Source organism: Mycobacterium sp. (assembly GCF_036490025.1).
GTDB lineage: Bacteria > Actinomycetota > Actinomycetes > Mycobacteriales > Mycobacteriaceae > Mycobacterium.
The window spans coordinates 1-53,994 of the sequence record NZ_DASXEP010000094.1 but is presented as its reverse complement, the minus strand read 5'-3'; the positions used below and the strand labels follow the sequence as shown (position 1 = coordinate 53,994).

Annotated in this window: 54 protein-coding genes; 36 read left to right on the top strand and 18 right to left on the bottom strand. The window is 66.3% G+C overall.

The annotated features are described in order from the left end of the window. Positions 1–6: 6 nt before the first annotated feature. A complete protein-coding gene (locus tag VGG53_RS10800) occupies positions 7–984 on the bottom strand; it encodes a quinone oxidoreductase (RefSeq protein ID WP_331518054.1) in 978 nt (325 codons plus the stop codon). Positions 985–1,015: 31 nt separating this feature from the next. Here VGG53_RS10800 and VGG53_RS10795 point away from each other — a divergent pair, with 31 nt between their 5' ends. After that, the gene (locus tag VGG53_RS10795; protein WP_331518048.1) at positions 1,016–1,690 is read left to right on the top strand and encodes a hypothetical protein; all 675 of its coding nucleotides are present in this window, start codon (positions 1,016–1,018) and stop codon (positions 1,688–1,690) included. On the opposite strand, the gene VGG53_RS10790 is transcribed toward VGG53_RS10795, so the two are convergent. The 4 genes from VGG53_RS10790 to mptB all read right to left on the bottom strand — a co-directional run bounded on the left by VGG53_RS10790 (position 1,640) and on the right by mptB (position 6,072). Further along, positions 1,640–2,623 carry a COX15/CtaA family protein gene (locus tag VGG53_RS10790; protein WP_414688940.1) on the bottom strand — a complete coding sequence of 328 codons (984 nt, stop codon included), beginning with the start codon at positions 2,621–2,623 and terminating at the stop codon, positions 1,640–1,642. The genes VGG53_RS10795 and VGG53_RS10790 overlap by 51 nt on opposite strands. 28 nt (positions 2,624–2,651) lie before the next feature. Beyond that, positions 2,652–3,362 carry an ABC transporter permease gene (locus VGG53_RS10785; RefSeq protein WP_414688943.1) on the bottom strand — a complete coding sequence of 237 codons (711 nt, stop codon included), beginning with the start codon at positions 3,360–3,362 and terminating at the stop codon, positions 2,652–2,654. Positions 3,363–3,424: 62 nt separating this feature from the next. Beyond that, positions 3,425–4,369: an ABC transporter ATP-binding protein gene (locus VGG53_RS10780; RefSeq protein WP_331518045.1), complete on the bottom strand. Its 945-nt coding sequence runs from the start codon at positions 4,367–4,369 to the stop codon at positions 3,425–3,427. Next, a complete protein-coding gene (gene mptB, locus VGG53_RS10775; RefSeq protein WP_331518044.1) occupies positions 4,366–6,072 on the bottom strand; it encodes a polyprenol phosphomannose-dependent alpha 1,6 mannosyltransferase MptB in 1,707 nt (568 codons plus the stop codon). The genes VGG53_RS10780 and mptB overlap by 4 nt, the downstream gene beginning before the upstream one ends. Before the next feature lie 115 nt (positions 6,073–6,187). Between mptB and VGG53_RS10770 the strand changes: the two genes are divergently transcribed. The 9 genes from VGG53_RS10770 (at position 6,188) to zwf (ending at position 14,333) form a co-directional block, all read left to right on the top strand. Further along, entirely contained in the window at positions 6,188–6,961 is a 774-nt protein-coding gene (locus VGG53_RS10770; protein WP_331518043.1) for a metalloregulator ArsR/SmtB family transcription factor, read from the top strand. Next, positions 6,958–8,412, top strand: a complete 1,455-nt coding sequence (sufB, locus tag VGG53_RS10765) for a Fe-S cluster assembly protein SufB (protein WP_331518042.1) — start codon at positions 6,958–6,960, stop codon at positions 8,410–8,412. The genes VGG53_RS10770 and sufB overlap by 4 nt, the downstream gene beginning before the upstream one ends. Next, positions 8,412–9,581 (top strand): Fe-S cluster assembly protein SufD, encoded by a 1,170-nt coding sequence (gene sufD, locus VGG53_RS10760; protein WP_331518041.1) that lies wholly within the window; start codon positions 8,412–8,414, stop codon positions 9,579–9,581. The genes sufB and sufD overlap by 1 nt, the downstream gene beginning before the upstream one ends. A gap of 22 nt (positions 9,582–9,603) precedes the next feature. Next, positions 9,604–10,413, top strand: a complete 810-nt coding sequence (gene sufC, locus VGG53_RS10755; protein WP_331518039.1) for a Fe-S cluster assembly ATPase SufC — start codon at positions 9,604–9,606, stop codon at positions 10,411–10,413. 1 nt (position 10,414) lies between these two features. Beyond that, positions 10,415–11,677 carry a cysteine desulfurase gene (locus VGG53_RS10750; protein WP_331518038.1) on the top strand — a complete coding sequence of 421 codons (1,263 nt, stop codon included), beginning with the start codon at positions 10,415–10,417 and terminating at the stop codon, positions 11,675–11,677. A gap of 6 nt (positions 11,678–11,683) precedes the next feature. Next, the gene (gene sufU / locus VGG53_RS10745) at positions 11,684–12,145 is read left to right on the top strand and encodes a Fe-S cluster assembly sulfur transfer protein SufU (protein WP_414688939.1); all 462 of its coding nucleotides are present in this window, start codon (positions 11,684–11,686) and stop codon (positions 12,143–12,145) included. After that, a complete protein-coding gene (locus tag VGG53_RS10740; protein WP_331518037.1) occupies positions 12,142–12,489 on the top strand; it encodes a metal-sulfur cluster assembly factor in 348 nt (115 codons plus the stop codon). The genes sufU and VGG53_RS10740 overlap by 4 nt, the downstream gene beginning before the upstream one ends. Before the next feature lie 106 nt (positions 12,490–12,595). After that, positions 12,596–12,814, top strand: a complete 219-nt coding sequence (locus VGG53_RS10735; RefSeq protein WP_331518036.1) for a hypothetical protein — start codon at positions 12,596–12,598, stop codon at positions 12,812–12,814. A gap of 46 nt (positions 12,815–12,860) precedes the next feature. Further along, positions 12,861–14,333, top strand: a complete 1,473-nt coding sequence (gene zwf, locus VGG53_RS10730) for a glucose-6-phosphate dehydrogenase (RefSeq protein ID WP_331518035.1) — start codon at positions 12,861–12,863, stop codon at positions 14,331–14,333. Positions 14,334–14,340: 7 nt separating this feature from the next. Here the strand turns inward: zwf and VGG53_RS10725 are convergent, their stop codons facing one another. Continuing rightward, complete coding sequence (locus VGG53_RS10725; RefSeq protein WP_331518034.1) at positions 14,341–15,078, bottom strand: FadR/GntR family transcriptional regulator; 738 nt, start codon at positions 15,076–15,078, stop codon at positions 14,341–14,343. 23 nt (positions 15,079–15,101) lie between these two features. Between VGG53_RS10725 and VGG53_RS10720 the strand changes: the two genes are divergently transcribed. Beyond that, positions 15,102–16,595 carry a carotenoid oxygenase family protein gene (locus VGG53_RS10720; RefSeq protein ID WP_331518033.1) on the top strand — a complete coding sequence of 498 codons (1,494 nt, stop codon included), beginning with the start codon at positions 15,102–15,104 and terminating at the stop codon, positions 16,593–16,595. Further along, positions 16,592–17,740, top strand: a complete 1,149-nt coding sequence (locus VGG53_RS10715; protein WP_331518032.1) for an acyl-CoA dehydrogenase family protein — start codon at positions 16,592–16,594, stop codon at positions 17,738–17,740. The genes VGG53_RS10720 and VGG53_RS10715 overlap by 4 nt, the downstream gene beginning before the upstream one ends. Positions 17,741–17,752: 12 nt before the next feature. Here VGG53_RS10715 and VGG53_RS10710 read toward each other — a convergent pair whose 3' ends face one another. Continuing rightward, entirely contained in the window at positions 17,753–18,505 is a 753-nt protein-coding gene (locus VGG53_RS10710; protein WP_331518031.1) for a hypothetical protein, read from the bottom strand. A 113-nt stretch (positions 18,506–18,618) separates the two neighbouring features. On the opposite strand from VGG53_RS10710, the gene VGG53_RS10705 reads away from it, so the two are divergent. The 5 genes from VGG53_RS10705 (at position 18,619) to VGG53_RS10685 (ending at position 22,697) form a co-directional block, all read left to right on the top strand. Next, entirely contained in the window at positions 18,619–19,431 is an 813-nt protein-coding gene (locus tag VGG53_RS10705) for an MBL fold metallo-hydrolase (protein WP_331518030.1), read from the top strand. A 40-nt stretch (positions 19,432–19,471) separates the two neighbouring features. Next, positions 19,472–19,834 carry a thioredoxin gene (trxA, locus tag VGG53_RS10700; RefSeq protein WP_331518029.1) on the top strand — a complete coding sequence of 121 codons (363 nt, stop codon included), beginning with the start codon at positions 19,472–19,474 and terminating at the stop codon, positions 19,832–19,834. A 57-nt stretch (positions 19,835–19,891) separates the two neighbouring features. Continuing rightward, positions 19,892–20,728, top strand: a complete 837-nt coding sequence (locus tag VGG53_RS10695) for an enoyl-CoA hydratase (RefSeq protein ID WP_331518053.1) — start codon at positions 19,892–19,894, stop codon at positions 20,726–20,728. A 40-nt stretch (positions 20,729–20,768) separates the two neighbouring features. After that, complete coding sequence (locus tag VGG53_RS10690; RefSeq protein ID WP_331518028.1) at positions 20,769–22,397, top strand: ABC-F family ATP-binding cassette domain-containing protein; 1,629 nt, start codon at positions 20,769–20,771, stop codon at positions 22,395–22,397. Between the two features lie 108 nt (positions 22,398–22,505). Next, on the top strand, positions 22,506–22,697 hold the full coding sequence (locus VGG53_RS10685; protein WP_331518027.1) for a helix-turn-helix domain-containing protein: 192 nt from the start codon (positions 22,506–22,508) through the stop codon (positions 22,695–22,697). 12 nt (positions 22,698–22,709) lie between these two features. On the opposite strand, the gene VGG53_RS10680 is transcribed toward VGG53_RS10685, so the two are convergent. Both VGG53_RS10680 and VGG53_RS10675 read right to left on the bottom strand, forming a co-directional pair. Further along, the gene (locus VGG53_RS10680; RefSeq protein WP_331518026.1) at positions 22,710–23,273 is read right to left on the bottom strand and encodes a helix-turn-helix domain-containing protein; all 564 of its coding nucleotides are present in this window, start codon (positions 23,271–23,273) and stop codon (positions 22,710–22,712) included. 12 nt (positions 23,274–23,285) lie between these two features. Further along, positions 23,286–26,135, bottom strand: a complete 2,850-nt coding sequence (locus VGG53_RS10675; protein WP_331518025.1) for an aconitate hydratase — start codon at positions 26,133–26,135, stop codon at positions 23,286–23,288. A 231-nt stretch (positions 26,136–26,366) separates the two neighbouring features. Here VGG53_RS10675 and VGG53_RS10670 point away from each other — a divergent pair, with 231 nt between their 5' ends. The 9 genes from VGG53_RS10670 (at position 26,367) to VGG53_RS10630 (ending at position 35,376) form a co-directional block, all read left to right on the top strand. After that, positions 26,367–26,948, top strand: coding sequence for a DUF6676 family protein (locus VGG53_RS10670; RefSeq protein WP_414688938.1), 582 nt, complete (start codon positions 26,367–26,369; stop codon positions 26,946–26,948). A gap of 249 nt (positions 26,949–27,197) precedes the next feature. After that, complete coding sequence (gene ripA / locus VGG53_RS10665; protein WP_331518024.1) at positions 27,198–28,613, top strand: NlpC/P60 family peptidoglycan endopeptidase RipA; 1,416 nt, start codon at positions 27,198–27,200, stop codon at positions 28,611–28,613. A gap of 45 nt (positions 28,614–28,658) precedes the next feature. Further along, positions 28,659–29,345 carry an NlpC/P60 family peptidoglycan endopeptidase RipB gene (ripB, locus tag VGG53_RS10660; RefSeq protein WP_414688942.1) on the top strand — a complete coding sequence of 229 codons (687 nt, stop codon included), beginning with the start codon at positions 28,659–28,661 and terminating at the stop codon, positions 29,343–29,345. Positions 29,346–29,544: 199 nt separating this feature from the next. Continuing rightward, the gene (locus VGG53_RS10655; protein ID WP_331518022.1) at positions 29,545–30,678 is read left to right on the top strand and encodes a MoxR family ATPase; all 1,134 of its coding nucleotides are present in this window, start codon (positions 29,545–29,547) and stop codon (positions 30,676–30,678) included. A gap of 50 nt (positions 30,679–30,728) precedes the next feature. Continuing rightward, positions 30,729–31,640: a DUF58 domain-containing protein gene (locus tag VGG53_RS10650; RefSeq protein WP_331518051.1), complete on the top strand. Its 912-nt coding sequence runs from the start codon at positions 30,729–30,731 to the stop codon at positions 31,638–31,640. Between the two features lie 46 nt (positions 31,641–31,686). Next, positions 31,687–32,694, top strand: coding sequence for a VWA domain-containing protein (locus tag VGG53_RS10645; protein WP_331518021.1), 1,008 nt, complete (start codon positions 31,687–31,689; stop codon positions 32,692–32,694). Positions 32,695–32,781: 87 nt separating this feature from the next. Beyond that, the gene (gene fabG1 / locus VGG53_RS10640) at positions 32,782–33,522 is read left to right on the top strand and encodes a 3-oxoacyl-ACP reductase FabG1 (RefSeq protein WP_414688941.1); all 741 of its coding nucleotides are present in this window, start codon (positions 32,782–32,784) and stop codon (positions 33,520–33,522) included. 24 nt (positions 33,523–33,546) lie between these two features. Further along, positions 33,547–34,356, top strand: coding sequence for an NADH-dependent enoyl-ACP reductase InhA (inhA, locus tag VGG53_RS10635; RefSeq protein WP_331518019.1), 810 nt, complete (start codon positions 33,547–33,549; stop codon positions 34,354–34,356). Between the two features lie 6 nt (positions 34,357–34,362). Then, the gene (locus tag VGG53_RS10630; RefSeq protein ID WP_331518018.1) at positions 34,363–35,376 is read left to right on the top strand and encodes a ferrochelatase; all 1,014 of its coding nucleotides are present in this window, start codon (positions 34,363–34,365) and stop codon (positions 35,374–35,376) included. On the opposite strand, the gene VGG53_RS10625 is transcribed toward VGG53_RS10630, so the two are convergent. Further along, entirely contained in the window at positions 35,373–36,230 is an 858-nt protein-coding gene (locus tag VGG53_RS10625) for a hypothetical protein (RefSeq protein ID WP_331518017.1), read from the bottom strand. The two genes, VGG53_RS10630 and VGG53_RS10625, sit on opposite strands and share 4 nt — an antisense overlap. Before the next feature lie 58 nt (positions 36,231–36,288). Between VGG53_RS10625 and VGG53_RS10620 the strand changes: the two genes are divergently transcribed. The 3 genes from VGG53_RS10620 to VGG53_RS10610 are packed head-to-tail and all read left to right on the top strand — an operon-like array spanning position 36,289 to position 38,250. Then, a complete protein-coding gene (locus VGG53_RS10620; RefSeq protein WP_331518016.1) occupies positions 36,289–36,723 on the top strand; it encodes an NfeD family protein in 435 nt (144 codons plus the stop codon). A 26-nt stretch (positions 36,724–36,749) separates the two neighbouring features. Then, entirely contained in the window at positions 36,750–37,892 is a 1,143-nt protein-coding gene (locus tag VGG53_RS10615) for an SPFH domain-containing protein (protein ID WP_331518015.1), read from the top strand. Position 37,893: 1 nt separating this feature from the next. Then, on the top strand, positions 37,894–38,250 hold the full coding sequence (locus VGG53_RS10610; RefSeq protein ID WP_331518014.1) for a DoxX family protein: 357 nt from the start codon (positions 37,894–37,896) through the stop codon (positions 38,248–38,250). Here the strand turns inward: VGG53_RS10610 and VGG53_RS10605 are convergent. Further along, positions 38,247–38,735, bottom strand: coding sequence for a nitroreductase family deazaflavin-dependent oxidoreductase (locus VGG53_RS10605; RefSeq protein ID WP_331518013.1), 489 nt, complete (start codon positions 38,733–38,735; stop codon positions 38,247–38,249). The genes VGG53_RS10610 and VGG53_RS10605 overlap by 4 nt on opposite strands. Positions 38,736–38,914: 179 nt before the next feature. Here VGG53_RS10605 and VGG53_RS10600 point away from each other — a divergent pair, with 179 nt between their 5' ends. Next, positions 38,915–40,243: an MFS transporter gene (locus VGG53_RS10600; protein WP_331518050.1), complete on the top strand. Its 1,329-nt coding sequence runs from the start codon at positions 38,915–38,917 to the stop codon at positions 40,241–40,243. A gap of 21 nt (positions 40,244–40,264) precedes the next feature. On the opposite strand, the gene VGG53_RS10595 is transcribed toward VGG53_RS10600, so the two are convergent. From VGG53_RS10595 to VGG53_RS10575, 5 genes are all read right to left on the bottom strand, one after another. After that, entirely contained in the window at positions 40,265–40,507 is a 243-nt protein-coding gene (locus tag VGG53_RS10595; protein ID WP_331518012.1) for a hypothetical protein, read from the bottom strand. Between the two features lie 66 nt (positions 40,508–40,573). After that, positions 40,574–41,335, bottom strand: coding sequence for a TVP38/TMEM64 family protein (locus VGG53_RS10590; protein ID WP_331518011.1), 762 nt, complete (start codon positions 41,333–41,335; stop codon positions 40,574–40,576). Between the two features lie 35 nt (positions 41,336–41,370). Further along, positions 41,371–41,940 carry a NifU family protein gene (locus tag VGG53_RS10585; RefSeq protein WP_331518010.1) on the bottom strand — a complete coding sequence of 190 codons (570 nt, stop codon included), beginning with the start codon at positions 41,938–41,940 and terminating at the stop codon, positions 41,371–41,373. Next, entirely contained in the window at positions 41,937–43,850 is a 1,914-nt protein-coding gene (gene feoB, locus VGG53_RS10580; RefSeq protein ID WP_331518009.1) for a ferrous iron transporter B, read from the bottom strand. Before feoB ends, VGG53_RS10585 begins: the two co-directional genes overlap by 4 nt. Then, positions 43,847–44,131 (bottom strand): FeoA family protein, encoded by a 285-nt coding sequence (locus VGG53_RS10575; RefSeq protein ID WP_331518008.1) that lies wholly within the window; start codon positions 44,129–44,131, stop codon positions 43,847–43,849. Before VGG53_RS10575 ends, feoB begins: the two co-directional genes overlap by 4 nt. 193 nt (positions 44,132–44,324) lie before the next feature. On the opposite strand from VGG53_RS10575, the gene mutA reads away from it, so the two are divergent. From mutA to VGG53_RS10545, 6 genes are all read left to right on the top strand, one after another. Continuing rightward, positions 44,325–46,214, top strand: coding sequence for a methylmalonyl-CoA mutase small subunit (gene mutA, locus VGG53_RS10570; protein WP_331518007.1), 1,890 nt, complete (start codon positions 44,325–44,327; stop codon positions 46,212–46,214). Positions 46,215–46,219: 5 nt separating this feature from the next. After that, a complete protein-coding gene (gene scpA / locus VGG53_RS10565) occupies positions 46,220–48,469 on the top strand; it encodes a methylmalonyl-CoA mutase (protein WP_331518006.1) in 2,250 nt (749 codons plus the stop codon). A 4-nt stretch (positions 48,470–48,473) separates the two neighbouring features. Continuing rightward, entirely contained in the window at positions 48,474–49,472 is a 999-nt protein-coding gene (gene meaB, locus VGG53_RS10560) for a methylmalonyl Co-A mutase-associated GTPase MeaB (RefSeq protein ID WP_331518005.1), read from the top strand. A gap of 41 nt (positions 49,473–49,513) precedes the next feature. Further along, positions 49,514–50,779 (top strand): serine hydrolase domain-containing protein, encoded by a 1,266-nt coding sequence (locus VGG53_RS10555; RefSeq protein ID WP_331518004.1) that lies wholly within the window; start codon positions 49,514–49,516, stop codon positions 50,777–50,779. 18 nt (positions 50,780–50,797) lie between these two features. After that, positions 50,798–51,370: a carboxymuconolactone decarboxylase family protein gene (locus VGG53_RS10550; RefSeq protein ID WP_331518003.1), complete on the top strand. Its 573-nt coding sequence runs from the start codon at positions 50,798–50,800 to the stop codon at positions 51,368–51,370. A gap of 112 nt (positions 51,371–51,482) precedes the next feature. After that, positions 51,483–53,222 (top strand): AMP-binding protein, encoded by a 1,740-nt coding sequence (locus VGG53_RS10545; RefSeq protein ID WP_331518002.1) that lies wholly within the window; start codon positions 51,483–51,485, stop codon positions 53,220–53,222. Here VGG53_RS10545 and VGG53_RS10540 read toward each other — a convergent pair. Continuing rightward, a complete protein-coding gene (locus VGG53_RS10540; protein ID WP_331518049.1) occupies positions 53,219–53,803 on the bottom strand; it encodes a methyltransferase domain-containing protein in 585 nt (194 codons plus the stop codon). The two genes, VGG53_RS10545 and VGG53_RS10540, sit on opposite strands and share 4 nt — an antisense overlap. Then, the coding region (locus VGG53_RS10535) for a hypothetical protein (RefSeq protein ID WP_331518055.1) at positions 53,754–53,994 on the bottom strand (241 nt) is incomplete at its 5' end. The genes VGG53_RS10535 and VGG53_RS10540, both read right to left, overlap by 50 nt.

The window sequence follows — 53,994 nt, the reverse complement described above, 5'->3', positions numbered from 1 at the left end:
GGGACGCTAGGGCGTGAGCACGATCGATCCGACGGTCTGACGGCCCTGCAGGTCGCGGTGCGCCTGCGCGGCGTCGGCCAGGGGATAGCGGTGGCTCACCTCCACGCTGAGCGAGCCGTCGGCGATGGCGTCGAACAATTCCCGTGAGCGCCAAGCGAATTCCTCGCCCGTCCGGGTGAAATGGACCAACGCCGGCCGGGTCAGGTACACCGATCCGGCCGCGTTGAGCCGCTGCGGGTCGACGGGCGGAACCGCGCCGCTGGACGCGCCGAACAGTGCCAACGTCCCCCGTACGGCGAGGCTGGCCAGGCTGGCGTCGAATGTGCTTGCCCCGACGCCGTCATACACCGCCGCCACGCCGGCCCCGTCGGTCAAGTCGCGGATCCGCCTGCCGAATTCGGCCGGATCGTCGCCAGGATAATCCAACACCACGGTGGCGCCGGCGTGCCGCGACCGCTGCGCCTTCTCCGGTGTCGATACGGTCGTGATCACCCGAGCGCCCCGATGCGCCAACCACTGCGTCAGAATCAGCCCCACCCCACCCGCTCCGGCATGCACCAGCACCGCATCGCCAGACTGCACGGGATACACCGAGGCGATCAGATAATGCGCCGTCATGCCCTTCAACAGCGCTGAGGCGGCCACGTCCAGGCCGACTTCCGATGGCAGGCGCGCGACCAGTTGCGCTGGTGCGGTGCTGAATTCGGCGTAGGCACCGGACGCTGCCGCGGTCACCACCCGGTCGCTGGCGCTCAGCCCTGTTACGCCGTCGCCGACTGCGGCTACGGTTCCGGCCACTTCGGTGCCGAGCACGAACGGCAGATCGCGGGGGTACGTCCCGGAGCGGAAATAAGTGTCGATGAAATTCACGCCGATCGCTTCGGCCTTGATCAGGACCTCACCCGGCCCCGGCGACGGTTGCGGCCGCTCGACATAGCGCAGGACTTCCGGGCCGCCGATTTCTGCGACTTCGATTGCGTGCATGTTGACTATCATCCGCATGCATGGAGTCCGCATGAAGTTGGCCCGGCCCGACATTCGCCATCCCCGGATTGTGCTGGCCGGTTCGGCGGACGGCGACGACGCCGGCCTGGTGGCCGCGCTGCGCACGCGCGGCCTGCATGCGCACTGGTTGGCCTGGGACGACCCGCGCGCGCTCGACGCAGATCTGGTGATCCTGCGGGACAGCAGCGATCACGCCGAGTTTTTGGCGTGGACGAAGCGGGTTCCCAACCTGTTGAACGCTCCTGACGTCGTCGCCTGGAACACCGGTCGGCGCCACCTGCGCGACCTGGGCCGCGCGGGAGTGCCCGTGCTGCGGGGTCGTCGTCCGTCAGGCCCCGCGGTTCGCACTGCGCTGGTTTTTATCGGCGGCATCCAGTCCCACGCGTTCGTCGAGAATTCGCCGATCGAGGCCGATTTCGAATTGTGGGACCTCGGACAGGCCGCATTGCAGGCAGCCGCCGAGCAGTCGGGCATCGCCGTCAGCGAGTTGCTATACGCCCGCGCGGATATCATCGACGAATCCGGTGACGCCGAGCTGGCAGAGCTGAATCTGGTTGCCCCGTCATTGGGTTGGCGACTACTCGACGACGACGCCCGCGACGACGCGCAGCGTCAGTTCGCCTTGTGCGTCGAGTCAGCCCTGGACCGGTTGGGGCTCGGTCCGCTCTCGCATCGAGGCCCATAAGGCCGCGGTGGCCGCCGTGCATATCGCGGCCCCGGCGACGTGGACCGCGACCAGCGCCGCGGGAGCGCCGGTGAAGAACTGCACGGTCCCGACCGCGGCCTGACCGAAAACCGCCACCAGCAGGACGCCCAGCCGCAACAGCACCGGCCGCGGCGCATGCACGGCCAGCAGCCCGAAGCCAAGCCCGACCAGCAGGGCGAGATAAGCGATGAGCAGCGATGAGTGGGCGTGCACCAACGTGGTGATCTCAATCCGCAGCCGCGGCACGGTCCGACGCGGGCTGGTATCCCCGGCATGCGGGCCCGCGGCTGTGACCAGCGTCCCGGCCACCAGGACCGCGGCCAGCGTCAGGGCGCTGAGCAGCGTGAGCGCGCGCAGCGGTTTGACCACTTGGTAACTGATCACGCCGACCCCGTTGTTATCGGGCTCGCCGACCTTGACGAACAGCAGCACCGCGAGCCACACCATGGTCATCGAGGTGAGCAGGTGGACGGCCACCGTCCACCACAACAGCCCGGTGCGGACGGTGATCCCGCCGATCACTGCCTGCAAGACGGTCGAGGCCGGCATGAACCAGGCGTAGAGCAGCACTTCGGCACGGCGGTGGGCCCGGTAAACCACCAACACGGCCAGCGCCGCGGTGAGGACCACGGCGAAGGTGATCATCCGGTTGCCGAATTCGACCGCCTGGTGGATGCGGGGCACCTCGGAAACCGCGACCGGGGTGAAGCTGCCCGGAAAGCATTGCGGCCAGGTCGGGCAGCCAAGTCCGGAGGCGGTGACGCGGACGATCGCGCCGGTGACGGCAATGCCCCCCTGCGTCAGGATCACGGCCGCCGCGACTATCCGCTGCACGGGCAGGCTGGGTTCGGGCAGCAGGTCGACCAGCCGCCGTAAGAGTCGCCCGACAGCCATCGCCCGATCGTAGGGCAACGAAAACTACGTCGCGTAGTAGGGCCGGTCAGGTGAAGCGGAACCAGCGCAACGCGGCCAGTCCGGCCAGCGTGCCCCACGCAACAAGCACCAGCACGCCGAACCAGTCCACCGACAGGCTCATCGCGCGGGACAGCGCCTCGGTCAGCGCCCCCGCCGGGGTGAGCCGCGCCGCCCATCTGACGGTCGAACCGACCAACCCGGATTCGATGGTCAGCGCACCTAGGCCGGCGAAGACAAACCACAACAGGTTGGCCACCGCCAGCACGATCTCAGCGCGCAGGGTGCCGCCAAGCAGCAAGCCCAGCGCCGCGAAAACCGCGGTACCCAGCGCGATGACCGCTGCGCCCAACGCCAGACCTGCCGGAGGCGGCCGCCAGCCGAGCGCAAAACCGATGGCGCCCAGAATGATTGATTGCAGGAACACGACAGTGACCACCGCCGCCGACTTGCCCGCGATGATGCCCCACACCGGTAGTGCCGTCGCGCCCAGCCGTTTGAGCGCGCCGTAGCGCCGATCGAAGGCGACCGCGATGGCCTGGCCGGTGAAGGCGGTCGAGATCACCGCGAGCGCCATGATCACCGGAACGAAGGTGGCAGCCCGGTTGTTGCCGAACGACCCGAGCGGCAGCAACGTCAAACCGATGAGCAGCGTGATCGGGATGAACATGGTCAGCAGCAGCTGCTCGCCGTTGCGCAACAACAGCTTCAGCTCAAGACCAAATTGCGCGGCCAGCATCTTCGGTACCCCGGCGGGTCGCGGGTTGGGCGTGAAAGTGCCTGTAGGGAACTGGGTTTCGGTCACGAGCGCAACTCTCGGCCGGTCAGCTCCAGGAACACGTCCTCCAGGCTGCGCTGTTCGACCCGCAGGTCGGTCGCCAGCACGTTGATCTGAGCGCACCACGCCGTCACGGTGGCCAGCACCTGCGGGTCGACCGCGCCTTCCACCAGATACTCACCCGGCGTCGCCTCGGAAGCCTGGTAGTCCTCGGGCAGCGCCGACACCAGCAGCGACAAGTCGAGTCGAGGCGGCGCGCTAAACCGCAGCTGGCCTTTGGCGCCGCTATGGGTCAACTCGGCCGGCGTTCCGGCGGCCACCGTCACCCCGTGGTCGATGATGACCAGTCGGTCGGCGAGCTCCTCGGCTTCTTTGAGCTGGTGGGTGGTCAACACCACCGTCACGCCGTCGCGGCGCAGCGCATCGATCAACTCCCACACCAGGATTCGGGCCTGGGCGTCCATGCCGGCGGTGGGCTCGTCGAGGAAGACCAATTCGGGCCGGCCGACCAGTGCGCAGGCCAGTGCGAGCCGCTGCTGTTGCCCCCCCGAGAGCCGTCGGTACGTGGTGCTCGCCGCGTCGGTCAGGCCCAACGTGTTCAGCAGCCACGTCGGATCCAGCGGATCGGCGGCGTAAGAGGCCACCAGGTTGAGCATCTCGCCGGCCCGGGCAGCGGGATAGCCGCCGCCGCCCTGCAACATCACGCCGATCCGCGCTCTCAGCCGGGCGTTGTCGGCGATCGGGTCCAACCCGAGCACCTCGATGGTGCCGGCATCGGGGCGGACAAACCCCTCGCACATTTCCACGGTCGTCGTCTTGCCGGCGCCGTTGGGGCCGAGCAGCGCAAGCACCTCGGCGGCATGCACGTCGAGATCGAGGTGAGAAACGGCGGTCGTTGCGCTCGCACCCGAGCCGTACTGCTTACACACCCCGCGCAACCGCACGTGGATGTCTGAAGCCGGGCTCACGAAGATTTAGCGTAAGCGCCGGGCACCGGAGCGGGCTGCGGGGTCTGGCCGGTGGGCGCGGGATCGTCGCCCGTCGGCGCAGGCCCGGGTCCGTCCTCGGGCAGCGGGCGCCACGGCAATCGGTCGTACGTCACCGCGATCAGCAGCAGCACAATGATCGTGCTGGCCAGCGTCGCATCCAGGATCTGGAACAGCGCGAACCGGTCACCGTTGGCCGTGGGACCGAAGATGCCCACCACGAGCGTCACCACGATCACCGCCATCCGGAAACCCGGCCGGGTGGCCCACGCCGCCAGCGGGATGATGGCCCACAGCAGGTACCACGGCTGCACGACCGGAAACAGCAGCACGGTGCCACCCAGCGCGACGCCGAGCCCACCGACCGGGTGCAGCCGGCCACGCAGCACGGCCACCAGCAGCCAGGCGACCAGCACGGCGATGATCAAGACGCCGATGCCACGAGTCAGCGACAGTACTGCGGTGGTGTGATCGCCCAGTCCCAGCAGGATGCCCACCTGCCCGGTGCCCAGGGCGATCAGCGTCGGCGGTGACATCCAGCTGCGCACCACGTTGGCGGTGCCCAGCGTGTAGATCCAGCCGAAGCCGAGTCGGCTGGCCGAGCCCACGGCGGCCATCACGGCCAGCGACAATCCCGCCATCAGGCTGCCGGCCAGCAAGAATGCCCGCAAGTTGCCGCCGTAACGCTGGGCCAACGCCATCGTCACGAAGCCAAGTGCCAACAGCGAGGGCAGCTTGATCTGCGAGGACAGCACGATCAGGGTCGCGCCGGCCAACAGCATGCCCAGCGGCACCCAATCCGCCCGTTCGCCCCCGGCCCGCGGCCACGGTCGCGGCCACAGCGGGCGCGCGGCGCCGATACCGCGCAGCGCGAACTCGGTACCGGTCAGCATCAGCCCGAGCATGGCCGCCTCGTTGTGAATGCCGGCGACCAGATGCATGATCAGCAGCGGGTTGGCCGCCCCCAGCCACAGCGCGCTGACCTCGGCCACCCCGCAGCGGCGAGCCAGCCGCGGTGTCGCCCACACGATCAGCCCCACTCCGAGCAGCACCACCAGCCGATGGCAGAGCACCGCGGCGACGATGTTTTCGCCGGTCAACGCGGAAATGCCGCGGCCGATCCACAAAAACAGCGGCCCGTACGGCGCCGGGGTCTCCCGCCACAGGCTGGGCACCGACAAGGTGAAGACATGGCCGAGGCCCAGCCCGGTCGCCGGACCCACCCGATAGGGGTCGAGTCCCAACCGGCAGATCTGGCTCTGCGCCAGGTAGGAGTAGACGTCCTTGCTGAACATCGGCGGCGCGATCAACAGCGGCAAGATCCACAACAACAGCGTGCGGTCCAGCTCACCGCGTGACATCCGCCGCTTGCCCAGCGCGAACCGGCCCAGCATCAGCCAGGCCAGGGCCATCATCACCGCCCCGGTCGTCGTCATCGTCAACGACACCGTTTGAATGCGCGACGGGAGGTTGAGCAGCCGGACCCCGAACGTCGGGTCCTGGACCACCGGCCGGGCCCCGGCTCCAAGCGCCCCGATCCCCATCAACACCGTGCCGGTAGCGCCGAACACCCGGGTGCGACCAAGCGCGACCCGCTCGCGGTCGTTCAGCGGCTGGCCCACCGCCAGCTCGTCGCCGTGCAAGCTGGCGATCGACGAACTGAGCGTGTGCTGGCGAGCTGCCATCACAGCAGCGTAACCGCCGCCAGGGCGCCGCCGAACGGGTCAGGTGTGACCAGCGCAACCCGGGCAGAGGGTAGCCTTCCTAGACCCGTCGGCGGAATTGCGTCACACTGGTGTTGTGAAATTCCCGCCGTCCGTCCAAGGTGCCGAGGCAGCAGCCGCTGCTGCGACACACGATGGTCAGACCCGCAGCGCCGTCGTGCGGTTGCTGCTGGAGTCCGGGTCTGTCACCGCCGGGCAGATCGGTGAGCAGCTCGGTTTGTCGGCCGCCGGGGTGCGACGTCACCTCGACGCGCTGATCGAGATGGGCGAAGCCGAGTCCGTTCCCGCTGCGCCGTGGCAGCAAGCCGGACGTGGACGCCCGGCCAAGCGATACCGGCTGACCCCGACCGGCCGCGCGAAGCTGGACCACAGTTACGACGATTTGGCGGCTGCGGCCATGCGGCAGCTGCGTGCGATCGGCGGCGAAGAGGCGGTCCGCAGTTTCGCCCGGCAGCGCATCGACGCAATCCTGTCCGGCGTCGAGGCGGCCGGTTCGGATGCCGACGAGGAGATCGAAGCCACCGCCGAGCAGATCGCCGGCGCATTGTCCAAAGCCGGTTACGTCGCGACCACCACGCAGGTAGGCGGTCCGATCCACGGTGTGCAGATCTGTCAGCACCATTGCCCGGTATCGCACGTCGCCGAGGAGTTCCCGGAGCTGTGCGAAACCGAGCAGCAGGCAATGGCCGAGGTGCTTGGAACGCATGTGCAGCGGTTGGCGATCATTGTCAACGGCGACTGCGCCTGCACCACCCATGTCCCGCTCGCCGCTGCGGAAGCCCAACCGACTGAACTTCGGCGCACAGCCCGTGCCGAAGCCACCACGAGCATCAAAGGAGTGTCGTTATGACCCTCACCCCGGAGGTCGCCAAGACGAGCGTCCCCGTCGCGCCGCTGACCCAGGAGCAGACGATCGACTCGCTGGGCCGCTACGGCTACGGCTGGTCGGACTCGGACGTGGCCGGTGCCTCGGCCAGGCGGGGTCTTTCAGCGGCGGTGGTGCGCGACATCTCGGCCAAGAAGAGCGAACCCGAGTGGATGCTGGAGCAGCGGCTGAAGGCGCTGCGCATCTTCGACCGCAAGCCGATGCCGAATTGGGGCTCCAACCTCGACGGCATCGACTTCGACAACATCAAGTATTTCGTCCGGTCCACCGAGAAGCAGGCCGCGACATGGGATGACCTGCCCGAGGATATCCGCAACACCTACGATCGGCTGGGCATTCCGGAGGCGGAGAAGCAGCGCCTGGTTTCCGGCGTCGCCGCGCAATACGAGTCCGAGGTGGTTTACCACCAGATTCGGGAAGACCTTGAGCAACAAGGGGTTATCTTCCTGGACACCGACACCGCGCTGCGGGAGCACCCCGAGATCTTCAAGCAGTACTTCGGCACGGTTATCCCGGCCGGGGACAACAAGTTCTCCGCGCTCAACACCGCGGTGTGGTCGGGCGGATCGTTCATCTACGTCCCGAAGGGTGTGCACGTCGACATCCCGCTGCAGGCCTACTTCCGGATCAACACGGAAAACATGGGCCAGTTCGAGCGGACGCTGATCATCGTCGACGAGGACGCCTACGTGCACTACGTCGAGGGCTGTACGGCTCCGATCTACAAGTCGGACTCGCTGCACTCCGCCGTCGTCGAGATCATCGTGAAGCCGGGCGGCCGTTGCCGCTACACCACCATCCAGAACTGGTCCAACAACGTCTACAACCTGGTCACCAAACGGGCCCGGGCCGAGGCGGGCGCCACCATGGAGTGGGTCGACGGCAACATCGGCTCCAAGGTCACCATGAAGTACCCGGCCGTGTGGATGACCGGCGAGCACGCCAAGGGAGAGGTGCTCTCCGTCGCGTTCGCCGGCGAGGGCCAGCATCAGGACACCGGCGCCAAGATGTTGCACCTGGCGCCCAACACATCGAGCAACATCGTCTCGAAGTCGGTCGCCCGCGGTGGCGGTCGCGCCTCTTACCGTGGCCTGGTTCAGGTGAACAAGGGTTCGCACGGATCGCGCTCCAGCGTGAAATGTGATGCGCTGCTGGTGGATACGATCAGCCGAAGCGACACTTACCCGTACGTCGACATCCGCGAGGACGACGTCACGATGGGCCACGAGGCCACCGTCTCCAAGGTCAGCGCGGATCAGCTCTTCTACCTGATGAGCCGCGGCATGACCGAGGACGAAGCGATGGCGATGGTGGTGCGCGGCTTCGTCGAGCCCATCGCGAAAGAACTGCCGATGGAGTACGCGCTGGAACTCAACCGGCTCATCGAGCTCCAGATGGAAGGTGCGGTCGGCTAGTGACGTCCAATCTCACCGAGGCCGTCGAGGGCACCAACAAGGGGGAACTGTTCGCATCGTTCGACGTCGATGCCTTCGAGGCGCCCGGCGGCCGTGACGAACTGTGGCGGTTCACCCCGCTGAGGCGGCTGCGCGGCCTGCACGACGGATCCGCACCGGCGACCGGAAGTGCGCTCATCGAGGTCACCGACCGCCCCGGCGTGACGGTGGAGACGGTCCGGCGCGGCGACGATCGCCTCGGTCAGGCTGGTGTGCCCACCGATCGGGTTGCCGCGCAAGCTTTCTCGTCGTTCAATCAGGCGACCATCGTCACCGTGGCGCGGGACACCGAGGTGGCCGAGCCGATCGAGATCGTCGTCACCGGTCCCGGCGACGGCGCGACGGCGTACGGACACCTTCAGATCCGCGTGGAGGAGCTCGCGCGGGCGATCGTCGTGGTCGATCTGCGCGGCAGCGGAACGTATGCCGACAACGTGGAGATCATCGTCGGTGATTCGGCAGGTGTCGGCGTGATCTGGATCGCCGACTGGGCCGACGACATGGTGCACGTGAGCGCTCACCACGCGCGGCTGGGCAAGGATGCCGTCCTGGGTCACGTCGCCGTCACGCTCGGTGGCGACGTCGTCCGGACCTCGGCGACAGTACGATTCACCGCCCCCGGTGGCGACGCGCAGATGTTGGGGACGTACTTCGCCGATGACGGGCAGCACTTCGAGTCGCGGCTGCTCATCGACCACGCGCAGCCCAACTGCAAGTCCGACGTGCTGTACAAGGGTGCGCTGCAAGGTGATCCGGACTCGGCCAAACCCGACGCGCACACCGTGTGGATCGGCGACGTGCTGATCCGCGCCGAAGCCACCGGAACCGACACGTTCGAAGTCAACCGCAACCTGGTGCTCACCGACGGCGCCCGCGCCGATTCGGTACCCAACCTGGAGATCGAGACGGGCGAGATCGTCGGCGCCGGACATGCCAGCGCCACCGGACGTTTCGACGACGAGCAGTTGTTTTACCTGCGCGCCCGGGGCATCCCCGAGGATCAGGCCCGACGCCTGGTGGTGCGCGGCTTCTTCGGCGAGATCATCGCCAAGATCGCCGTCCCGGCGGTTCGTGAGCGTCTGACCGAAGCCATTGAACGAGAACTAGCGATCACTGCTGGGCTCAACTGAAAGACGAGAGAAGCAACTAACGATGACCACACTTGAAGTCAATGACCTGCACGTCTCCGTCGCCAATCCGGACAGCGGACCCGACGCGCCCGGCATCGAAATCCTCAAGGGCGTCAACCTGACGGTGAAGTCAGGGGAGACACACGCGCTCATGGGGCCCAACGGTTCTGGCAAGTCGACGCTGTCCTATGCCATCGCCGGCCACCCCAAGTACACCGTCACCTCGGGCTCGATCACGCTCGACGGGCAGAGCGTCCTGGACATGAGCATCGACGAGCGCGCCCGCGCCGGGTTGTTCCTGGCGATGCAGTACCCCATCGAGGTGCCGGGTGTCTCGATGTCGAACTTCCTGCGCACGGCCGCCACCGCCGTCCGCGGCGAGGCGCCCAAGCTGCGGCACTGGGTCAAAGAGGTCAAGGCGGCCATGGAGGACCTGGACATCGACCAGGCCTTCGGCGAACGCAGTGTCAACGAAGGCTTTTCGGGTGGCGAGAAGAAGCGCCACGAGATCTTGCAACTCGGGTTGCTCAAGCCCAAGATCGCGATTCTCGACGAGACCGACTCGGGTCTGGACGTCGACGCGCTGCGGGTGGTCAGCGAGGGCGTCAACCGCTACGCGGCGGCCGAGCACGGTGGCATTCTGCTGATCACGCACTACACCCGGATTCTGCGATACATCCGCCCCGAGTTCGTGCACGTCTTCATCGGCGGCCGGATCATCGAATCGGGCGGACCGGAGTTGGCCGACGAACTCGAAGAGAACGGTTACGTCCGCTTCGCCCAAATGGACGGCGGCGACCCGCTGCGGACGGCCGCCGCTTCGGGAGCCTGACATGACGGTTGCGGCCACCCCCACGGCGGCCTTGGATCTCGCCGCCATCCGGGCCGACTTCCCAATCCTGGCCCGGGTCATGCGGGGCGGAAATCAGTTGGCGTACCTGGACTCCGGGGCGACATCGCAGCGTCCGCTGCAAGTCCTGGACGCCGAACGCGAGTTCCTCACCACGTCCTACGGCGCGGTGCACCGCGGCGCACATCAGCTGATGGAGGAGGCCACCGACGCCTACGAGCAGGGCCGCGCCGACATCGCCGCGTTCGTCGGTGCCGGCGCGGGTGAGCTGGTGTTCACCAAGAACGCCACCGAATCGCTCAATCTGGTGTCGTATGTGCTGGGCGACAACCGCTTTGAAGGTGCAGTCGGGCCGGGCGACGTCATCGTCATCACCGAGCTCGAGCACCACGCCAACCTCGTCCCGTGGCAGGAGCTGGCCCGTCGCACCGGCGCCACCCTGCGCTGGTACGGCGTGACCGATGACGGACTCATCGACCTGGACTCGTTGCAGCTCGACAAGAACGTCAAAATCGTTGCCTTCAGCCATCACTCGAATGTGACCGGTGCGATGGCCCCGGTCGCTGAGCTGGTCGAGCGGTCCAAGGCCGTCGGCGCACTGACCGTGCTGGACGCCTGCCAGTCGGTGCCCCACCAGCCGATCGACTTCCACGCCCTCGGCATCGATTTCGCCGCATTTTCCGGGCACAAAATGCTGGGTCCCAACGGGATCGGTGTGCTCTACGCCCGCGCCGAGCTGCTCAACGCGCTGCCGCCATTCATCACCGGCGGCTCGATGATCGAGACGGTGACCATGGAGGCCACCAGTTACGCCGCGCCGCCGCAGCGATTCGAGGCCGGCACGCCGATGACATCGCAGGTCGTCGGGCTGGCCGCGGCGGCGCGCTACCTGGCCGGCATCGGCATGGCCACCGTCGAGGCTCACGAACGGGAGCTGGTCGCCGCCGCGATCGAGGGCTTGTCCGGTATCGACGCGGTCCGGGTAATCGGACCGACGGTCATGGAAAACCGTGGCTCGCCGGTGTCTTTCGTAGTAGACGGCGTGCACGCGCATGATGTGGGTCAGGTTCTCGACGACGACGGTGTCGCCGTCCGCGTCGGGCACCACTGCGCGCTGCCGCTGCACCGCCGGTTCGATGTCGCGGCCACCGCGCGCGCGTCGTTCGCGGTCTACAACACGCTCGACGAGGTCGACCGGCTGGTGGCCGGCGTGCGCAGGGCCGTCGATTTCTTCGGCGGAGCGTGAGCCGTCATGCGCCTGGAACAGATGTATCAGGAAGTGATCCTCGATCACTACAAGCATCCACAGCACCGTGGGCTGCGCGAGCCGTTCGCCGCTGAGGTCTATCACAAGAACCCGGTCTGTGGTGACGACGTCACCCTGCGGGTGGCGCTGTCGGATGACGGCGAGCACGTCGCCGATGTCTCCTACGACGGACAGGGCTGTTCGATCAGCCAAGCTGCCACCTCGGTTCTGAGTGAGCTGGTGATCGGGCAAAGCGTCGGACAGGCGTTGAAGACGGTCACCGCGTTCACCGAGATGGTGTCATCGCGGGGCAATGTCACCGGCGACGAGGACGTGTTAGGGGACGGCGTCGCGTTCGCCGGCGTCGCCAAATATCCGGCCCGGGTCAAATGCGCGCTGCTGGGCTGGATGGCGTTCAAGGATGCGTTGGCGCAAGCGAGCGACTACCCGGAGGAGATCCAACGATGAGTGAAACCACCGCGCCGGATAACGAGCTGCTCGGTGACATCGAGGAGGCGATGCGCGATGTCGTCGACCCCGAACTGGGCATCAATGTCGTCGACCTGGGATTGGTCTACGGCGTGAATACCGAAGAGGCGGAGGAGGGAACCGTCGCGCTGATCGACATGACGTTGACGTCGCCGGCCTGCCCGCTTACCGACGTCATCGAAGACCAGTCGCGGAACGCGCTGATCGGCGCGGGTCTGGTCGATGAGCTGCGGATCAACTGGGTGTGGAATCCACCGTGGGGCCCGGACAAGATCACCGACGATGGCCGCGACCAGCTCCGCGCGCTGGGCTTCACCGTCTGACCTGCTGTAAACGTCCTGTTAAGTCCGCTGCCGTCGCGTGGTCTAACGGTCGCGCGAGCGCCGATTTGGCCGCAAAATCGTAGGGACCGGACGAAAGGACCGCTTGATGACGAAGAAATTAATCATGGTCGCGGCCTGTGTGGCCTCCGTGTGTATGGGCAGCGGCGTCGCTTACGCAGACGACAACGACCCGGCACCCGCACCGTCACCTCCGTCAGGTGCACCGTTGTGCAACGTCATGGGTGGCGACGACGGAACCAAGTGGGAGCTCGCGCCCTGTGGCTGGGCCTACGGAGACGAGAAGGGCTGGTACCAGGTTCCATAGCCTGCGTAGGGTGTGAATCCGAGCAGCCTTCGTTACGATCAGCGGTGTGACGGACGCCGCAACTGCTCGGGGGGCTACCCGGCAGCCAACTGGGGCGGAACCCCACGTCGTCGTAATGTTCGGCGCCACAGGCGATTTGGCACGTCGGAAACTATTGCCGGGCCTGCTTCACCTGTCGTGTTCGAGGCTTGCTCCCGAGATGCGGGTGATCGGAACGTCACTCGACGAGCTCGACACCGAGACGTTCCGCAAGTTGGCGCGCAAGGCCTGCAACGAGTTCGCCCGCCACGAAGTGTCCGAGGAGCTGCTGGACCAGTTCATCGCCAATTTGAGCTTTGTTTCACAGCTGGGCGATGGCGCGGAAGCCCTGGCGAAGGCGGTCGCCGAGCAGGTTGAGGCACTCGGCGGTAGCGCGCGCCTGTTGCACTACCTGAGCGTCCCGCCCAAGGCGGTCATGCCCGTCATGGACACGCTGCGCGAGGCGGACCTGACGGAGAACTCGCGGGTCATCATGGAGAAGCCGTTCGGCGTCGATCTGGCCACCGCGCGGGACCTCAACCAGGCGATTCACGAACGATTCGACGACGAACAGATCTTCCGGATCGATCATTTCCTGGGTAAGGAGGCCGCCCAGAACATCCTCGCTTTCCGTTTCGCGAACGGTCTCTTCGAGCCGATTTGGAACCGCAACTTCATCGACCATGTCCAGATCGACGTACCCGAGCGACTCACTGTGGAGAACCGCGCCCAGTTCTACGAATCGGTCGGGGCGTTCAAGGACATGGTGGTCACCCACCTGTTCCAGATTCTGGCGTTCGTCGCGATGGAACCGCCCACCGAGCTTGCTCCAGAGGCGATCAGCGACGAGAAGAACAAGGTTTTCCGTTCGATGTGTCTGCTCGATCCAAGCAAGGTGGTGCGCGGGCAGTACCGGGGTTACCGTAACGAGCCCGGCGTCTCGCCGGAATCGGACACCGAGACGTTCGTCGCGCTCAAATGCGAGATCGACAACTGGCGTTGGGCGGGTGTGCCGTTCTTTCTGCGCACCGGCAAAGGCATGGCGGAAGGGCAGCGGATCATCTCGATCGCCTTCCACGAGCCGCCGCGGAGCATGTTCCCGCCAGGATCCGGGGTGGGACAAAAGGGTCCGGATCACCTGACCTTCGACCTTGCCGACGTGTCCAAGATGTCGCTGTCGTTCTACGGTAAGCGGCCCGGACCCGGTATGAAGCTGGACAAGCTCAGCCTGCAATTCACCATGGAGGAAACCGGGCACGCCGGCGATGTCCTCGAGGCCTACGAGCGGTTGATTCTCGACGCGATGCGCGGCGACCGGACGCTGTACAACACCGCGGAGGGCATCGAGCGGCTCTGGGAGGTTTCGGCCCCGCTGCTCGAGGATCCGCCACCGGCGCGCAGCTACGACCTCGACTCATGGGGTCCGAACGCGGTCCATCCGCTGATCGCGCCGCGAGCGTGGCGCCTGCCGTTCGAACGGGGCTGGCGCGGCAAAGTGTAGCGGCGCCTCACCGCCAGGGCAGATCGCTGTTGTCGCCGCGCCACCGGGACGGTGGAATCATCGGCGCTGCACGCAATCCCGACGCGTCGACATGGCGCAGGGCAGCCTCCAGGTGCTGCTCCATCCGGCGTTGGGCTTTCTGCCCATCTTTCGCAGCGATGGCAGCCGCGATGGCGCGATGTGACTTGGCGGCTTCGTCGCGGTCGAACTGAGTGATGTTCTGTTCGGCCGCGGCCCAGCGCACCGCCTGTTCGACCGCAGCCAAAACTGTTGTGAGGAGCGGGTTTCCGCTCACCTGTACCACCAGTTCATGGAATTCGTGATAACCGGTGCCGTCGGGAGCGATGCCACGCGCGGCAACTGCGGCGATGCGCTCGCGTTGTTGTGCGTTGGCGTGCGCGGCGACATGGGCCGCGGCGGCGGGTTCGAGCATCGTGCGGAACGCCAGCAAGTCACCCCACGTCGCGCCGGTAAGGGTGAACAGCTGCACCAAAGAGTGCGCAATCCGCTCGGGTTCCGGGTGGCGGATGCGTACTCCGCTGCGCCCCTGGCTGGTGGTGGTGAGCCCCTCGGCATCCAGTAGCCGCAACGCCATGCGAACGGTTTCACGGCTGACGCCGAGCTGGTTGACCAGCTCGCCCTCGGTGGGCAGCGAATCGCCCGGCGCGAGTTCGCCGGAAAGAATCCGCCGGCGCAGGGTCGCGGCGACCACGTCGGGTGCACGGGAGGGTCTTGTGATTGTCACATCGCTTAGTATACTAAGTCGCCATGGTGCATGTCCCCGACACCGCCGTCCTCAACGGCGCCTTCCGGCCGATGCGGTTCGAGGCGACCGTCGAGGACTGCGTGACCACGTTCGGCGAAATCCCCAAGGAACTGTCCGGCGGCTTTTACCGGGTCGGCCCGACGTTCAAGCGGCCGACCCGGCAGGGCGCGAACGGATTGCTGGCGATGGACGGCATGGTGCAGGGCCTCGTGTTCGACAACGGCCGCGCCGACTTTCGTAACCGATGGGTCCGCACGCCCAAATATCTGCTGGAAGACCGGCACCGGCGGGGGATGTTCTGTTGGTCCGACGGTGATTGGACCGACTGGCGCAACATCGGCTTCGGTGCCGCCGTGCCCGACCAGCACACCCGCGGAATTCCCCAGGGCACCAACAACATCAATTGCTTTCCGTTCGCCGGCGAGATCCTGGCTTCGGGCGAACAGGGTAGCCCCCCGGTGGCTCTGGATCCGGTAACCCTGCAGACTCGCGGCGTGGTGGGGTGGTCGCCGCAGCTGTCACGCGGAATCTTCGACCGGGCCGGCTACGGCGATGCGGCATTCACCGCGCACCCCAAATGGGATAGTGCCAGCGGCACGCTGTACGGCTGGGCCTACAGCAACCGCAAGCCGTACGTCACCGTTCACGTCGTCCAACCGGACGGTGCCGTCACCTCCCGCGAACTCTGGGATGCGCCGTACTCCTCGGAAGTGCACGACATGTGGCTGACACCGGAATGGATGGTGTTGCCGTTCCAGGGCTTCGTCTTCGACCCCGACCGCATCGGGCGCGGGCAATCGGTGCAGGGTTGGCATCCGGAGCTGCCGACCATGTTGGCGCTGATACCGCGCGACGACGTCGAGAACGGCGAAATCCGTTGGATCACAGCAGAAATAGAAACGCAGTACGTCATGCACACCCTGGCGGCCGACGTCGACGGGGACACGCTGACCTTGGAAGCGCCGATCTTCGAACGCCCGCCGTTCCCGTTGGACATCGACGGGTTCGAGGGCGAGGATGTTTCATTGTTCTTCAACCTGGCCCGCAGCACGCTCGGGCGCTGGACCGTTGATCTGGCCGCCGGGAACGTGAAATCCGAAATGCTCGATGACCGACCCTGCGAGCTGCCCAAGGTCGACGAACGCTTCTACGGGCACGGTCAGCGATGGGGATACCTGATCGGCGGTGACGCCAAGGGAACAGGCATGCGCATGCACAGCCTGGTCGTGCGAGACCGTCACACCGGCGACGAGCAGCGATACCGGCTGCGCCACGAGCGTCCGTCACTGGTCATGGAGCCGACCTTTGTGCCGCGCACCCCGGATGCGCCCGAAGGCGACGGATACCTGATGGTTCCGATCTCACGCTGGACCGAAAACCTCGGCGAATACGCCATTTTCGACACCGACGACATCACGGCGGGACCGATCTGCCGTATCGAGATCCCGTTCCTGCTGGGCTTCACCCCGCACGGGCATTGGATGGACTTCCGATGATGCTGACCGACGTCGAGGAAGCCGAGCTGCGGTCCTCGGTGCATGGGATCGTGGCCGGCTTCGGCAACGAATACTTCACCCAGTGCAGCGAAACCCTGCAACATCCCACCGAGCTGTGGGACGCGTTGGCGGCCGGCGGATTCGTCGGCGTCAACCTGCCCGAGGAATACGGCGGCGGGGGAATGGGATTGAGCGCGATGAACGTCGTCGCCGAGGAGGCCGCCGCGGCCGGTTGCCCGCAGATCATGCTGATGATCTCACCGGGAATCGTCGGCAGCCTGCTGTCGCGGCACGCCACCCACGAGCAGAAGCAGCAGTGGCTGGCGCCGATGGCGGCGGGGACGATGAAGATGGCGTTCGCGATCACCGAGCCCGACGCCGGATCCAACAGCCACCAACTCGCGACCACCGCGCAGCGCGACGGCGACAAGTACTTCATCAGCGGGCAGAAGACCTACATCACCGCTGCCGATCAAGCCGACGGGCTGCTCGTCGTCACCCGAACCGGCACCGACGCGCAAGGGCGCGCACAGCTTTCGCTGTTCCTCGTCGACCGTGACACACCCGGTATCGACATGCACCGCATCCCGATGACGTTCGAAATCACCGACAAATCGTTCACCGTGTTCTTCGACAACGTCGCCGTCCCAGTCGACCGGCTCGTTGGGGGCGAAGGCAACGGATTGCGGGTCGCATTCGACGGTATGAACCCCGAGCGGGTGATCATCGCCGCGATCTGCAACGGCGTCAGCCGCTACGCGCTCGACAAGGCAGTGACCTACGCCCGGGAACGCCAGGTGTGGCAGGTGCCGATCGGCGCTCACCAGGGGCTCGCGCATCCGTTGGCGGAGGCCAAGATTGCGCTCGAAGCCGCGCGGCTGATGACGCGTCACGCCGCCGCCTGCTACGACGCCGGAACCGACGCCGGCGAGCACAGCAACATGGCCAAGTTCCTGTCCGCCGACGCCGCCATCCGCTGCCTCGACCAGGCCATCGAGGTGCACGGCGGCGCCGGTTTCACTCGCGAGGTCGCCCTGGCCAACATGTATGAGTTTGTCCGGTTATTCAAAACCGTGCCGATCAGCCGCGAGATGATCCTCAATCACGTTGCGCAGCACAGCCTTGGGCTGCCTCGGTCCTATTGACGCGACGTCCCGTCAGTGCCGGTGATGGTGCAGCCACCATGGCAGGTGGAAACGGTGGTGGCCGCCGCCCATCGGTGGGCACGGTTCGAGGTCGATTGTCATCGCGTGCAGGACGCCGGCGCCGGTGGTGCCCTGGGCTGCCATGCACTTGCCCTGCTGGATCGCCTCAGTATTGGTAACGGCGTGTTTGGTATACGTGGTCGTGTTGACGACGGTGACGCTGCTATCCGCGGTTTTGCCGGTGGGATCGGTGCTGTTGACCTCGATGGTGTTACCGGTGACGGAGGCCACGGTCCCGTAAACGGCTGCGGCGGGCCCCGGCGGCGGCGGGCACCTGCCGGCTAACGCCGGGCTGATCTCGACGGATTCCGCGGTGATCGCGGCCCCGGGCGAAGCGCTCGGCGACGCGGGCTTGACGTCGACGCAACTGCCGGCTTTCACGTCGATCAGCGCAGCGGAGCCGAGCTCGGTGACCATTGTCGCCGGGGTGAAGTCCACCGTCGCCGAGCTCCGGTCTCGCTGAGTGAGCTGAATCGTGTTACTCGACACCGATCTGATCAGGCCCTCGATGTGGTCTTTACCGACCGGCGCCGGCGGCGGTGGCGGTGGCTTGGACGCCGAGCTTGGCCGGCTTACCGAGCTGCTGGGCGGTGTGGCGTTCTGCTTGTTCGACGTGCTGCACGCGGCGATGGACAATGCGGTGGCGCCGGCCATCAACAGGATTGGTAGCCGAGCCCGTGAGGCCCTCGGCGAGGTGATGGACATCGACGCTTCTCCGATCACGGGTTTTACCCGCGCCAGCGGGTACCCGCTGCAGCGGGCAGATAACACGAACGGTCGAGGCCACCGGTGGGGCGCCGCCGAATTAGGGTGGTGCCATGTTCTGGCTGTGCAGAACCTGCGGCGTCGAGCACGCCATTGTATCGAGCGTGTGCGCGATTTGCGCCGACGACCGGCAGTGGGTGCCGGCCGAGGGTCAGCAGTGGGCGACACCCGAGCAGTTGGTTGCCGAAGGTATGCGGTCGCACGTTTCGGTCGTCGAGGACGGACTGGTGGCGGTGGGCAGTTCGCCGCCGTTGGGTATCGGGCAGCTGGGAAAGCTGGTCTGCACCGACGCCGGCAACGTGTTGTGGGATCCGTCCGGCTTTGTCGACGACGACGCGGTGGCCGCCGTTGCCGAGCGCGGCCCGGTCATCGCGATCGTGGCCAGCCACCCGCACATGTACGGCGCCCAAGTCGAGTGGAGCCACCGGCTGGGCGGGGTCCCGGTCTACGTCAACAGCGCGGACGCCGACTGGGTGATGCGGCCCGACCCGGTGATCCAGCAGTGGTCGGACACCCTGCAGTTGACCCCGTCGCTATCCGTGGTCCGGGTCGGCGGGCATTTCCCCGGCAGCGCGGTCGCCTGCTGGACCGAAGGGGCCGGCGGGCGGGGCGCGCTGCTGGCAGGCGACACCATCTTTCCCAACCCGGACCGTTGCACCGTCGGCTTCCTGCGCAGCTATCCCAACCGCCTTCCGCTGTCGGCCGCGGTGGTGCAGCGCATGGCCGCCGCGCTGGCCCCGCTGCACTTCGACCGCATCTACGGCATCTACACCAACGCCATCGACACCGACGGCCACGCCGCGGTCCAGCGATCGGCCGAGCGCCATGCCGCCTGGGTTCGCGGCGACTACGACCATCTGACCTGATGGTGGGAACACGGCGGTAGTCCGCGGCGTTGAGCAGGTCGTGACTACCCAAGACCTCACCGCCGCACAGTTCAACGAAACGGTCAACGGCAACGACATCGTGCTCGTCGACTTCTGGGCGTCCTGGTGCGGACCGTGCCGCCAGTTCGCGCCGACGTTCGCCGCTTCGGCGGACAAACACCCTGACGTCGTGCACGCCAAGGTGGACACCGAAGCCGAACAGGAACTCGCCGCGGCCGCGCAGATCCAATCCATCCCGACGCTGATGGCCTTCAAGAAGGGCAAGCTGATCTTCAATCAGCCCGGCGCACTGCCCCCCGCGGCGCTGGAAGACCTGGTTCAGCAGGTCAAGGACTTCGACGTGGACGCGGCCATCGCGACGCAGGACGGCGACCAGTCCTGAGCTGGACGGGGCCTCGGCTGATGGCCTGACTCCTCAGCTGGCCGCCTTGCGGCCCGCATCGTCGTCAGGCGTTACCGTTCAACGGTGAGCATGGTCCTCGTCGAAACTCCGCGGCCGCACGTCGCGTTGATCACCCTCAATCGGCCGGAGCGAATGAATTCCATGGCGTTCGACGTCATGGTGCCGCTCAAGGAGGCGCTGGAGAACGTCACCTACGACAACTCGGTGCGCGTCGTCGTGCTGACGGGGGCGGGCAAAGGCTTCTCCTCGGGCGCCGACCACAAATCGGCGGGCGGTGTTCCGCACGTCGACGGCCTGACCCGGCCCACCTACGCGCTGCGATCGATGGCGATCCTCGACGACGTCATCCTGGCGTTGCGACGAATGCACCAACCGGTGATCGCCGCGGTCAACGGCGCCGCGATCGGCGGTGGGCTGTGCCTGGCGCTGGCCGCCGACATCCGCGTCGCGTCGCAGCGGGCTTACTTCCGGGCCGCCGGCATCAACAACGGGTTGACGGCCAGCGAGCTCGGCTTGAGCTACCTGCTGCCGCGGGCCATCGGATCATCGCGGGCCTTTGAAATCATGCTGACCGGCCGTGACATCGACGCCGAGGAAGCCGAACGGATCGGCCTGGTATCCCGCCAAGTCCCGGATGACCAGCTACTGGAGACCTGCTACGCGATGGCCGAGCGGATCGCCTCCTTCTCCCGGCCGGGCGTCGAGTTGACCAAGCGCACACTGTGGAGTGGACTGGACGCCGCTAGCCTGGAAGGGCACATGCAGGCCGAAGGTCTGGGACAGCTCTTCGTTCGCCTGCTCACCGGCAACTTCGAAGAAGCGGTTGCCGCGCGCGCCGAGAAGCGGCCGCCGGTGTTCACCGACGACAAATAGTGAAGTTAACGCAGGACGATTCCGCACAAGGAGAGTGACCGTGATCACGGCTACGGACCTCGAGGTCCGCGCAGGGGCGCGCACACTCCTATACGCCGACGGGCCGGCCCTGCGGATACAGCCGGGGGACCGCATCGGGCTCGTCGGTCGTAACGGCGCCGGCAAAACCACCACCTTGCGCATCCTCGCGGGCGAGGCGGAGCCGTACGCAGGAAAAGTGACACGCATCGGCCAGATCGGTTATCTGCCACAGGATCCCAAGGAGGGCGACCTCGACGTCCTCGCTCGCGACCGGGTACTTTCCGCGCGCGGCCTGGACACCTTGCTCACCGATCTGGAAAAGCAGCAGGCGCTGATGGCCGAAGTCGCCGACGACGCCGCGCGGGATCGTGCTATCCGCCGCTACGGCCAACTCGAAGAGCGCTTCGCCGCGCTGGGCGGCTACGGCGCCGAAAGCGAAGCGGGCCGTATCTGCGCGAGCCTCGGGTTGCCCGACCGCGTCCTGACCCAAAGTTTGCGCACGCTGTCCGGCGGGCAGCGCCGCCGAGTGGAGTTGGCCCGGATCCTGTTTGCCGCGTCGGATACCGGCGCCGGCTCTGCTACCACGCTGCTACTCGACGAGCCGACCAACCACCTCGATGCCGACTCGGTGGGCTGGCTGAGGGATTTCCTGTGCAACCATGCCGGCGGGCTGGTGGTGATCAGTCACAACGTCGACCTGCTGGCCGACGTCGTGAACCGGGTCTGGTTTCTCGACGCGGTGCGCGGCGAAGCCGATGTCTACAACATGGGGTGGCAGAAGTACCTCGACGCCCGCGCCACCGACGAGCAGCGCCGCCGCCGCGAACGGGCCAACGCCGAACGCAAAGCCACCGCACTGCGTGCCCAAGCCGCCAAGCTCGGGGCCAAAGCCACCAAAGCTGTTGCAGCACAGAACATGCTGCGTCGCGCAGACCGGATGATGGCAGCGCTCGACGAAGAGCGGGTGGCCGACAAGGTCGCCCGGATCAAATTCCCCAGCCCGTCGTCGTGCGGACGCACACCGTTGACCGCTACCGGTCTGACCAAGATGTACGGTTCGCTGGAGGTGTTCACCGGAGTGGACTTGGCCATCGATCGCGGTTCCCGGGTGGTGGTGCTCGGACTCAACGGCGCCGGCAAGACCACGCTGCTGCGGCTGCTGGCCGGCGCCGAGCGACCCGACGCCGGGGCGGTGGAACCCGGGCATGGTTTGAAAGTCGGCTATTTCGCGCAGGAGCACGACACCCTCGACGACACCGCGACGGTGTGGCACAACATTCGTCACGCCGCGCCCGATTCCGGCGAGCAGGAGCTGCGTGGTCTGCTCGGCGCGTTCATGTTCAGCGGCAGCCAGCTCGACCAGTTCGCCGGCACCCTGTCCGGCGGGGAGAAAACCCGGCTGGCACTGGCCGGCCTGGTGGCCTCCACGGCCAACGTGTTGCTGCTCGACGAGCCGACGAACAATCTCGATCCGGCGTCGCGCGAGCAGGTGCTCGATGCGCTACGCAGCTACGCCGGTGCGGTGGTGCTGGTCACTCACGACCCGGGCGCTGCCGAAGCACTCGACCCGCAACGCGTGGTGCTGCTGCCCGACGGAACCGAAGACCACTGGTCCGATGAGTACCGGGATCTCATCGAGTTGGCCTGACCGCTTGGACGCTCAGGTGTAGCAGGGGATTTCGTCAAATCGGCCCCGCCGGCTAATCCGGCTTCTTACTCTGTGTGCCTGGGATCTTGTTGAAGCGGGGAGGCGCCGATGAGGAAATCAAGAAAACCGCGCGATCAGGTGCTGCGCGAATTGCGCAACGCCTACGAGGGCGGAGCCAGCATCCGGACACTGGTCGCGTCGACCGGCAGATCGTACGGATCGGTTCACAGCATGTTGCGCGAGTCCGGCACCACAATGCGCAGCCGCGGTGGGCCCAACCACCGCACCCGACTGCGCTAGTCGCGCGGCGGCCTAGCCCTGCCGTACCGAGCCCTCGACCAGATCGAGGACAGCGGTGAGCAACTGGGTATCTTCACCGGAGGCCACCTTGGCCACCAGCCCGTCGAGAACCAGGTCCAGGTAGCACTGCAACACATCGCTGGGGATGTCGTCACGCACCCGCCCGGCCAACTTCTGCCGACGCAGCCGCTCGATCGTCGCCGCCGCCAACTCCGCTGACCGATCAGTCCATTCCTTGTTGAATGCCGGATCGTGTCGCAGCTTGCGGGCAATCTCCAATCGGGTGGCCAGCCAGTCGAACTGCTCGGGCGCGGCCAGCATGTCGCGCATCACCTGGACCAGACCTTCGCGGGAGGCGACATCGGCCATCCGCTCGGCGTCCTCATGCGCCAGCTCGAAAAACAGCGTGTCCTTGTCGCGGAAGTGGTGGAAAATCGCACCCCGCGACAAGCCGATCACTTGCTCGAGCCGACGCACAGTCGCTCCGTCGTAGCCGAACTCGGCGAAGCAGCGGCGGGCGCCGTCAAGGATCTGACGGCGCCGTGCCGCCAGATGGTCCTCACTGACCTTGGGCACCCGGCCGCACCGCTAGGACTTGAGCATGTTGCGCAACACGTACTGCAAGATGCCGCCGTTTCGGTAGTAGTCGGCTTCACCGGGAGTGTCGATGCGCACCACGGCGTCGAACTCCACTGCCTTTTCGCTGCCGTTACCGCCAGTGCCTTTGGCGGCTTTCACGTGCACGGTCTCCGGAGTCTCGCCGTTGTTGAGCTCCCCGATGCCGGTGATGTCAAACACCTCGGTGCCGTCCAGCCCCAAGTCCGCGGCCGACTTGCCCGCCGGGAATTGCAGCGGGATCACCCCCATGCCGATCAGGTTGGACCGGTGAATGCGTTCGAATGACTCCGCGATCACCGCGCGAACACCCAGCAGCCGCGTCCCCTTGGCGGCCCAGTCTCGTGACGAGCCGGAGCCGTATTCCTTTCCTCCGAGAACCACCAGCGGAATATCTTGTGCCGCATAGTTTTGCGCCGCGTCGTAGATGAACGCCTGCGGTGCCTGCCCATTTTCATCGGACTGGGTGAAGTCGCGGGTGTAGCCACCCGAGACGTCGTCCAGCAGCATGTTGCGCAGCCGGATGTTGGCGAAGGTGCCGCGGATCATCACCTCGTGGTTGCCGCGCCTCGAACCGAAGGAGTTGTAGTCCTTGCGCTGCACGCCGTGCTCGTCGAGATATTGCGCGGCAGGGGTTCCCGGCTTGATACTGCTGGCGGGGGAGATGTGGTCGGTGGTCACCGAGTCGCCCAGCAGCGCGAGCACCCGTGCGCCGGTGATGTCGCCGACCGGTTCGGGCTCAGCGGGCATGCCGTCGAAGTACGGCGGCTTACGCACATATGTGGAGTCGGCGCCCCACTCGAAGGTGTTGCCACTCGGCGTCGGCAGGTTGCGCCAGCGCTCGTCGCCCTTGAACACATCGGCGTAGTTGCTGACGAACATCTCCTGGTTGATCGCCGAGGCGATGGTGTCCGAGACGTCCTTCTGCGACGGCCAGATGTCCTTCAGGAAAACGTCATTGCCGTCCCCGTCCTGACCCAGCGGGTCGGAGTCGAAGTCGAAGTCCAGCGAGCCGGCCAGCGCGTAAGCGACCACCAGCGGCGGGGAGGCCAGGTAATTCATCTTCACGTCCGGGCTGATGCGGCCCTCGAAGTTGCGGTTACCGGACAGCACCGCGGTAACGGTGAGGTCGTTGTCGTTGACGGCCTTCGAGACGTCCTCGGGCAACGGACCGGAGTTCCCGATGCAGGTGGTGCAGCCGTAGCCGACCAGGAAAAAGCCGAGCTTCTCCAAATATGGCCACAGACCGGCCTTTTCGTAGTACTCGGTGACGACCTGAGAGCCGGGCGCCATCGAGGTCTTCACCCATGGCTTCGACGTCAGGCCCTTCTCCACGGCGTTGCGGGCCAGCAGTGCGGCGCCCAGCATCACCTCGGGGTTGGAGGTGTTGGTGCACGATGTGATCGCGGCGATCACCACCGCGCCGTGGTCGAGTACGAAATCGCCGAGTTCCTCGGATTTGATCCGCACCGGGTGGCTGATCCGGCCGTTGGCGTTCTTGGCCGCCGAATGCACCGCGCTGACCGGGTGGTCGTCGGCGTGGCCGTTCGTCAGTTGACCCGGGTCGCTGGCCGGGAACGTCTCGTCAATCGTCTCGTCGAGCTTGGAGTAGTCCTGCTTGCCGGAGTCACCACCGACGTAGTCGGAGATCTGCTCGCGGAAGGTGGACTTGGCTTCCGCCAACACGATCCGGTCCTGTGGCCGCTTGGGGCCGGCGATCGAGGGAACCACCTCGGACAGGTCGAGCTCGAGGTATTCGGAGAAGGCCGGCTCGTGCTTGGGATCGTGCCACAAGCCCTGCTCTTTGGCGTAGGCCTCGACCAGCGCAACTTGTTCCGGCTTGCGGCCGGTGAACGTGAGATAGTCGACCGTCTCCTGGTCGATCGGGAAAATCGCTGCGGTAGAACCGAATTCGGGACTCATGTTGCCCAGAGTGGCGCGGTTGGCCAGTGGCACCTCGGCTACGCCTTCGCCGTAGAACTCGACGAACTTGCCGACCACGCCGTGCTTGCGCAGCATCTCGGTGACGGTGAGCACCACGTCGGTGGCGGTGACACCCGGCTTGATCTCGCCGGTCAGTTTGAAGCCGACGACCCGCGGGATGAGCATCGAGACCGGCTGGCCGAGCATGGCGGCCTCCGCCTCGATACCGCCGACACCCCAGCCCAGCACGCCGAGGCCGTTGACCATGGTGGTGTGCGAGTCGGTACCGACGCAGGTGTCGGGGTAAGCCAGGCCATTTCGTGTCATCACGACGCTGGCCAGGTATTCGATGTTGACCTGGTGCACGATGCCGGTGCCCGGCGGTACCACCTTGAAGTCGTCGAATGCGCCTTGGCCCCAACGCAAGAACTGGTAGCGCTCGCCGTTGCGCTGATACTCGATCTCGACATTGCGCTCGAAAGCGTCTGCGCTGCCGAACAAATCGATGATCACCGAATGGTCGATCACCAGGTCGGCCGGCGCCAGGGGGTTGACCTTGTCGGGATCGCCGCCCAGATCGGCGACGGCCTCACGCATGGTGGCGAGATCGACGATGCACGGCACACCGGTGAAGTCCTGCATGACCACGCGTGCGGGCGTGTACTGGATTTCGATGCTGGGCTCGGCCTTGGGATCCCACTGCGCAATCGCCTGGATGTGGTCCTTGGTGATGTTGCTGCCGTCCTCGTTGCGCAACAGGTTCTCGGCGAGGACTTTCAAGCTGTAGGGAAGCTTCTCCGTACCCGGAACGGCGTCCAGCCGATAGGTCTGGTAACTCTCGCCGCCGACCTTCAAGGTGCTGCGCGCTCCGAACGAATTCACCGAATCTTTGCTGGTCACATCCACTCCCGAGATCTGTTTGTCGGTGGCGACCCGCTGCGCCCGGCTCGGACACAGCTGTCGCATCCGCGACAGCGCCGCTCGTTGCGCTCGCCGACGGGCTGTGTCGGCGAAGCGCCGCCAGCCTAACAGTACGCTTGTCCTGCATTCGGCCGGGGCCGGGAACTTCCCCTTCTTTCCGCCGACCACCTGCTGTAACGGCCGCGTCGGCAGGCGGTACGGTTTTCAACCGTGACCACCCCGCACGCGCCGCTCTATATACCGGGCGAGATCTGCGGCACCATCGGTGTCGATCCGGCCACCAAGCCCGACGACTGCCTGGCCGTCGTCCAGCAGCAGATCACCGCGGGAAACATCAGCGCGCCGCCAGCCGTTGCGCCGGCCTTGCTCGAGGTGGTCGACCAGGCTCACGATCACGGCATCGATCTGAAAATCGTCGTGCTGGCCCGCAATCCGCCCAACGACACTCCGCTGCGGGACGTCGCGACAGTGGTCGGCTCTCAACACCCCGACGCGACCGTGCTGGTTCTCAGCCCCACCTTCGTCGGCAGTTACAGCACCCACTTCCCGCGCGCCACCCTGGAAATCGGCGAAGACAATGCCAAGACCGGCAACACCGTCGTCTCGGCACAGAATTTTCTGCATCAGCTCGAAACACCACAGTTTCCTTGGACCGCATTCACCATCGTCGTGCTGATCGGGGTATTGGCGGCAGTGATCGGAACCCGGTTCGCACAACTGCGGGCCAGGCGGTCAGCAACGTCGCACGACAGTGCCGAAGCCGTCGTAAACGACGCTGACACAAGCGTTTAACTGACGGTATTCGCCGTGTGTCGGATAGCGCCGACGCCTGGCTGCCGGCGCTGGCAAATTAGTGATGTCACCGGAGGGTCACAGTTGTCAGAAGAACACACGTGTAATTTGTGACATAAGTTTCTATTGGGTCAGATGTGACTTACCGTGCAAGGGATGCTTTTGGTTTATTCGTGCTTCCAGTGATTACTGGGTTCTCGAATTTCCAGCGCCGCCCGCCCCGCGTTGAGCCAAGGAGACCCGAGTCGAATGAGACGCACTTGCCGCGGCTCGTCTTTCCGAGTGGCTACCGCGTTCACCCACCGGGTGGGTCCCGCGATGATCAGCGTGGCACTGCTGCTGGGCACTCCGGGTCTGGCCAAGGCCGACCCGGACACGATGGCCAAACTGATCGCCGAGGTGGCCCAGGCCAATCAGCGTCTGCAAGATCTCAACGCGCGGATCCAGACCGAAGAGGAAGGCGTCAACAAGGCGGTGGTCGAGGTTGAAACCGCCCGCGACAACGCGGCTGCCGCGCAACATGACGTCGAGTCCAGCCGGCAAGAGGTGACGAATGCGGATGCGGCGATCACGGCCGCCCAGAAGCGCTTTGACCGTTTCGCGGTAGCCAGTTACGTCAACGGGCCGTCGGACAGCTATCTCACGGCGGCCAGCCCCGACGACATGATCGCGACCGCGGCCGCCGGCCAGGCCCTTGCGACCAGCTCGCAGCAGGTGATGGACAACCTGCAGCGCGCCCGCACCGCGCAGTTGAACAAAGAGTCGTCGGCCCGACTGGCCAAGCAAAAGGCCGACAAGGCCGTCGCCGATGCTCAATCCAGCCAGAACGCAGCGGTGGCGGCGCTGACCGACGCTCAGCGCACGTTCGGCGAGCAGCAGCAAGAAGTCACTCGACTGGGCGACCAACGCAATGCCGCCCAAGCCAGACTCGACGCCGCCCGCAATTGGTCGGCATCCGCGGGCGGACCGGATGCCGGGCCGCGGGCGGCGTCGTCTGACCGATGGGACCCGGCGGCGCCGGGCTCGCCCAACCGGCCGCAGGGTAATGGTGGGCAGTGGGACGGCGCGTGGGATCCCACGCTGCCGCAGGTGCCCAGCGCCAATGTTCCGGGCGACCCCATCGCGATCCTGAACAAGGTCCTCGGGACGATGTCGACCTCGTCGGAGGTCACCTCCAACATGGGCCGCAGCTTCCTGCAGCAGCTGGGGCTGGCTCCCACTCCCACCGGTTTCACCAACGGCAAGATTCCGCGGGTCTACGGTCGGCAGGCGTCCGAATACGTGATCCGCCGCGGGCTTTCGCAGTTGGGCGTTCCGTACTCGTGGGGTGGTGGCACCGCCGCCGGCCCGGGCAAGGGCATCGGGTCTGGCTCGGGAACCACTGGCTTCGACTGCTCCGGTCTGGTGCTGTACTCGTTCGCCGGCGTGGGCATCAAGTTGCCGCACTACTCGGGTTCTCAGTACGACCTGGGCCGCAAGGTCCCGGCCTCGCAGATGCGTCGCGGCGACGTGATCTTCTACGGCCCCGGCGGCAGCCAGCACGTGACGATCTATCTCGGCCAGGGGCAGATGCTCGAGGCGCCCGACGTCGGCCTGAAGGTCCGGGTCGCCCCGGTTCGCACCAGTGGGATGACGCCCTACGTGATCCGTTACATCGAATACTGACGAGTGAAAGGGCTTATGCGCCACTGGTTTACCGACCTTGCGGGCTTGCGCTGGACCAGGCTGGTCTGGCCGGTGCTGGCTGCCTTCAGCCTGCTGATCGGACTGACCGTGCCGGCAAACGCCGAGGACGGCTCGTGGGACCCGACGTTGCCGCCGGTGATCAGCGCAGGTGCGCCGGGCGACCCGGTCGCCATCGCCAACCAATCGTTGCAAGCCACTGCCAACGCCACCCAAACCACGCTTGATCTGGGCAAGCAGTTCCTCGGCGGCCTGGGAATCAACCTGGGCGGCAACACCACCAGTCCCAACGGGATACCGCGGGTCTACGGACGGCAGGCGGTGGAGTACGTAATCCGGCGCGGTTCCTCGCAGATGGGCGTGCCGTATTCGTGGGGTGGCGGCACACCCAACGCGCCGAGCAAGGGCATCGACTCCGGCGCCAACACCGTCGGCTTCGACTGCTCTGGGCTGGTTCGGTACAGCTTCGCCGGGGTGGGTGTGCTGCTTCCGAGGTTCTCCGGTGATCAGTACAACGCCGGTCGCCACATCCCGCCCTCGCAGGCCAAGCGGGGCGACCTGATCTTCTACGGGCCTGGCGGAGGTCAGCACGTCACCATCTACCTGGGCAACGGTCAGATGCTGGAGGCGTCGGGCAGCGCGGGCAAAGTCACCGTCAGCGCGGTCCGTAAGGGGGGCATGACGCCGTTCCTGACCCGGATCATCGAGAACTGATCGGGCGTCTCGAGTTGGTTGCCCGGCTCCTCGGCAGGCCGAATACGGCCTGCGTCGTCGCCGAGCGGGACGGCCACGTCGACGGATCCCAGGTGGCCTGGAATAGTTGAACAAGGGCACGCCGCTGCCCCGCGATGTTCGTCGTGCGAGCAGTCGTGTCTGATTGAGTCTTGGAAGGTTGAGCCGTGGAGGGTAATCGATGACATCAGCAGGCGGGCCGCCCCCGGGCACCAGCGGTTACTCGGGCCCGGGCAGCTCCTCAACGGCACCTGCGCATGCGGCCCAGAGCGGCGGGGGCAACGGCCTGGCCGCCGAGGTGCACACCCTGGAACGGGCGATCTTCGAGGTCAAGCGCATCATCGTCGGCCAGGACCAACTCGTCGAGCGGATGCTCGTCGGCCTGCTGTCCAAAGGCCACGTGCTGCTCGAAGGTGTGCCCGGCGTCGCCAAGACGCTGGCCGTGGAAACCTTCGCCCGGGTCGTCGGCGGGACGTTCGCGCGTATCCAGTTCACCCCCGACCTGGTGCCCACCGACATCATCGGTACCCGCATCTACCGGCAGGGCAAGGAGGAGTTCGACACCGAGCTCGGCCCTGTCGTCGTCAACTTCCTGCTCGCCGACGAAATCAACCGTGCGCCGGCGAAGGTGCAGTCGGCGCTGCTGGAGGTCATGCAGGAACGTCAGGTCTCGATCGGTGGCAAGAGGTTCCCGCTGCCCAACCCGTTCCTGGTGATGGCGACGCAGAACCCGATCGAGCACGAGGGGGTGTATCCGCTGCCCGAAGCGCAGCGCGACCGCTTCCTGTTCAAGATCAATGTCGGCTACCCCTCGCCCGAGGAAGAGCGCGAGATCATCTACCGGATGGGTGTGAAGCCGCCGGAGCCCAAGCAGATCCTGGACACCGGTGACCTGCTGCGGCTGCAGGAGATCGCGTCGAACAACTTCGTTCACCACGCGCTGGTCGACTACGTGGTGCGCGTCGTCACCGCCACCCGGCACCCCGAGCAGCTCGGCATGAACGACGTCAAGAGCTGGATCTCGTTCGGCGCATCGCCGCGTGCCTCGCTGGGCATCATCGCCGCCTCGCGTTCGCTGGCGTTGGTCCGCGGCCGCGACTACGTGATCCCGCAAGACATCGTCGAGGTGATCCCCGACGTGCTGCGGCATCGGTTGGTGCTCACCTACGATGCGCTGGCCGACGAGATCTCGTCCGAGGTCGTGATCAACCGGGTGCTGCAGACCGTCGGCATGCCGCAGGTGAATGCTGTCCCGCAGCAAGGCCATTCGGTGCCGCCGGTGATGCAGGCCGCGGGTGCGGCCAGCGGTCGGTGACCGATAGCAACTCCGCCGCGGAGCAGCCCGTGGCTACTCGTCCGCCGTCGATGCAGCGCGGGCAGATCGACGACCCCAAGCTGTCGGCGGCGCTGCGCACGCTCGAGCTCACGGTCAAGCGCAAGCTCGACGGTGTGCTGCACGGCGACCACCTCGGCCTGATCCCCGGCCCGGGTTCGGAGCCTGGCGAGTCGCGCGAGTATCAGCCCGGCGACGACGTGCGCCGGATGGACTGGGCGGTCACGGCGCGCACCACCCACCCGCACGTTCGGCAGATGATCGCCGACCGCGAGTTGGAGACCTGGCTGGTGGTCGACATGTCGGCCAGCCTGGACTTCGGCACCGCGGTCTGCGAGAAGCGTGACCTGGCGGTGGCTGCCGCGGCCGCCATCACCTTCCTCAACAGTGGCGGAGGCAATCGGCTCGGCGCGGTGATCGCCAACGGCGAGAAGATAACTCGAGTGCCGGCCCGCTCCGGGCGGCAGCATGAGCAGCAGCTGCTGCGCACCATCGCCACGATGCCGAAGGCGCCGGTAGGGGTACGCGGGGATCTGGCGGTGGCCATCGATGCGTTGCGTCGTCCGGAACGACGCCGCGGCATGGCGGTGATCATCAGCGACTTCCTCGGGCCGATCAACTGGATGCGTCCAATCCGAGCCATCGCCGCCCGCCACGAGGTACTCGGCATCGAGGTGCTCGACCCCCGCGACGTCGAGTTGCCCGACGTCGGCGACGTGATCTTGCAGGACGCCGAGACCGGCGCCTCCCGGGAATTCACCATCGACGAGCAGTTGCGTGACGACTTCGCCAAGGCCGCCGCCGCCCATCGCGCCGACGTTGCCCGCACGCTGCGAAGTTGTGGCGCGCCACTGTTGCCGCTGCGAACCGATCGCGACTGGATCGCCGACATCGTCCGTTTCGTCGAATCGCGCCGCCGCGGGTCACTGGCGGGGCGCCAGTGACTCGCGCTTTCCACGAGCCGGACCACAACAGCAAGACAGGTCTGCTATGACTTTGCCGTTACTCGGGCCGATGACACTATCGGGCTTCGCGCACGCGTGGTTTTTCCTTTTCCTGCTGGTTGCGCTCGGGCTGCTGGCGCTCTACATCATCGCCCAGGTGGCCCGGCAGCGCCGGATGCTGCGCTTTGCCAACATGGAGCTGCTGGAAAGCATTGCGCCCAAGCGGCCCACCCGGTGGCGGCACCTTTCGGCGATCCTGTTGGTTGCGGCGCTGGTGCTGTTCACGATCGCGATGGCCGGCCCGACGCACGACGTCCGGATTCCGCGCAACCGCGCGGTCGTCATGCTGGTGATCGACGTCTCGCAGTCCATGCGGGCCACCGACGTCGAACCCAACCGGATGGTCGCCGCCGAAGTGGCGGCCAAGGAATTCGCCGGCGAGCTGACCCCGGGTATCAACCTCGGGCTGATCGCCTACGCCGGCACGTCGACCGTTCTGGTCCAGCCGACGACCAATCGCGACTCGACCAAAGCCGCGCTGGACAAGCTGCAGTTCGCCGACCGCACCGCCACCGGCGAGGGCATCTTCACCGCGTTGCAGGCCATCGCCACCGTGGGTGCGGTGATCGGCGGGGGCGACACCCCGCCGCCGGCGCGCGTCGTGTTGTTCTCCGACGGTAAAGAGACGATGCCGACCAACCCGGACAACCCCAAGGGCGCGTTCACCGCGGCCCGGACCGCCAAGGACCAAGGGGTGCCGATCTCGACCATCTCGTTCGGCACCCCGTACGGCTTCGTGGAGATCAACGGGCAGCGCCAGCCGGTGCCGGTTGACGACAGCACGATGAAAAAAGTTGCCGAGCTCTCCGGCGGCACCCACTACGACGCGTCGAGCTTGCAGGAGCTCAAGCAGGTTTACGCCTCACTGCAGCAGCAGATCGGTTACGAGACGATCAGGGGCGACGCCAGCATCGGCTGGCTCCGGTTGGGTTCGCTGGTGCTGGCGCTGGCCGGGTTGGCGGCGTTGCTGATCAACCGGCGATTGCCCACCTAGTTCCGTTGCACACCAACGCCGGGCGATTTCGGCGACGCTGCGGCCAAGCGATAGGTTGTCGGGGTGACTGACAGGGCCGACACCACGATCGACCCCGCTGCCGGCGGGACCAAACCCGCATTCGTATCCCGTTCAGTCCTGGTCACCGGCGGAAACCGGGGAATCGGGCTGGCGATCGCCCAGCGGCTGGCCGCCGACGGCCACAAGGTCGCCGTCACGCACCGCGGATCGGGTGCGCCCGACGGCCTTTTCGGCGTCGAGTGTGACGTCACCGACAACGAGGCCGTCGACCGGGCCTTCAAAGCGGTCGAGGAGCACCAGGGTCCGGTCGAAGTGGTGGTGTCCAACGCCGGCGTTTCCGCGGACGCGTTTCTCATCCGGATGACAGAAGAGAGATTCGAAAAAGTCATCGACGCCAACCTCACCGGGGCATTCCGGGTGGTTCAGCGTGCATCGCGCAGCATGCAGCGAAAGCGGTTCGGCCGGTTGATCTTCATCGGTTCGGTCTCCGGCACCTGGGGCATCGGCAACCAGGCCAACTATGCCGCGTCCAAGGCGGGTGTGATCGGCATGGCACGCTCGATCGCCCGGGAACTGTCGAAGGCCGGGGTCACCGCCAACGTGGTCGCCCCGGGCTACATCGACACCGACATGACCCGCGCGCTGGATGAGCGGATTCAGGAGGGGGCGCTGGAATTCATTCCGGCGAAGCGGGTCGGTACCGCCGCCGAGGTCGCCGGCGTGGTCAGCTTCCTGGCGTCCGAGGATGCGAGTTACATCTCGGGCGCGGTCATCCCGGTCGACGGCGGCATGGGTATGGGCCACTGACGAAATCACAAGATTAGGACGGACATGGCAGGACTGCTCGAAGGCAAACGAATCCTGGTCACCGGGATCATCACCGACGCCTCGATCGCTTTTCACATCGCCAAAGTGGCGCAGGAGGCCGGGGCCCAGTTGGTGCTGACCGGATTCGACCGGTTGCGGCTGATCCAGCGCATCGCCGATCGGCTGCCGCAGAAGGCGCCGCTGATCGAACTCGACGTGCAGGACGAAAAGCAGCTGGCTTCGCTGGCCGAGCGCGTGACGGCCGAGATCGGTGAGGGCAACAAGCTCGACGGCGTGGTGCACTCGATCGGCTTCATGCCGCAGACCGGGATGGGGATCAACCCGTTCTTCGATGCGCCCTATGAAGATGTCTCCAAAGGCATTCACATCTCTGCTTTCTCGTATGCCTCGCTGGCCAATGCGCTGCTGCCGATCATCAACCCGGGCGGTTCCATCGTCGGTATGGATTTCGACCCGAGCAGGGCGATGCCGGCCTACAACTGGATGACGGTGGCCAAGAGTGCGCTGGAATCAGTCAACCGATTTGTGGCACGCGAGGCCGGCAAGTACGGTGTCCGCTCGAATCTTGTTGCGGCAGGCCCGATCCGGACGCTGGCCATGAGCGCCATCGTCGGCGGTGCGCTGGGCGACGAGGCGGGCGCCCAGATGCAGCTGCTCGAAGAGGGCTGGGACCAGCGGGCGCCGATCGGGTGGAACATGAAAGACCCGACACCAGTGGCCAAGACGGTGTGTGCGCTGCTGTCCGAGTGGCTGCCGGCCACCACTGGCACGATCATCTACGCTGACGGCGGCGCCAGCACCCAATTGCTCTGACAAGCAATGGATTTCGACGCGGTCCTGCTGCTGTCCTTCGGCGGGCCCGAAGGACCCGAGCAGGTTCGTCCGTTCCTGGAGAACGTCACCCGCGGCCGGAATGTTCCACCGCAGCGCCTCGACGACGTGGCGCAGCACTACCAGCACTTCGGCGGGGTATCACCGATCAACCAAATCAACCGCGATCTGATCGCCCAATTGCAAGCTGACATAGACATCCCGGTTTATTTCGGCAACCGTAACTGGGAGCCCTACGTCGAAGGCACCGTCGCAACCATGCGCGACAACGGTATCCGGCGGGCGGCGGTGTTTACGACATCGGCGTGGAGCGGATACTCGGGGTGTACCCAGTATTCCGAAGACATCGACCGAGCCAGGCGCGCGGCTGGGCCCGGCGCCCCGGAATTGGTCAAACTCCGGCGATACTTCGACCATCCGTTGTTCGTCGAGATGTTTGCCGACAACATCTCCGTCGCCGCAGGCACAGTGCCGACGGACGCGCGGCTGGTGTTCACCGCGCATTCGATCCCGCTGGCCGCCGACGACAACCTCGGCCCGAAGCTGTACAGCCGCCAAGTGCGTTATGCCGCAGGGCTTGTCGCGGCGGCCGCGGGTTACGCCGACTACGACGTGGTATGGCAGTCACGTTCGGGCCCTGCCCAGGTGCGGTGGCTGGAGCCAGATGTCGCCGACCACGTCGCAGCGCTGACCCAAACCGGCGTCAGGGCCGTGATCGTTTGTCCGATCGGGTTCGTCGCCGACCACATCGAGGTGGTGTGGGACCTCGATACCGAGTTGCGCGCACAAACCGATGCCGCCGGCATCGGGTTTGCGCGAGTCGGCACGCCCAACGCCGATCCGCGGTTCGCCCGGCTGGTTGTGCAGCTGATCGACGAACTACGTTGCGGCCGTGCGCCGGCGCGCGTGATCGGACCAGATCCGGTGCCCGGGTGCGCGGCGGGCATCAACGGTGAGGCGTGCCGTCCGCCGCACTGCGTCACGCAGGTCCGACCGAGCTAGCTCTGCCACGCGGCGTGCAGAATCGCGCTGAGCGCAGCCATTCTCGCCGATCGCACCACCCCGGCCAGTGGCCGCAGCGCGTCGGTGGCGATCTGGGCCTCGGACAGTGACTGCGTGCCGATTCGGCTGAGTCCGGCGCTGACCGTGATGATCGCGTCGACGTGTGCCGCGTTTTCCAGCACCCGTAGCGCACGCGACGGGGCAGGTTCGGGAACCTGGTGCTGGCGTGTGGATTCCAACAACTGCTCCACCAGCCCGCGTGGATCGTCCACGTCGACGCCGGCGGACCCCAACCCGATTGTGGTGAGCGCAGTGGCGGCGGATCGCACCGCCGACCGCAACGCGTATTCGGCCTCGCTCAATTCGGTGTGGTCGGTCACCGGCACACCGGGCAGGGAGTACACCGTCCACGACAGTGCACACAATTCGGGTATCGCCGATTCGTCGTCGGATTCGTCATAGGCGAATTCGGGCACCAGTCCGACGGCCACGCCGGGATCGACCGGATCCGCCACGATCACCGCCTCGCCGGCCGCTAACGCATCGCGCTCGAACTGGGTGCCCGGGGGCAGCCCGCGGACATCACCCGGAACCGGCAGCACCACCCGGATCGACGGGGTGCCGTTCGCCGCCGGGCCGGCCGCCGTGCGCAACGTCTGCAGCAGCGATACCGCACCCGCGTCCTGAATGTCCGGCCACGGCAAGCCGGTGTGGCCCGCCGCGACGGCGTCGTAGGCGGTAACGGAATGCGTTGGCGCCCAGCATGATAGCGCGTCGAGGATGTCGTCGGGCGCGGCCTTGCCGGCAAGCCAGGCGTTGGCCCAGACCGAAAGCGTTGCGCTGGGGCACCACATGTTTTCGCAGTCTAGTTGTTCGCCGCGGACATGGCCGATCACGCAGTATCCTGACGGCATGTCTGCGGCCGTGATCTGGCTGATCGTCGCGTTGGGGCTGGCCGGCGCGGAGGCGCTGACCGGCGACATGTTCCTGCTCATGCTGGGCGGCGGGGCGCTGGCCGCGGCCGGATCAAGCTGGCTGCTCAATCTGCCGATCTGGGCTGACGGTGTGGTTTTCCTGGTGGTTTCTCTGCTGCTGCTGGTATCGGTCCGACCTGCACTACGGCAGCATCTGACCCCCGCGAAAAGCCTGTCGATGGGCATCAAGGCGCTGGAGGGCAAAAGCGCGCTGGTGCTCGACCGGGTGGCCCGCGAGGGGGGCCAGGTGAAAGTCGAAGGTCAGGTGTGGACCGCGAGGCCATTGAATGACGGTGATGTGTTCGAACCCGGCGACCTGGTGACCGTCATGAATATCGATGGGGCCACTGCCGTGGTCTGGAAGAGTCCGTAAACCCTCTTTAGCAATAGGAGAATTACATGCAAGGTGCAGCTGCCGGGTTGTTGTTGTTGGCTGTTCTCGTCGTCTTCGCGGTGATCGTGGTGGCCAAGTCGGTGACCCTGGTCCCGCAGGCCGAAGCGGCGGTGATCGAAAGGCTGGGTCGCTACAGCCGCACGATCAGCGGACAGCTGACCTTGCTGGTGCCGTTCATCGACCGGGTCCGGGCCCGGATAGATCTGCGCGAGCGGGTGGTGTCGTTCCCGCCGCAACCGGTGATCACCGAGGACAACCTGACGCTCAACATCGACACCGTCGTCTACTTCCAAGTGACCAACCCGCAGGCCGCGGTCTACGAGATCAGCAACTACATCGTCGGTGTCGAGCAGCTGACCACCACCACACTGCGCAACGTGGTCGGTGGCATGACGTTGGAGCAGACGCTGACCTCGCGCGACCAGATCAACGGCCAACTGCGCGGCGTGCTCGACGAGGCCACCGGCCGCTGGGGGCTGCGAGTCGCGCGGGTGGAGCTGCGCAGCATCGACCCGCCGCCATCGATTCAGGCGTCGATGGAAAAGCAGATGAAAGCCGACCGGGAAAAGCGGGCGGTGATCCTGACCGCCGAAGGGATGCGGCAGGCGTCGATCACACAGGCTGAGGGAGAGAAGCAGTCGCAGATCCTGGCCGCCGAGGGCGCCAAGCAGGCCGCGATCCTGGCCGCCGAAGCCGATCGACAATCCCGGATGTTGCGGGCGCAGGGTGAGCGGGCCGCGGCCTACTTCCAGGCCCAGGGCCAGGCCAAGGCGATCGAGAAGACGTTCGCCGCGATCAAGGCGGGCCGGCCCACCCCGGAGATGCTGGCCTACCAATACCTGCAGGTCTTGCCGCAGATGGCGCGAGGCGAAGCCAACAAGGTGTGGCTGGTGCCCAGCGACTTCGGAGCGGCGTTGCAGGGGTTCACCAAGCTGCTCGGCGCACCTGGTGAGGACGGCGTGTTCCGGTATCAGCCATCCCCGGTCGAGGACAACCCGCCGGCGGCCGAGGATGACAGTGCGGAGGTGGCTGACTGGTTCTCCACCGAGACCGACCCGGCCATCGTCCAAGCGGTAGCCAAGGCAGAGGCCGACGCCCGCATGCCCGTGGACGACACGCTGCCGGCGCGACATCAGCTGGGGCAGTGAGGTGAGCGCTCTGACGTCGCCGAAAACCTATGCGGGGCTGGCCGCGTTCCAGGCCGGCGACGCGGTCGCGTGCGCGATTCCGATAGCGCCGATCACCAAAGCCCTTGACCAATACGGTGTTCCACCGAACATCCGCTGGATCCTGCCGGTGGTGAAGGCCGCCTCGGCGATCGGTTTGCTTTCCGCCGGCCGCATTCCGGCGCTGGCGCGGCTGACCACCGCGATGCTGACGCTGTATTTCGTGCTCGCGGTGGCCGCACATGTTCGTGTTCGCGATCGAATCGTGAATACCCTGCCGGCGGCGTCGTTTCTGGCGACGTATGCCGCTTTGACGATCAAAGGGCCGGAAAGGAATTAGCCGAGTCGCAGCTCGACGATCGGCAGCGAGGTGTCGGTCTCGGCGATCGGGCTGCCGAGGGTCCGTTCCAGCACGGGCCTGAATCGGTTCCAGGCCCGTGGATGCCGCCTCACATAGTCGCCGAGGCAGCGATCTGCTTCCTGCTGGGTGAGGATTCGCGCGGTTGCCGGTGCGGGTGAGCGGCTGCCGGCGTAGACCCGCACCCGCGGGTTGGCCTTGATGTTGCGATACCACTGCGCCTTCTCACCGAAGCCGGAGGCGACGAGGTAGCGGTCCGGTGTGGGATGGCCGAGAACCTCGAGAACCACATAGCGCCTGGCCCCGGATTTGCGCCCGACGTGTTCGAGCATGAGCAGGCGCGAGCCGAGCATCGCCCCGGCGCCGGCCTGGTAAAGCCAGATCGGGGCCCGCATCAGCGGGCGCGTGCGCAAGATGCGCGCACCGATTCCGGCAACCCGCGTCCGCAGCCACGTCGTGTCCGGCATGCCTCCATCTTGTCGGAACCGTCTTTCGGAGGAAGCGGGGTTGATCACTCCTGCGTTCAAACCGGCAGGTAACGGGTACTGACGACCTGATGAACAGTGCACGCCAGCGTACCGGTCTGCGTCGGCGACGCCGTCGCAGGTGGACCCTTGACCAGATTCAGGTGACTGACCCGCAGGTGATGCGCCGCTCGATCAAGGGTGCCTCCATCGGCAACTTCATGGAGTGGTACGACTTCGGGGTCTACGGCTACATCGCCACGACGATCGCGCAGGTCTTCTATCCCGGTAACAGCGTCAGCGCGATCCACCTGCTGGCCACCTTCAGCACGCTGGCAGCGGCGTTCGTCGTGCGCCCGCTCGGCGGTTTTCTGTTCGGTCCGCTCGGCGACCGGATCGGACGCAAGCGGGTGCTGATGATCACGATCGTGCTGATGACGGCGGGGACCACGGCAACCGGTCTGTTGCCGGGCTACAACACCATCGGCGTCTGGGCGCCGATCCTCCTTGTCGTCGCGCGACTGTTCCAGGGCCTGTCGACCGGCGGCGAGTACGTCGGCGCAATGACCTACATCGTCGAGCAGGCTCCGGACCGCAAACGTGGGATGGTGGTCGGGTTTCTGCCGCTGGGCAATCTGGGTGGCTTCGTGGTGGCCGGATTACTGGTCACCGGGCTGCAAACCTGGCTACCGAGCCACGCCATGTTGACCTGGGGATGGCGGGTGCCGCTGTTGCTGAGCGCGCCGTTGGGTGTGGTCGCGTTGTACATGCGGACGAAACTCGATGAATCGCCCGACTACCAAGGCGACAGCCAGGAGGTGCACGGCCCCGGCGACGGTTCGCGGCAATACCGATGGACCATCGCCGAGCAGTGGCGCTCCATGCTGGTCTGCGCAGCGCTGGTGTACACCGCCAATTCCGCCGACTACATGCTCAGCGGCTACCTACCGACCTATCTGAAGGTCTTCGTCCACGTCGGGCACGCCGCGGCGCTGGCGATGATCACCGGCACGTTGACAATCCTGGCCATGCTGCTGGTGCTGGTCGCGGCGCTCTCCGACCGCATCGGGGTGAAACCGATCATGCGGACCGGCTGTGGGTTGCTGATCGTGGCGTCGATCCCGGCTTTCCTGCTGATTCGCCATGGTGGCGGCCTTCCGCTGGTCTTCATCGGTGTGCTACTGATCGGGTTGATGGAACTGTGCTTCGACAGCACGTCGCCTGCCACGCTGCCGGCACTGTTTCCCACCAATGTCCGCAACGGAGCATTGGCCATCGCGTACAACGTCTCGATATCCGCCCTCGGTGGCACTACTCCACTGATCGCCCAGGCGTTGGTGTCCGGCACCGGCAACACCATGGTGCCGGCGTACATGCTGATCGTCGCGGGGCTGGTAGGCGCGGTCACCCTGTTGTTCACGCCGGAAGTCGCCGGGCGGCGGCTGCCGGGGTCGCCGCCCACGGTTGAGACGGAGCAGGAGGCACGTGAGTTGGTACAGGACTGCGACTAGCCGCCGCAGACGGCTGCGCGATCAGTGCGGGGTGCCCGGCGGGCACGGCGGCGGGTATACCGGTACACCGCCACCGCCCCGGGCGCTTCCAGGTCCGACGCGTCCGTACGGCCAGCACTTCATCGCCTTCAGTGGCGGCGCATGAGGATCGCAACTCGGGCACGGCGGGGGAGGATCAAGCGGGGCGGCGTTGCCCAGTCCCAGCCCGAACGTCAGGGTCGAGCTGGCGATGGCCGCCGCGGCCATCAGCTGTCTTACGTCCATCAGGTTGCCTCCAAGAATTCTCAGTGTATGGCTGAATCACCGCTGCTGCGGCCCCGCGACAGTCGGTCAGCTCCGCAGCGCCGGCTCGGTGGCCGCCTCGAAGTCCGTCACCGCGCCATGGTGATGCCGGCGGTATTGACGAATCTCGTACGCCAGCAACGTAAGCCCGACCAGGCCGGTGGCCACCGACACCAGAAACAGCAGCGGGCTGACGTCGCCGGTGAGCGCGTCGCCCAGGATCACCACGGCCGCTGTGCCGGGAAGCAGACCCGCGACCGTGGCCAACGCGTAGGGCAGCACCCGCACCCCGGACGCGCCGACCGCGTAGTTCAGCGGTGCGAAGGGCACCACGGGGATCAGCCGCAGCGACATCACCGCGACCCAGCCGCGCTCGCGCAGACGAGTGTCGAGCCTGTCGACAGCCTGGTGACGCACCAACCGGCTGAGCTGCCAGCCGGCGGCCCGGACCAGCACCAGCGCGATCATCGCGCTGGCCGTGCTGGCGGTCACCGCCAACGTGACCCCGAGCAACGGCCCGAACAGCAATCCGGCGGCCAACGTGAACGCAGTACGCGGAAACGGCAACACGGTCACGACGATGTGGGCGGCAAGAAACGCCAGCGGAAACCAGGGGCCCATCGACGTCGACCAGTCCCGCAGTTCCACCGCCGAGGGCAGCGGAACCAGCAGCGCGACCGCGACCAGCACAGCCATCACCGCCCCGGTCAGCGCCAGTCGGCGCCTGGACACTTGACCCGCGGTGGCAACGACCGCGGAGCCCAGCGGGGGCAGCGTGTCGACGATTCTGCGGATGGCGCGACCCGTCACAGGGTGCAGCCTACGGACTGAGCCGGCACCCCGCGTCAGCGGACGATCAACGACAGCAGCCTTTTGCCCAATGGCACTGCTGCTGAATTGTTTTCGCTGTTGACTGTGACGTTTCGACCGGACCGGCGCCGCAGCTCGTGCCGCAACTTGTCGTGTACCGTGCTGGCCGCTGCGGGGCAGCCGTGACAGGCGCCCAGCAACCGGACGTTGACGTTGTCACCCTCGACCGACACCAATTCGATCGAGCCACCGTGCGATTCGGCGAGCGCGCCGATCGGTCCGGCGAGCAGCTCGGCGGCGATCGCGGCCAGCACGGTGGCGTCGTCGGGCCCGACATCCACCTGCCAGCCCACCGGATCCAGCAGGGCGTGGCACAGCGCGTCGCGAACGTCGTCGCCCACGTCGCGCCAGCTGTCGCCGGCGCGCAGCGTGATCAGCACATCGGCTGTGCGGACCTCGATCTCGTCGATCACGCCGCCGTCGAGCAGGGCGCCGAGCCGCCCCGGAGCCCGGCGTACCGTGCCTCGGGCCGGCAGCCGGTCCGCGGCGATCACCCAGCGCAGTTGTTGCGGGTCGGCGGTGGCGGTGGCGTGGATCGGAATCATCCGCCGAGGCCGATCGCGATCGAGCGCGCGACGAACGCCATCACCCAGGCGAGGACGAACATATAGCCGAACGCAAAGGCGGGCCAACGCCACGAGTTGGTTTCGCGGCGCATCACCGCGATCGTCGACATGCACTGCAACGCGAACATGAAATACACCATCAGCGCGATGACCGTGGGCGCGTTGAACACTCGGTGGCCGTGCTCATCGGTCATGGCGGCCAGCGCCGCGTGCGGATCGTCGGGATTTGTCGCCGCCGACACCTGGCCCAGGGTCGACACGAAAACCTCGCGCGCCGAAAGCGAGCCGACCAAGGCGATATCGGTACGCCAATCGAAGCCCAGCGGAGCGAACACCGGCTCGACAGCGCGACCTACGTCGGCGGCGTAGCTGTGATTCATCACATACGCGGTCGCATCGGTCGGTGACATCCCCCGGGTCTGCGCCTGGCGGGCGGGCAGACTGAGCAGCGCCCACAACACCAAAGATGTGGCCAGGATGATGGTTCCCGCCTTGCGCAGAAACACCCTGGCCGCACTCCACATGGCGGCCAGCATCGCCTGCGGGGAAGGCAGTCGGTACGGCGGAAGCTCCATCGTGAACGGCAACAGATCGCCGCGCAGAATCGTCGACTTGACCAGCAACGCGGCGATCAGCGCGGACGTCCCGCCGCCCAGATACAGCAGGAACATCGTGACGCCCTGCGCGCTGAGCCCCCACCACCGGGTCTGCGGTGCCACCAGCAGCCCGACCAGCAACGTGTACACCGGCAGCCGCGCCGAGCAGGTCATCAGCGGCGCGGTGACGATGGTGGCGATCCGGTCTCGCGATGACGGCAACGTCCGGGTCGCCATGATGCCCGGGATCGCGCAGGCAAACGACGAGAGCATCGCGACGAAGGCGCGGCCCTCCAACCCGGTCTTGGCCATGACCCGGTCCATCAAGAACGCCGCCCGCGACATGTAGCCGACGCTCTCCAGGAACGCGAGCAGGCAAAACAGCAACACGATCTGCGGAATGAACTGCAGCACGGTGCCGACGCCGCCGATGATGCCCTGGCCGAGCAGTCCGCGGATGACCGGATTGCCGACGTGTCCGGCGACCTGCCCGCCCAGCCAGGTCAGCGCGTTGCCGATGCCATCCCGCAGGGGGGCGGCGGCGGTGAACAGCACCTGGAAGAAATAGAACATCACCGCGAAGAAGGCGACGGTGCCCCACAGCGGGTGCAGCAACACCCGGTCGATTCGGCGGGTACGTTGATCCGGTTGCGGGGCAACGTAATCGGCCGCGTCGAGTACCGATTGGCCCCACGCGTCGATGGCCTCCGGACCGGACGGGGGGAGGACCGGCGGCCGCTGCCACTGCTCGAATGACGCCAGCTGTGCACGCAGCGCGTCGATTCCCGTCCCGTGGTGCGCGACGACCGCGGCGACCGGGATCCCCAGCGCCGTCGACAGCGCCTGAACGTCGATCCGGCCGCCGCGGGAGGTCAGTTCGTCGGTCATGGTCAGTGCCAGCAGGCACGGTAGATCCAGCCTCAGCACCTGGCCGATCAGCAGGATCGAGCGGCGCAGCGTGGTCGCGTCGGCGACCAGCACCAGCGCGTCGGGCCGACCGATATCGGGATAGTCGCCGGCCAGCAAGTCGGTGACGACCTGCTCATCGGGGCTGATGGGATCGAGGCTGTAGGTGCCCGGCAGGTCTTCCATGGCGATCGCGACGCCATCCACGGTGGTGGTGCCGACGCTGCGGCCGACGGTGACGCCCGGGTAGTTACCGGTTTTGGCGCGCAAGCCGGTCAGATGATTGAAGACGCTGGTCTTGCCCGCGTTGGGGCTGCCGACCAAAGCCACCCGCCGGACACCGGTCAGGGCAACCGGAGACGCCGTGACGTCGTGGCACGCGGTCATCGGTCCACTTCGGGGAGGACTTCGATGAGCTCTGCCTCCCGGCGGCGCAGGCACAGCTCGGTGTCTTGCACCCGGTAGATGGTCGGATCCCCGAGCGGCGCCCGGCGAATCACATCAACATCGGCTCTCGCGCGAAAGCCCAACTGCCCCAGCCGATTCGCTACCATCGGATTGGCTTGCGCGACGGTGCCCAGCACCGTCGCCCGCTTTCCGGGCGGCAGCTGCGCCAGCAGGATCACCGAGCCGGGCTGATCGGGTGTGCCCTGCGGTCGAGTACACATGATCGCCCTAACGTTAGCCGGTCTACCTTAGTAAGGTACTCCCTACGTCGGCGGTCGTCATGGCTCGTCAGGCCCGGTTGCCGCGGGGTCTGCGATGACACCACCGAGCATCATTTAGCCTGGTGGTCGGGTGGCAGGCCAGCGTTGGACTGCCGCATTCTGGACCGCTACATATTGGAATGGGGAGCCGCCGGTGCCAGTCGATGTGTCCGCCGAACCTGCCGATCTCGAGCAGGGTCGTGCGCGATGGCGCACGGCGGTGGCCGGGGTCCTGGCCAAGAGCACGAAGCGGGACGCCAGTGAAATAGCGGCACTCGGGCCGGCACCCGAGCAGATGCTGGAGACCCCGACCTACGAGGCCCTCGCGATCCGGGCGCTTTACACCGCGCTGGACGAGTTGCCCGAGCCGCCGCTGCCGGGTGTCTGGCCCTTCGTGCGTGGTGCCGATGCGTTGCGGGACGTCAAGTCCGGCTGGAAGGTCGCTGAGGCCATTCCGGCTAACCCGGTGGCCGGGGTGGCGGCCGACGAGGTCAACTCCGCGGTGCTTGCCGGGCTGGCCGAGGGCGTCAGCGCGCTGCAGGTCCGGGTGGGGGAGTCCGGCGTGACGCCCGCGCAACTGGACAAGGCGCTCGAGGGCGTTTATCTGAGCATGGCGCCGGTGATTCTCGATGCCGGCGCCGATTACCGGGCCGCCAGCGACGTCCTGCTCGAATTGGCGGGCCGGGTCGAACCCGATCAGCGTGCAATCCTGTCGATCGATCTGGGGGCCGACCCGCTCACCGCAGCGCTCAGCGACCGTCCCGCTCCGCCGGTCGCGGCGGTCGTCAGCATGGCGACCCGGGTGGCCGCCCAGCACGGCGTGCGGGCGATCACCGTCGACGGCCCCGCGTTCCACAATCTGGGCGCCAACGCGACATGGGAACTCGCGGGCAGCATCGCCGCCGCGGTGGCCTACCTGCGGGTGCTTACCGAATCCGGCCTGCCGGTGGCCAAGGCCTTATCGCAGATCAGTTTCCGGGTGGCCGCTGACGACGACCAGTTCCTGTCGATCGCCAAGGTCAGGGCGCTGCGCCGGCTGTGGGCACGAGTCGCCGAGGTCGTCGGTGAGCCGGACAGCGGCGCGGCCGTGGTGCATGCCGAGACATCGCTGCCGATGATGACCCAGCGCGATCCGTGGGTGAACATGCTACGAACTACGCTGGCCGCTTTCGGTGCCGGCGTCGGCGGCGCCGACACCGTTCTGGTGTTTCCGTTCGATGTGGCCATCGAGGGCGGATTTCCGGGCATGGCAACCAGTTTCGCGCGCCGAATGGCTCGCAACATCCAGCTGCTGTTGCTCGAAGAATCACACGTCGGCCGGATCCTGGACCCGGCTGGTGGGTCGTGGTTCGTCGAGCACCTCACCGATCAGTTGGCACACCAGGCCTGGCAGAGCTTCCAGACTATTGAGCAGCACGGCGGATTCGTCGACGCGGGTGAGTTCATCGCGGGCCAGATCGGCGAGATAGCCGCCCGGCGCGCCGACGACATCGCCCATCGCAAGACCGCGATCACCGGCGTCAATGAATACCCGAACCTCACCGAGCCTGCTCTGCCGCAGAATGATTCGTCGTATTCACCGCTCGCGGCGGGGAAACTGATCCGCTACGCCGCCGAGTTCGAAGCCCTGCGGGACCGTTCCGACGTCTACTTGGCCCGTGCCGGGTCGCGTCCGCAGGCGCTGCTTTTGCCGGTTGGGCCGCTGGCCGAACACAACATCCGTACGACGTTCGCGTCAAATCTGCTGGCCTCCGGCGGCATCGAGGCGATCAACCCGGGGACAGTCGATGCCGACGGGGTCGCCGAGGCGGTCACCGATGCGGGTTCACCGGTGGTGGCGGTGATTTGCGGGACGGACAGCCGGTACGGCACCGAGGCGTCAGCGGTGGTAGCGGCGGCCCGCAGCGCGGGGGTCTCCCACGTCTGTCTGGCCGGCCCGCAAAAAGCGGTCGCCGCTGCGGATCACCAGCCCGACGAGTTCCTTACCGCGAAGATAAATGCGGTGCAGACTCTTTCACAGCTGCTGGACCGGTTGGGGGCTTAGCGACGATGACGACCACCACGCCCGTTGTAGGCAACTTCGCCGATGTCCCACTGAACAGCGAACGCGTCGTCGCAACACCGACCGAAGATGTCGTGGACCAACATGTCGAGGCGGCAGCAGCCGCGCACTGGTACACCCCGGACCAATTGGTGTGGCACACCCCGGAGGACATCGACGTCAAACCGGTGTACATCGCCACCGACCGCGCCGCCGTCGAATCCGGCGGCTACCCACTGAACAGCTTTCCGGGCGAGCCGCCCTTTGTCCGCGGCCCCTACCCGACGATGTATGTCAACCAGCCCTGGACGATCCGCCAATACGCCGGGTTCTCCACGGCGGCGGAGTCCAATGCCTTCTACCGGCGCAACCTGGCCGCCGGCCAAAAAGGGCTGTCGGTGGCCTTCGACCTCGCCACCCACCGCGGATACGACTCGGACCATCCGCGCGTGCAGGGCGACGTCGGAATGGCCGGCGTCGCAATAGATTCCATTCTCGATATGCGCCAGCTCTTCGACGGCATCGACTTGTCGACGGTGTCGGTGTCGATGACGATGAACGGCGCCGTGTTGCCGATCCTGGCGTTGTACGTGGTGGCCGCCGAGGAGCAGGGGGTAGCGCCGGAGAAGCTGGCCGGAACCATCCAGAACGACATCCTCAAAGAATTCATGGTGCGCAACACCTACATCTATCCGCCGAAGCCCTCGATGCGCATCATCTCCGACATCTTCGCCTACACCAGTGCGAAGATGCCGAAGTTCAACTCGATCTCCATATCCGGCTATCACATTCAAGAAGCCGGTGCCACAGCCGATTTGGAGCTCGCCTACACCCTTGCCGACGGCGTCGACTACATCAAGGCCGGCCTGGACGCCGAGCTGGACATCGACAAGTTCGCTCCCCGGCTGTCCTTCTTCTGGGGCATCGGGATGAACTTCTTCATGGAGGTGGCCAAGCTGCGGGCCGGCCGCCTGCTGTGGAGCGAGTTGGTTGCCCAGTTCAACCCCAAGAACCCGAAATCACTGTCACTGCGCACCCATTCGCAGACGTCCGGCTGGTCGCTGACCGCGCAGGACGCGTTCAACAATGTCGCGCGCACCTGCATCGAGGCGATGGCGGCAACCCAGGGTCACACCCAGTCGCTGCACACCAACGCACTGGATGAGGCGCTGGCGCTGCCGACCGACTTCTCGGCCCGCATCGCCCGCAACACTCAGCTGGTGCTCCAGCAGGAGTCGGGCACCACCAGGCCGATCGACCCCTGGGCCGGCTCGTACTACGTGGAGTGGCTGACCTATCAGCTCGCGCAGCGGGCGCGGGCCCACATCGCCGAGGTCGCCGAGCACGGCGGTATGGCGCAGGCGATCAGCGACGGCATTCCCAAGCTGCGCATCGAGGAGGCCGCCGCGCGTACCCAGGCCCGCATCGACTCCGGGATCCAGCCGGTGATCGGGATCAACAAATATCAGGTCGAAGAGGATCAAGAGGTCGAGGTCCTCAAGGTCGAGAACAGCCGGGTGCGATCCGAGCAGCTGGCCAAACTCGAAGAGCTGCGGGCGCACCGGGACCCGGGCGCCGTCGAGGCCGGCCTGGCCGAGCTGTCGCGTGCCGCCGAGGCGCACGGGCGGGCGGGCGAGGACGGGTTGGGCAACAACCTGCTGGCACTGGCGATCAACGCCGCCCGCGCCAAGGCCACCGTCGGCGAGATCTCCGATGCGCTGGAGCGGGTGTACGGGCGGCACCAGGCGGAGATCCGTACCATCGCCGGGGTCTACCGCGACGAAGCTGGGAAGGCCGAAAATATGGCTAGCGCCACCGAACTCGTCGAGAAGTTCGCCGAGGCCGACGGTCGGCGCCCCCGGATCCTGGTGGCCAAGATGGGCCAGGACGGCCACGACCGTGGACAAAAGGTGATCGCAACGGCCTTCGCCGACATCGGATTCGACGTCGACGTCGGTTCGCTGTTCTCAACACCAGATGAGGTGGCCCGCCAGGCCGCCGACAACGACGTGCACGTCGTCGGGGTGTCTTCGCTGGCCGCCGGTCATCTCACGCTGGTGCCCGCGCTGCGCGATGCGCTGGCCGAGGTGGGCCGCTCCGACATCATGGTGGTGGTGGGCGGGGTCATCCCGCCAGGTGATTTCGACGAGCTGTACGCGGCGGGAGCCACGGCGATCTTCCCGCCCGGCACCGTGATCGCCGACGCGGCCATCGATCTGATGCACAAGCTGGCCGAGCGACTCGGATACACCCTCTAGCCACATGGCGACTGACAACGGCGACGCTATCGACGAACTCGCCGCGGCGGTGCGTTCCGGCGACCGGTCGGCGCTGCCGCGGGCGATCACCCTGGTTGAGTCGACCCGCGCCGACCATCGCGACGGGGCGCAGCAGTTGCTGCTGGAGTTGATGCCGGCGGCCGGCAACGCCCTTCATGTCGGTATCACCGGGGTGCCCGGAGTCGGTAAGTCGACCGCGATCGAGGCACTCGGGATGTACTTGATCGAGCGCGGTCATCGGGTGGCGGTCCTCGCAGTTGACCCGTCGTCGACCCGCACCGGCGGATCGATTCTCGGTGACAAGACCCGAATGCAGCGGCTGGCAACGCATCCGGATGCCTACATCCGCCCATCACCGACATCGGGCACGCTCGGCGGTGTGGCCAAGGCGACCCGGGAGACCATCGTGCTGTTGGAAGCCGCCGGGTTCGACGTCATCCTGGTGGAGACGGTGGGGGTCGGTCAGTCCGAGGTTGCGGTGTCCAACATGGTCGACACCTTCGTCTTCCTCGCTCTGGCGCGCAGCGGCGATCAGCTGCAGGGCATCAAGAAAGGTGTGCTGGAGCTCGCCGACATCGTCGTGGTGAACAAGGCGGACGGCGATCACCTGACCGAGGCCCGCAAAGCCGCCCGCGACCTTTCCGGGGCAATCCGGCTGATCTATCCCCGCGAAACCCTCTGGCGTCCACCGGTTCTCACGATGAGCGCATTGGAAGGCACTGGGCTGGAAGAGCTGTGGGACACCGTCGAGCGACATCGCGACGTGCTGACCGAGGCAGGCGACTTCGAGGCGCGGCGGCGCGCACAACAAGTCGACTGGACCTGGCAGATGGTCCGCGACACCGTGCTGGACCGGGTACTGTCCAACCCCGCGGTGCGCAACGGCCGTGCCGACGTGGAGCGGCGGGTTCTCACCGGGAAATTGACCCCGGCTCTGGCGGCTGAGGAAATATTGCGGCTTGCTTCGATAACGGAAAGGTAAATATCACTTCGTTTGTAGAGTGTAACGGTAGATTCGATGGCATGGCCCTCGAAGTGGTGGGTAATCGCCGATCAGTGTTGCCGCGCGGTGTTCACGGCGCGGCCGACCCACACTTTGCCTGTGCGGTGCGCAGCTTCGCCAGTATGTTCCCGGGCCGCCGATTCGGCGGCGGCGCGCTGGCCGTCTACCTTGACGGGGAACCCATCGTGGACGTGTGGACCGGCTGGGCGGATCGGCGCGGTCGGGTGCCGTGGTCGGCGGATACGGCCACCATGGTGTTCTCGGCGACAAAAGGCCTGGCCTCCACCGTCATCCATCGGCTTGTCGATCGCGGTCTGATCGACTACGACGCGCCGGTTGCCCGGTACTGGCCGGAGTTCGGCGCCAACGGGAAAGCGGACATCATTGTCCGGCAGGTAATGCGGCACCAGGCCGGTCTGTCGGCGTTGCGCGGCGCCAGCAAGGAAGACCTGCTGAACCACGAACTGATGGAACAACGCCTGGCGGCGGCACGGCCGGGCTACTCGTTCGGCCGGTCGGCCTACCACGCGCTGACCTACGGCTGGCTGCTGTCGGGGCTGGCACGGGCTGTCACCGGTAAAGGCATGCGGGAGTTGATCCGAACGGAGCTGGCGGAGCCGCTGGGCACCGACGGTTTGCACCTGGGCCGGCCTCCCGCCGACGCGCCGACGCAACCGGCCCAGATCATCATGCCGCAAAGCGCTATCCAGAATCCGGTATTCAACGCGGTGGCGCCGAGGATCGCCGCGCTGCCACTGTCCACCGGATTCGGCTCCATGTACTTCCCCGGTGTGAAAGCAGTTGCGCAAGGCGATATCCCGTTGCTGGACGCGGAAATCCCGGCCGCCAACGGTGTGGTGACAGCGCGTGGGCTGGCCCGGATGTACGGTGCGATCGCCAACGGTGGGCGCATCGACGGCACCCGATTCCTTTCTCGCGAGCTGGCCGCCGGCCTCAGCGGCCGGCGCAGCCTGCGGCCGGACGGAAACTTGCTGATACCGCTGGCATTTCACCTCGGCTATCACCGCCTGCCGTTCGACGCGATACCCGGCTTCGGGCATGTCGGGCTGGGCGGCTCGCTCGGCTGGGCCGACCCGGACAGCGGACTGGCGTTCGGGTTTGTGCACAACCGGCTGTTGTCCCCGTTCGTGATCATCGATCACGCCGGGTTCGTCGCAACGAGCGCCCTGTTGCGGCTGGGCGCGGCGCAGGCGCGCAAAGATGGATTCGAGCGGGTAGCCGACTTCGGCTCGCCTTTCGCAGAGCCGGGAGCCGTTGCCGGTTAACGGGTTTACTGAGCAAGCGTGACGCCGAGAAAAGCCCGCGTTCCCCGTCTCCCGCTGGACGAGGCCCGAGCCGCCGCTGATCAAGCGGGTGTGCCCGATTACATGGCCGAGCTCGCGATCTTTCAGGTGCTGTTGAACCACCCCGGGCTGGCTGGTCGCCTCAACGACCTGCTCGCCAGCATGCTGTGGCACGGGAAGTTGGATTCGCGGCTGCGCGAGCTCGCGATCATGCGGATCGGTTGGCTCACTGCCTGCGATTACGAATGGACACAGCATTGGCGGGTGGCGCGGGGACTCGGGGTCAGCGCCGATGACCTACTCGGGGTGCGGGATTGGCGGTCATACCCGGGTTTCGGCCCAGCGGAGCGGGCGGTGCTCGCGGCGACGGATGACGTGCTGCGCGACGGCGCGGTGAACGCGGAAACCTGGGCGGCCTGCGAGCAGGAATTCGGAGCCGACCACGAAACGCTGGTCGAGCTCGTTACGGCGATCAGCGCGTGGCGCATGGTCGCGTCGATTCTGCACAGCTTGGAGGTTCCGCTGGAAGATGGCGTGGCGAGCTGGCCGCCGGATGGGGAACCGCCGACATGATGGGCGCCGCGGATACTGATTGATACGTCAGTCATTGTCCGACAATCTATTTGACGCATGAGATGCAGCCGAGTCCGGCAAACGACGCGCCTGCGGCGGTAAGCTGGCACGTGTGGTCCAACCTTCCATTCCCAGTGTTCTGCGTGAGCGCGCCAGTCTGCAGCCCAATGAGAAGGCGTTCACTTTCATTGATTACGACCAGGATTGGGACGGCGTTGCCGAAAGCATAACCTGGTCTCAGCTGCACCGGCGGTCGCTGAACGTGGCGCAGGAGATGCGACTTCACGGATCGGCGGGTGACCGTGCAGTCATTGTGGCACCGCAGGGACTCAATTACATCGATGCTTTTTTCGGAGCGCTGCAGGCGGGACTGATCGCGGTTCCGCTCTCAGTTCCGTTGGGCGGCGCAAGTGACGAACGGGTGAGTTCCGTACTGCGCGACGCGTCGCCGTCGGTGGTACTGACGACCTCGGCGGTGTCGGACGTCGTCGCCGAATATCTCGAGCCGACGCGGGACCGACCTGCGCCCGCTGTCATCGCGATTGATTCGCTGGACTTGGATGCTCGCCACCGGACGCGGCTTCGCGGCGATACGACGTCCGATACCGCGTATCTGCAGTACACATCAGGTTCGACGCGCGCACCGGCAGGGGTTGAGATCACCTATCGGAATCTGCTGGCCAATTTCGAGCAGATCATGTCCGCCTATTTCTCCGAGTACGGGAAGGTCGCCCTACCGGACACCACGTTTGTGTCGTGGCTGCCGTTCTACCACGACATGGGTCTGCTGTTGGGCATCTGCGTTCCGGTGCTGGCGGGCCGGCCGTCCGTGCTCACCAGTCCGGTGTCGTTTCTGGCGCGGCCGGCGCGTTGGCTGCAACTTCTGGCAAGTCATAGCCACGCCTTCACCGCAGGACCGAACTTTGCGTTCGAGGTGGCGGCACGAAAGACGTCGGACGAGGAGATGGCCGGCTTCAATCTTGGCAATGTCCACGCCATCCTCAACGGCAGTGAGCGGGTACAAGCCGCGACGCTCAAGCGTTTCGCCGAACGGTTCGCCCGCAATGGTCTGCGCGATGCGGTACTGCGGCCGTCGTATGGAATGGCCGAAGCGACCGTGTACATCGCCACCCGCGAGTCCGGTGAGTCCCCGCGGATCGTTCACTTCGACTCCAAGGAACTCACCGACGGTCAGGCGCAGCTGTCCGCGGATGGCGGGGGCACACCTCTGGTCAGTTACGGTGTGCCGACGTCGCCCATCGTGCGGATCGTCGACCCCGAGACCCGCATCGAGTGCCCGGCCGGAACCATTGGTGAGGTCTGGACTCAGGGGGACAACGTCGGCGTCGGCTACTGGCACAAACCACACGAGACCGAAGAGTCCTTCCGCGCCGAGCTGGCACATCCGCCGGCGGGCACAGCCGCGGGGCCGTGGCTGCGAACCGGGGACTTGGGGTTCTTCTTCGAAGATGAATTGTTCATCATCGGCCGCATCAAGGATCTGTTGATCGTGTACGGGCGCAACCACTCTCCCGACGACATCGAGGCGACAATCCAGAAGATCACCCGCGGCCGGTGCGTGGCGATTTCCGTGCCAGATGACGGCATCGAAAAGCTGGTCGCCATCGTCGAATTCAAGAACGGCGCCAGCGTGGACCAGGAGGCTTTGGAGAAGGTTGCCACCATCAAGAACGAAGTGACGTCGGCGATCTCGGCGTCGCATGGTCTCAGCGTCTCGGATCTGGTGCTCGTACCGCAGGGGGCGATCCCGATCACCACCAGCGGCAAGGTCAGGCGGCGGGCCTGTGTCGAGCAGTACGAACAGGACCGGTTCGCACGTCTGGATGCTTAGCTGCCGCCGGGAGCGTGATGTCCCGGCGAACGTTGCCGGGAAAAGACGAAAAGGCGCTGATTCTGCCAGCTTTCCTCGTGCGACTGCACGAAGCCGCGTTCGCGGAAGAGTGACCGGATCTCGTCGTCGCAATAGCTGTTCAGCCAGCCCGCCTTCAGGCGGCCAACGGCCCCGACGATGCGGCTTGGAAACGAGCGCCGTCCTCGCGCGCAGGCATACGACAGCACACAGGTCGGCGCAAGGTCCGTCAACCAATCGAGCACCGAGGGCATGTCGCGCATATATTCCAGCACCCCCATCAGGACGGTGACGTCGTAGGCGCCGACGCCAAGCTCCGGGAGCGGCCTCCGATTGAGGTCGCAGACGATCGTTCCCGGCCCGCGGTCGACGATGTCGGACGGAGCGTACGTGCACGATTCGTCGAGGTAGCGCTCGAGGACTCGGTTGCCGGCCCCGAACTCGATGACCCGACTGCGATTCGGCACCAGAGCGGCAGCTCTTTCGGTCCGAGACTCCCAGGACGCGAAGATATTACGGGTATCGGCCCACCTGCTGTGATCGGTCTTCTGGCGAAGCGCCATGAGTACTCTCGGCATCGGTATCGGTACCTCTCTCGTTGAATTGCCGCCTATCGAGGCCGATGTGGTGTGCCACGCCGGCGTATTCGTTGGTGAGTTGTTGTCGTAGCTGTGTGACGGCGTTGTGTGTGGTGGTTCTGATGTGCGGCGCGTCTGCGAGTGTGCTGTGGACGTGGTCGATGACGGTGGTGCTG

Bases quoted from the DNA above. Each gene is read 5' to 3' on its own strand.
- feoB (WP_331518009.1), bottom strand. From the start codon at position 43,850: ATGACCGCGTGCCACGACGTCACGGCGTCTCCGGTTGCCCTGACCGGT.
- VGG53_RS10720 (WP_331518033.1), top strand. From the start codon at position 15,102: ATGGTGCATGTCCCCGACACCGCCGTCCTCAACGGCGCCTTCCGGCCG.
- VGG53_RS10750 (WP_331518038.1), top strand. From the start codon at position 10,415: ATGACGGTTGCGGCCACCCCCACGGCGGCCTTGGATCTCGCCGCCATC.
- VGG53_RS10600 (WP_331518050.1), top strand. From the start codon at position 38,915: ATGCGCCGCTCGATCAAGGGTGCCTCCATCGGCAACTTCATGGAGTGG.
- VGG53_RS10735 (WP_331518036.1), top strand. From the start codon at position 12,596: ATGACGAAGAAATTAATCATGGTCGCGGCCTGTGTGGCCTCCGTGTGT.
- scpA (WP_331518006.1), top strand. From the start codon at position 46,220: ATGACGACCACCACGCCCGTTGTAGGCAACTTCGCCGATGTCCCACTG.
- VGG53_RS10540 (WP_331518049.1), bottom strand. From the start codon at position 53,803: ATGGCGCTTCGCCAGAAGACCGATCACAGCAGGTGGGCCGATACCCGT.
- mptB (WP_331518044.1), bottom strand. From the start codon at position 6,072: ATGGCAGCTCGCCAGCACACGCTCAGTTCGTCGATCGCCAGCTTGCAC.
- VGG53_RS10645 (WP_331518021.1), top strand. From the start codon at position 31,687: ATGACTTTGCCGTTACTCGGGCCGATGACACTATCGGGCTTCGCGCAC.
- ripA (WP_331518024.1), top strand. From the start codon at position 27,198: ATGAGACGCACTTGCCGCGGCTCGTCTTTCCGAGTGGCTACCGCGTTC.
- VGG53_RS10615 (WP_331518015.1), top strand. From the start codon at position 36,750: ATGCAAGGTGCAGCTGCCGGGTTGTTGTTGTTGGCTGTTCTCGTCGTC.
- VGG53_RS10740 (WP_331518037.1), top strand. From the start codon at position 12,142: ATGAGTGAAACCACCGCGCCGGATAACGAGCTGCTCGGTGACATCGAG.
- VGG53_RS10630 (WP_331518018.1), top strand. From the start codon at position 34,363: ATGGATTTCGACGCGGTCCTGCTGCTGTCCTTCGGCGGGCCCGAAGGA.
- VGG53_RS10595 (WP_331518012.1), bottom strand. From the start codon at position 40,507: ATGGACGTAAGACAGCTGATGGCCGCGGCGGCCATCGCCAGCTCGACC.
- VGG53_RS10715 (WP_331518032.1), top strand. From the start codon at position 16,592: ATGATGCTGACCGACGTCGAGGAAGCCGAGCTGCGGTCCTCGGTGCAT.
- VGG53_RS10655 (WP_331518022.1), top strand. From the start codon at position 29,545: ATGACATCAGCAGGCGGGCCGCCCCCGGGCACCAGCGGTTACTCGGGC.
- VGG53_RS10800 (WP_331518054.1), bottom strand. From the start codon at position 984: ATGCACGCAATCGAAGTCGCAGAAATCGGCGGCCCGGAAGTCCTGCGC.
- inhA (WP_331518019.1), top strand. From the start codon at position 33,547: ATGGCAGGACTGCTCGAAGGCAAACGAATCCTGGTCACCGGGATCATC.
- VGG53_RS10685 (WP_331518027.1), top strand. From the start codon at position 22,506: ATGAGGAAATCAAGAAAACCGCGCGATCAGGTGCTGCGCGAATTGCGC.
- sufB (WP_331518042.1), top strand. From the start codon at position 6,958: ATGACCCTCACCCCGGAGGTCGCCAAGACGAGCGTCCCCGTCGCGCCG.
- sufU (WP_414688939.1), top strand. From the start codon at position 11,684: ATGCGCCTGGAACAGATGTATCAGGAAGTGATCCTCGATCACTACAAG.
- VGG53_RS10585 (WP_331518010.1), bottom strand. From the start codon at position 41,940: ATGATTCCGATCCACGCCACCGCCACCGCCGACCCGCAACAACTGCGC.
- VGG53_RS10575 (WP_331518008.1), bottom strand. From the start codon at position 44,131: ATGTGTACTCGACCGCAGGGCACACCCGATCAGCCCGGCTCGGTGATC.
- meaB (WP_331518005.1), top strand. From the start codon at position 48,474: ATGGCGACTGACAACGGCGACGCTATCGACGAACTCGCCGCGGCGGTG.
- VGG53_RS10710 (WP_331518031.1), bottom strand. From the start codon at position 18,505: ATGTCCATCACCTCGCCGAGGGCCTCACGGGCTCGGCTACCAATCCTG.
- VGG53_RS10625 (WP_331518017.1), bottom strand. From the start codon at position 36,230: ATGTGGTGCCCCAGCGCAACGCTTTCGGTCTGGGCCAACGCCTGGCTT.
- VGG53_RS10555 (WP_331518004.1), top strand. From the start codon at position 49,514: ATGGCCCTCGAAGTGGTGGGTAATCGCCGATCAGTGTTGCCGCGCGGT.
- VGG53_RS10620 (WP_331518016.1), top strand. From the start codon at position 36,289: ATGTCTGCGGCCGTGATCTGGCTGATCGTCGCGTTGGGGCTGGCCGGC.
- sufC (WP_331518039.1), top strand. From the start codon at position 9,604: ATGACCACACTTGAAGTCAATGACCTGCACGTCTCCGTCGCCAATCCG.
- VGG53_RS10650 (WP_331518051.1), top strand. From the start codon at position 30,729: ATGCAGCGCGGGCAGATCGACGACCCCAAGCTGTCGGCGGCGCTGCGC.
- VGG53_RS10605 (WP_331518013.1), bottom strand. From the start codon at position 38,735: ATGCCGGACACGACGTGGCTGCGGACGCGGGTTGCCGGAATCGGTGCG.
- VGG53_RS10785 (WP_414688943.1), bottom strand. From the start codon at position 3,362: ATGCTGGCCGCGCAATTTGGTCTTGAGCTGAAGCTGTTGTTGCGCAAC.
- VGG53_RS10795 (WP_331518048.1), top strand. From the start codon at position 1,016: ATGAAGTTGGCCCGGCCCGACATTCGCCATCCCCGGATTGTGCTGGCC.
- VGG53_RS10705 (WP_331518030.1), top strand. From the start codon at position 18,619: ATGTTCTGGCTGTGCAGAACCTGCGGCGTCGAGCACGCCATTGTATCG.